The following is a 45,408-nucleotide window of genomic DNA, read 5'->3' as shown; positions in this document are numbered from 1 at the left end:
CGCGGGCGCCCCCCCGCGCGCGGCCGGCCCCGGGCGGCCCCGCCGCCCCCCCTCCCCGGGGGTGGCCGGCCTCCGTGCCGGGCGCCTGTGGTGCTCTGCGGGCCCGCTCCGGTGGGAGCGGGCCTCCACCGGCCCCGAGGCCGCGTCGTGTGCGGCTGAGTCCGCTGCCGTGCCCCCGAGTAGGACGGCAGCGATGACGGCAGGCGGTGCGGCCCCGCCGACAGCGGGGCGTGACCGTCTCCGGTCGGGGTCAGCTTTCGGCGAGGATGTGGGACAGCTCCCGGTCGAGGTCGAAGTGACGGTGTTCGGTGCCGGGCGGCACCGCGGCGTCCGTCCGCTTGAGGAACGACTCAAGCGCCCGGGCCGGGGCCTCCAGCAGGGCTTCTCCTTCCGGAGAGCTCAGCGCGATGCAGACCACCCCTTGCCCGTGACTGCGCGACGGCCACACCCGGACGTCGCCGGTACCGGTGGGTCGGTGCAGCCCCTCCGCGAGGAGATCTCGGGCGAACACCCACTCCACGGTCTCGTCGGCGCCCGTGTGGAACGTGGCGTGTACGGCGTAGGGGTCGGCGGTGTCGTAGCGCAGGCCCGCGGGGACGGGCAGTGAGGACTCGCTGGACACGATGAGGCGCAGGTGCAGCTCGCAGCTGACCGTGGTGTTCATAAGCGCCATGGCCTTTCGCTCAGTGTGCGCTCGGGGAATCGCACGTCGGCGAACGGACCATCCCACCCCCAAGACCGATGTAAACCCCTCTGTCCCGATTCGGGCGCGAGTCGTACCCCTTACGGCGCATTGCGGAATCCGCCCGGAGCGGGCGGGTCGGGCGGATTCCGAGGCGCTTCTTGGTTAGTTTCCTGGCATGACTGTGCGAAACGACAAGGCGGCCGGGAACACGAGAACGGGTGAAGCGGTCCGCCCGGATGACGCGGTCGTCGGCGGCGGCCGGGCGGTCGGCCCCCGCGGGTCGTGCCGGGTGCCGTGACGCTGCCGGTGCCGGGGTCGGGCCGGGTGGTGATCGTCCGGGGTGCGGTGATCCGGGCGGCCGGGTTCGGCCGGTCCTCCCCGGCGGCCGGACGGGAGCCGGGCGGGAGCCGGGCGGGGCGGGCCCGGGTCGCGGGCGGGGAGCGTGTTCGGACCACCCCCCGGGATGCGGTAATGTTTTCCCTGCACCCGGGCGATTAGCTCAGCGGGAGAGCACTTCGTTCACACCGAAGGGGTCACTGGTTCGATCCCAGTATCGCCCACCGGAATGCATGGTGATACGTGAGGCCCAGCCGATTATCGGCTGGGCCTCACGTGTATTTCCGGAATCCGCCCGAAGGCCGTCGGTAATCGCCTGAGGCGCAGTCACCTTCCGCGCGGAGCGCGAGTTCTGCGGGTGCGTCGGGGCGCCCGGAAGGGCGAGTTGTACGACGACCCCCGAATGGTGCTACAGTTCTTCTCGTTGCCCGGGCGATTAGCTCAGCGGGAGAGCACTTCGTTCACACCGAAGGGGTCACTGGTTCGATCCCAGTATCGCCCACCCGGACAGCACGCAGGCCCTGACCAGGAAACCGGTCAGGGCCTGCGGCGCGTTCCGGGCCCGGTCCGGACGATCCGCCCGGTCCGGACGATCCGCCCGGACCGCACGATCCGCCGGGCCGTCCGCTACGCGGCCGCCTCGCAGCCGTGCTCCGGCTCCAGTCGGCGCCCGCAGCCGCACCGGGCCGGCCGCAGCGGCCAGGACAGGTCCACCCGCTCCGTCACCCCCGAGCGGTCGAACCAGTTCTGCAGCCCGCGCGCCTGCGCCGCGTGCCAGACCGTCTGCCGCTGGTGCAGCTCGACCGCCGTCAGCCCGCCGAGCGCCGCCGGGTAGCGGGCGCCGATCCGGCGGGTCAGCGTCAGCGCGGCCGTCGCGTCCGCCGCCGCGTCGTGCGCCCCGGCCAGCTCCACGCCGTAGTGGGCGCACAGGTCCGTCAGCGTCCGGCGGCCCTTGCGGTAGCGGTCCACGTGCTTGTCCAGCACCCGCGGATCCAGCACCAGCAGCCCGGCCGCCGCCAGGCCGCCGGCCAGCGTCAGCCCGTGATGGCGGCGCAACTCCCGGTCCAGCAGCGTCAGATCGTACGGCGCGTTCATCACCACCACCGGGTGCCCGGCCCGGGCCACGGCTGCCAGCGCGCGGGTGACCTCCGCCACCACCGCGCGGGCCGGCCGGCCGTGCAGCCGGACGTGCTCGTCGGTGATGCCGTGCACCGCGCAGGCGCCGTCCGGGATCGGGACGCCCGGATCGGCGAGCCAGGTGGTGGTCCGCACCGGTGCGCCCGGGGCGGGTTGGACGACCAGGGCGGCCGAGACGATCCGATCGTGCTCCACGTCCACGCCGGTGGTCTCGGTGTCGAAGGAGGCGAGTGGGCCGGTGTACCAGTGCTGCTGCATGACTGCCCCTCAGGCAAGCGTTCCGCGCCCGGTTGATACCCGGTTCTGACGGGGCTTCAACCCGTTTGGCCCAGGCCCGACCGGGGATCCTGCCGATGACCGTCGCGTTCGAATCAATTGCCCCGTTCGAACCCGGACGGGCCCGGACCGGGGGAGGCCACGGGCCGATGGCACTGACACAGCCGCAGCCCGAGGGGGCGGCGGCCGTCCTGCGGGGGAACCTCGCGGTGACCGCCTGCATGGAGACGCTGCAGGTCGGCTACCTGCACGCGGTCGCCGCCGCGGCCGGCTGCTCGCTCTCCCAGCCGTTCCCGGACAACGGCATCGACTGGCAGGTCAACCACGGCTCGCGGACGCACCAGGTGGACGACGAGGTCACCATCAAGATCCAGCTCAAGGCCACCCAGCAGATCGCGCCCGATCCGGCCGGGCGGTTCTTCAGCTTCACCCTGGACAACGACCACCTGCGCAAGCTCGCCCGGTCCCGGGTCGCCGTGCCCCGGATCCTGGTCGTGATGCTGCTGCCCAGCCGGGTCGACCACTGGCTGCGGGCCCGCCCGGACGCCCTGGAACTGCGGCACTGCTGCTACTGGGTCAACCTGGCCGGCCACCCGGTCACCGGACAGCGGCGCACCAACGTCCGGGTGCCCACCGACAAGGTCTTCGACGACCGCGCGCTCTGCGACATCATGGCCCGGGTCGGCGCGGGCGGCAGCCCGTGACCGCCCGGCCCCGGCAGCGAGGAGCCGACCCCATGACACCGCCGCACGGACCGGGCGAGCCGGCCCGGGCACTGCCCGACCCCGCCACCGTCGACCCCGCGGTGCTGGCCACCCTGCTCGCCCGGCACGGCTGGGTCCGCCGCGGCGGACCGGCCGCCCGCTACGGCCGCTGGACCCCGCCCGACGACGAACCCGGCACCAGCCTCCTCGTCCCGGCCGGGGACGGCTTCGACGACGCCGTCGAACTCCTCGCCGACGCCGTCACCGCGCTCTCCCGCTCCCGCACCCCCTCCGCCCGCTCGATCCTGCTCGCCCTCGCCGTCCCCGGCGACGAACTGCGCTGGCGCCGCGAACCGCCCGGCCCCGCCGGGGCCACCCCCTGGGACGACGCCGAACGGCTCCGGCAGGCGGCGCGCGGGATGCTGGCCGCCGGGGCCAAGGCCGCCCGGACCAGGGCCGCCTACTTCGGCGCCCGGCTGGACGGCCCCGCCGGGGACTTCCTGGACCGCGTCCTGGTGGTCGAACAGGGCGCCGCCCTCACCGCCCACACCCCCGCCCCCGAGGGCCGGGCCGCCGTCACCACCCTGGTCCGCGCCCTGGAGGCACTGCGCGACGCGGTCGACTACCGCCGGGTCAGCGGCGGGCCCGAGGCCTTCGAGAACGCCGTCCAGGCCGGGGTCAGCCGGGAACTCGTCCAGTCCGTCGCGGAGCTCGTCCGCGACGCGACGGCGGCCCGGCTCACCGTCGCCTGGTCACCCGCCGCCGGGACACCGGGCGGCTTCGGGGACCGCCGGGTCGTCCTCGACTTCTCCCCCGGGGACCTGCCCGCCCTCACCGAGGCCGCCGACCTGCTGGAGCGGATCGAGCCGGCCGTCGCCGTCACCGTCGTCGGCGTGGTCACCCGGCTCAAGCGCGCCGACCCGGCCGGCCCGGGCGCGGTCCGGCTGCGCGTCCTCGCCGGTGCCCAGGTCCGCGAACTCAAGCTCCGGCTGCCCGACCCCGACTACCGGCTCGCCGCCGAGGCCCACCTCGACGGCCTCCCGGTCCGGGTCTCCGGTCGTCTGGAGCGCCACGGCGGCTTCCGCCGGCTGACCCGCCCGCACGGACTGGAACTGTGCGGCTGGGAGGACGAGGACCGCGAGCGGCTGCTGAAGGGCCTGGGCGAAGGCCCGGGGGCGAGGGGCGAGGGGGCGTAGCCGGGCAGGCGGCGGCGGGACGGAAGCGGGCGCAGGTGGACGGCGGGGGCGGCGCTCTCGGTACCATCGTCACGCGCAGCGCAGTGTTGCGTCCTCTGAAATCCAGCACGTCAGGAGAGACCGGTGACGGACGTCCGGGTAATCATCAGCCGCGAACCCGATCGGGAAGAGCGCGTGGTGACGACGGGCACCACGGCCGCCGAGCTCTTCGCCGACGACCGCTCGATCATCGCCGCCCGCGTCGCGGGCCAGCTCAAGGACCTCGCCTACGCCGTCCAGGACGGCGACGAGGTCGAGCCGGTCGCGATCGACAGCAAGGACGGCCTCGACATCCTGCGCCACTCCACCGCGCACGTCATGGCCCAGGCCGTGCAGCAGCTCTACCCCGAGGCCAAGCTCGGCATCGGCCCGCCGGTCAAGGACGGCTTCTACTACGACTTCGACGTCGAGAAGCCCTTCCACCCCGATGACCTCAAGGCCATCGAGAAGAAGATGCAGGAGATCATCAAGCGCGGGCAGAAGTTCTCCCGCCGCGTGGTCACCGACGAGTCCGCCCGCGAGGAGCTGGCCGCCGAGCCGTACAAGCTCGAACTGATCGGCCTCAAGGGCTCCGCCGCCACCGCCGGCGAGGGCGCCGACGTCGAGGTCGGCGCCGGCGAGCTCACCATCTACGACAACCTGGACGCCAAGAGCGGCGAGCAGTGCTGGGGCGACCTCTGCCGCGGCCCGCACCTGCCCAGCACCCGGCACATCCCGGCGTTCAAGCTGATGCGCAACGCGGCCGCCTACTGGCGCGGCAGCGAGAAGAACCCGATGCTCCAGCGCATCTACGGCACCGCCTGGCCGACCAAGGACGAGCTGAAGGCGCACCTCGACTTCCTGGTCGAGGCCGAGAAGCGCGACCACCGCAAGCTCGGCAACGAGCTCGACCTCTTCTCCATCCCCGAGGAGATCGGCTCCGGCCTCGCCGTCTTCCACCCCAAGGGCGGCATCATCCGCCGGGCGATGGAGGACTACTCGCGCAGGCGGCACGAGGAGGAGGGCTACGAGTTCGTCTACACCCCGCACGCCACCAAGGGGAAGCTCTTCGAGAAGAGCGGCCACCTCGACTGGTACGCGGACGGCATGTACCCGCCCATGCAGCTCGACGAGGGCGTGGACTACTACCTCAAGCCGATGAACTGCCCGATGCACAACCTGATCTTCGACGCGCGCGGCCGCTCGTACCGTGAACTGCCGCTGCGCCTCTTCGAGTTCGGGACGGTGTACCGGTACGAGAAGTCCGGCGTCGTGCACGGCCTGACCCGGGCCCGCGGCTTCACGCAGGACGACGCGCACATCTACTGCACCCGCGAGCAGATGGCGGAGGAGCTCGACTCCACGCTGACCTTCGTGCTCAACCTGCTCCGTGACTACGGTCTGACCGACTTCTACCTGGAGCTGTCGACCAAGGACCCGGTGAAGTACGTCGGCAGCGACGAGACCTGGGAGGAGGCCACCGCCGTCCTGGCGAGCGTGGCCGAGAAGCAGGGCCTGCCGCTGGTGCCGGACCCGGGCGGCGCGGCCTTCTACGGCCCGAAGATCTCGGTGCAGGCGAAGGACGCCATCGGCCGGACCTGGCAGATGTCGACCATCCAGCTCGACTTCAACCTGCCCGAGCGCTTCGACCTGGAGTACACCGCGGCGGACGGCTCGCGCCAGCGCCCGGTCATGATCCACCGTGCGCTGTTCGGCTCGATCGAGCGCTTCTTCGCGGTGCTGCTGGAGCACTACGCCGGCGCCATGCCGCCGTGGCTGGCCCCGGTCACCGTGACCGGCATCCCGATCACCGACGAGCACGTGCCGTACCTGCTGGAGGTCGCGGCCGAGCTGAAGAAGCACGGGATCCGGGTCGAGGTGGACACCTCGGACGACCGCATGCAGAAGAAGATCCGCAACGCGCAGAAGACCAAGGTCCCGTTCATGCTCATCGCGGGCAACGACGACGTCGAGGCGGGCGCGGTGTCCTTCCGCTACCGCAACGGCGAGCAGAAGAACGGCGTCCCGGTCGCGGAGGCCGTCGCCGAGATCGTGGACGCGGTGAAGAACCGGATCCAGGTGTGACCCGGTAGCACGACCGTCCCGCGCGGGGCAGGCTCTCGATGAGTCTGCCCCGCGCGGCTTTGCATCCACCGTCGGGCGAATATGCTGATCAGCATGACGACTGAGCCGGAACTGCAGCGGGGCGTCGGGGAGCCGGACGGTTTCCGCCGCCTGTGGACGCCCCATCGGATGGCGTACATCCAGGGTGAGAACAAGCCCACCGGCCCGGCTCCGGACGACGGTTGTCCGTTCTGCTCGATCCCGTCGCTGAGCGACGAGGACGGGCTGATCATCGCCCGGGGGAGCGCCGTGTTCGCGGTGCTGAACCTGTACCCGTACAACGGCGGACACCTGATGGTGGTCCCGTACCGGCACGTGGCCGACTACACCGACCTCGACGAGGCGGAGACGGCCGAGCTGGCGGACTTCACCAAGAAGGCGATGACCGCGCTGCGGGCGGCCTCCGGGGCGCACGGCTTCAACATCGGGATGAACCAGGGCGCGGCGGCCGGTGCCGGGATCGCGGCGCACCTGCACCAGCACGTGGTGCCGCGCTGGGGCGGGGACACCAACTTCATGCCGGTCGTCGGCCACACCAAGGTGCTGCCGCAGCTGCTGGCGGACACCCGGAAGATGCTGGCCGAGGTCTGGCCGCAGGGCTGACGGCTGATCCGGGGCGCACGCGGAAGGGGCCCGGCACCGATCTCGTCGGTGCCGGGCCCCTTCCGCGTGCGCGGCGGGCGGGTTCAGCCGGCGTTGAAGGAGTCGACGTCGTACGGCCGGGGGCTCTGCGCCTCGGACTTGATGACCGAGGTGCGGGTCTTGAAGAAGCGGTCGGCGTCGAGGTCGTGCTCCTGCAGGAACTCCAGGGTGGCGCTGTGGACCGCGTTGAGCACCGGGACGGAGGCGTTCATGGCGTTGTCCACCATGGAGCGGTTGTCCCAGGCACGGCCGGCCCAGATGTGCCGCAGGCCGAACGGCTCGGGCAGGCCGAGCCCGCCGCCGAGCCAGCCGAGCAGGCCGGGCATCCGGTAGAGGGGGGCGCGGACGGCCTGGCGGACGACCTCGTCGTTGTCGATCAGGGGGAGCTTGACGGTGCGCTCCTCCCAGAACTTCACCGTCTTGGAGACCGACTTCTCCTTGTCCTTCGGCTTGTCGAAGAACACGCCCTTGACCGGCCCGAGGGCGTAGCCGGACACCGTGATGTTGAGGACGTTGGCGAGCAGGGTCACCGTGACGGTGAAGGTGAGCACCAGCTTGCCGTCGTGGGTGATGAACTGGGTGGCGAGGTAGTGCCGGGGGCCGCCGGAGAAGGTCTGCTTGTCGGCGATGCTCTGCACGGCGAAGTCGCGCATCCGGTCGCCGTCCATGTCGGCGTTGCCGGGGCGGCTGATCTCGTCGGCGCCCTCGCCGATGTCGAAGACCACCCACTGCTTGATGGTGACGTTGGGCATGCCGCTGTTGGCGACGTGGCTGATGCCGAGGCCCTTGAGGTGGGCGGAGATCCGGCGGACCAGGTCCCAGGGGTGGAAGGCGCGGAAGTCGACGTGGCCCTCGGCGGGGTGGAGGGTGTCGGCGAGGCGCCACTCGCCCCAGCGGCGGCCGGCGCCGAGGATGCCCTTGGGGCCGGCGTAGTGGTGGACGTTGGTCTCCTGCTCGGCGTCCAGGCGGCCGAGCTTGTCGCGCAGGGCGACGGCCTTCTTGTCGAGGTCGTCGCGGGGGACGGCCTTGGCGACGGTGGCGGCGACGGCGGAGCCCTCGACCAGGGACTGCCAGCGGGCGCGCAGGTCCATGGTGGAGCGTTCGACGATCCGGCGGGCGAGGTACCAGCCGACGACCGGGGCGAGCATCGTGACGCGCAGGTAGACGCCGAGGAGGCCGGTGGCCGGCGGGCGCAGCACGAGGAGGACGGCGAGGGCGGCGGCCAGCGCGAGGGTGATCCCGCCGTAGACGCCGGCGTTCTTCGGGTTGTCCCGTTTCAGCCAGGCGCGCACCTGGAAGGCCGCGAGCCAGAGCAGGGTGCCGGGCAGGAAGAGCCCGCCGGTGACCAGGGTGACGGTGGTGAGTTGCCGGTCCCGGGTGTTGCGCAGTTCCTCGGCGGCCAGGCAGTGTTCGACGACCTTGCGGGTGTCGACGCCGAAGGCCGGGACGATCGGCTTGCGGTCGCCGCCGAGGGCGCGGGAGACCATCGCCTTGCTGAAGGCCTCACCGAGGTTGGGGCGGAAGAGGGCGAAGCGGCCCTTCTTCTCCTTGGCGTCGGTGACGGCCGAGACGAAGCCGCCGATCTCGCCGTCGCGGTACGCGGCCGAGGAGAGCGCCTGGGTGACGGCGGTCTGCGGGCCGGCGTCGGTCCGGGGTATCTGCGCACCCGGGGTCATGTCGAGTGTGGTCACGGTGGCGTCCCCTCCTCCCCTTGTCAGCGGCAGGTTACCGTGCCGCGGTACCCCCGCGCGGATGATCGTCTGAAGTGCCGTCACGATCCGGCCGCGCCGGGCCCGAGAGGCATGATGCCCAGGTTCGGGCGGCTCGATACCCGCCGGGGCGGGGCGCGATGGGGTGGAGGAGGATGGTGGTGGAAACGACGAAAGGGGAGCCGCTGTGAAGGATCCGGTGCTGGTCTTCGACGGGGACTGCGCGTTCTGTTCGTCCTGCGCCCGGTGGGCGGAGCGGTACCTGCGCCAGACGCTGGCCTCGGGGGGCTGGGAGGCGGTGGCCTTCCAGTTCGCGGACCTCGGGGCGTTGGACGGGCTCGCGGGCGGGCGGGGCGAGGTGTCGGCCGAGCGGGCCGAGCGCGAGGTGCTGTGGGTGACGCCGACCGGGCGGGTGTACGGGGGCGCACAGGCGGTTGCGCGGTTGCTGATGCGCTCCGGCGGGGCGTGGGCGTACCTGGGCGCGGTGTTGACGGCGGCGCCGGTGCGGCCGGTGGCGGGTCTGGTCTACCGCTGGGTGGCGCGCAACCGGCACCGGATGCCGGGGGGTACGGCGGCGTGCGCGCTGCCGAACCGCGGTGCCGCCCGGCCCTGAGTCCGGCCGCTGGGCCGCCCGGCCGGGCGCCGTTCAGCCGGTGTGGCGCCCGGCCAGGGCGGCGGGCATGGGTTCGTGGCGCAGGTAGGCGCGGGAGAACTCGGCGGTGCCGTGGGTGAGCGAGCGCAGGTCGATCGGGTAGCGGACGAGTTCGAGTTCGGGGACCTCGGCGCGCAGCAGGGTGAGGCCGGGGCCGGCGGTCTCGGTGCCGAGGACGCGGCCGCGGCGGGCCGAGAGGTCGCCGAGGACGGCGCCGAGGTAGTCGTCGGGCAGCAGGACGCTGACGGCGGCGACGGGTTCGAGCAGGCGGATGACGGCGTGCTCGGCGGCGTCGCGCAGGGCGAGGGCGGCGGCGTTCTGGAAGGACGCGTCGGAGGAGTCGACGGAGTGGGCCTTGCCGTCGGTGAGGGTGACCCGGACGTCGACGAGCGGGTAGCCGGTGGAGACCCCCTTGGCGAGCTGGGCGCGGACGCCCTTCTCGACGGAGGGGATGAAGTGCTTGGGGACGGCGCCGCCGACGACGTGTTCCTGGAACTCGAAGCCCGAGCCGGCCGGGAGGGGTTCGACTTCGAGGTCGCAGATGGCGTACTGGCCGTGGCCGCCGGACTGTTTGACGAGGCGTCCGTGGCCGGCGGCGGCGGTGCCGAAGGTCTCGCGCAGGGCGACCTTGGGCTCGACGGTGTCGACGTGGACGCCGTGGCGGGTGCGCAGACGGTCGAGGACGACCTCGGCGTGGGCCTCGCCGGTGCACCAGAGGACGAGCTGGTGGGTGTCGGGGTTCTGTTCGAGGCGTAGCGCCGGGTCCTCGGCGGTGAGGCGGGTGAGGCCCTGGGAGAGCTTGTCGTCGTCGGCCTTGCTGTGGGCTTCGACGGCGATCGGGAGCAGGGGTTCGGGGAGGGTCCAGCCGTCGAGTTCGACGGGGTGGCCGGGATCGTGGACGGTGTCGCCGGCGCGGGCGGTGGTGAGTTTGGCGGCGCAGACGAGGTCCCCGGCGACGGCGTGCGGGACGGGGCGCTGGAGCTTGCCGAACGGGCTGGTGAGGGCGGTGACGCGTTCGTCGCCGTTCTGCTCGGCGGTGTGGGCGGGGCCGACGAGGTGGATCTTGGTGTCGGGGCGCAGGGTGCCGGCGTACAGGCGCAGCAGGCTGATCCGGCCGACGTAGGCGTCGCCGGTGACGCGGACGACCTGGGCGGCGAGCGGGGCGTCGGGGTCGCAGTCGGGGCCGGGGCGGGTGCGTTCGGTGGGATCGGGGAAGGTGTGCGCGATGAGGTCGAGGAGTTCGGCGGCGCCGAGGCCGTTCTCGCTGGTGGGGACGGCGGGGTGGAGGGCGCAGTCGAGGACTTCGCGGCGCAGGCCGGCTTCGAGGGAGTCGGTGTCGAGGGTGTCGCCGGAGAGGTAGCGCTCCATGAGGGTGTCGTCCTGGCCGGAGATGGCCTCGACGAGGCTGTCGTGGGCGGGGCCGGTGTCGGGGAGCGGGGTGGCGTCGCCGTAGGTGTCGCCGGTGAGCAGGTCGACGCTGCCGTCGGGCCGGCCGTCGTGGAGGACCGGCAGGAAGAGCGGGCGGAGGGTGTCGGGGCCCAGCTCGAAGGCGTCGTGGCAGACGGTGAGGATGTCGTCGAAGCCGGTGTGGGCGACGTCGAGTTTGGCGACGGCGATGGCGCGCGGGATGCCTTCGGCGGCGCACTCGCGCCACAGCGTGCGGGTGGACGCGGTGATCGGGTCGGTGGCGGAGACGACGAAGACGGCGGCGTCGGCGGCGTGCAGGGCGGCGCGCAGGTCGGCGGTGAAGTCGGGGTGGCCGGGCGGGTCGAGCAGGTTGATCTTCACGCCCTTCCATTCGAGGGGCAGCAGCGAGAGCTGGACGGAGCGCTGCTGCTGGTGCTCGATGTCCTCGTGGTCGGAGACGGTGGTGCCGTCGGTGACGCGGCCGGCCCGGCCGGTGGCGCCGGCGGCGTGGGCGAGGGATTCGGCGAGCGTGGTCTTGCCCACACCGCTGGAGCCGATGAGGACGACGTTGCGCAGGTCCCGGGGGCCGGTGACGGCGGGTGCCTGGCCGGCTCGTGCCGTGCTGCGGTCGGGCATCGGGGTCTCCTCCCGTGGCGCCGAGGCTGTCCTTCGCAGTGTAGGGGCGGTCTGCGGGCGGCCGCCTGTGCGGCGGGTCCGGGCCGGGGGGCCCACCGGCCGGTCGGTGACCGTGCGTGTGCGGCTCGTGGCGTGGGTGCGGTCCGGCGGTGCGCGCGGTGGAGCGTGTCGTCGGCGTGGCTACGATGGGTGCGCCGGACGGGCTGATCCGTCCGGCCGTCTGCCGTGTGTGCTGCGCCAGGCGGGTACCTGGGAGATCGGAGCGGCTGGGAAGGCCATGCTCAACAAATACGCGCGTGCCTTCTTCACACGTGTTCTGACCCCGTTCGCCGCGTTCCTGATCCGCCTGGGCGTGAGTCCGGACGCCGTGACGCTGGTCGGTACGGCCGGTTCGGTGGCCGGTGCGCTGGTGTTCTTCCCGCGCGGGGAGTTCTTCTGGGGCACCATCACGATCACGCTCTTCATCTTCTCGGACCTGGTGGACGGGAACATGGCCCGTCAACTGGGCCGGACCAGCAAGTGGGGGGCGTTCCTGGACTCCACGCTGGACCGGGTCGCGGACGCGGCGATCTTCGGCGGCCTGGCGATGTGGTACGCGGGCAAGGGTGACGACAACCTGCTGTGCGCGGTGGCGATCTTCTGCCTGGCGAGCGGTCTGGTGGTGTCGTACACCAAGGCGCGGGCGGAGAGCCAGGGCCTGCCGTGTGACGTGTCGGGGCTGGTGGAGCGGGCCGAGCGGCTGGTGGCCAGCCTGGTGGCGGCCGGGGTCGCGGGCCTGCAGACGTTCGGTGTGCCGTACGTGGAGTGGCTGCTGCCGGTGGCGTTGTGGCTGGTGGCGGCGGGCAGTCTGGTGACGGTGTTCCAGCGGGTGCTGACCGTGCGCCGCGAGGCGTTCGAGGCCGACCGAGCGGCGGCCGGGAGCTGATGGGGGGCGTCCTGCGGTGACGGACCGAGTGGTGTACTGGGCGTACGCGCTCGGGTGGGGGCTGCTGAAGCACCTGCCGGAGCCGGTGGCGCGGGGGCTGTTCGACCGGCTGGCGGACTACGCGTGGCGCAGGCGCGGCAAGCGGGTGCTGCAGCTGGAGGCGAACCTGCGCCGGGTCCGTCCGGAGCTGGACGAGGCCGGGCTGCGGGCGCTGTCGCGGGCCGGGATGCGCTCGTACCTGCGGTACTGGATGGAGTCGTTCCGGCTGCCGGTGTGGAGCCGGGAGCGGGTGGCCCGGGACGTCCAGGTGGAGGGCTTCGAGCACCTGCGGGCGCAACTGGAGGCCGGTCGGGGCGCGGTGATAGCGCTGCCGCACATGGGCAACTGGGACCTGGCGGGCACCTGGGTGGCGCAGCAGGGGTACCCGTTCACCACGGTCGCGGAGCGGTTGAAGCCGGAGCGGCTGTTCGACCGGTTCGTGGCGTTCCGGGAGGGCCAGGGCATGGAGGTCCTGGCGCTGACCGGCGGTTCGGTGAACGTGATCGGGACGCTGGCGCGGCGGCTGCGCGAGGGCCGGCTGGTGTGTCTGGTGGGGGACCGGGACCTGTCGGAGGCGGGCATCGAGGTGTCCTTCTTCGGCGAGGCGACCCGGATGCCGGCCGGGCCGGCGGCGCTGTGCCAGCGGACCGGGGCGGCGCTGCTGCCGGTGACGCTCTGGTACGACGGCCCGGTGCTGCGGGCGCGGATCCACCCCGAGGTGACGGTGCCGGAGGAGGGGGACCGCAAGGAGCGGGCGCGGGCGATGACCCAGGCGATCGCGGCGGTCTGGGAGCGGGGCGTGCGCGAGCACCCGCAGGACTGGCACATGCTGCAGAAGTTCTGGCTGGCCGACCTGCCGTCCCGTGAGACGGTGGGGGGGCGCTCCGCGGTGCGCGCGGAGGCGGCGCCCGAGCCCGCGGCCGAGGCCTCCGGGTCCTGACCGCCGCCGTACGACCGTCTGACCGCCGACCCGTACGACTGTCCGAAGGAGCTTGAGGAACCCGTGAAGATCGGCATCGTCTGCCCGTACGACTGGGACGTCCCCGGCGGGGTGCAGTTCCACATCCGGGACCTGGCCGAGCACCTGATCGGCCTGGGGCACGAGGTGTCGGTGCTGGCGCCGGCCGAGGACGACGAGGCGCTGCCGCCGTACGTGGTCTCGGCCGGGCGGGCGGTGGCGGTGCCGTACAACGGCTCGGTGGCGCGGCTGAGCTTCGGCATCCTGTCGGCGGCGCGGGTGCGGCGGTGGCTGCACGACGGGCGCTTCGACATCCTGCACGTGCACGAGCCGGCCTCGCCCAGCCTGTCGATGCTGGCCGCCTGGTCGGCGACCGGGCCGATGGTGGGGACGTTCCACACCTCCAACCCGCGCTCGCGGGCGATGATCGCGGCCTCGCCGATCCTGCAGCCGGGCCTGGAGAAGATGCGGGCCCGGATCGCGGTGTCGGAGTACGCCCGGCGGACCCTGGTGGAGCACCTGGGCGGGGACGCGGTGGTGATCCCGAACGGCGTGGACGTGGGGTTCTTCGCGGACGCCGAGCCGGACGAGCGCTGGACCGGCGGGGCGGCGAAGGGGGAGCCGGGCACGATCGGCTTCATCGGCCGGATCAACGAGCCGCGCAAGGGCCTGCCGACGCTGCTGGCGGCGCTGCCGGGGATCCTGGCGGAGCGGCCGGGGGTGCGGCTGCTGGTGGCGGGCAAGGGCGACGAGGAGGAGGCCGTCGCGGGCCTGGCGCCGGAGGTGCGCCGGCAGGTGGAGTTCCTCGGCATGGTGAGCGACGAGGAGAAGGCCCGGCTGCTGCGCAGCGTGGACCTGTACGTGGCGCCGAACACCGGTGGCGAGAGCTTCGGGATCATCCTGGTCGAGGCGATGTCGGCGGGCGCCCCGGTGCTGGCGAGCGACCTGGACGCGTTCAAGCAGGTGCTGGACGGCGGGGACGCCGGCGAGCTGTTCCCGGTGGAGGACGCGGCCGCGCTGGCCCGGACGGCGCTGCGGCTGCTGGGCGATCCGGCGCGGCTGGACGAGCTGCGGAAGGCGGCCTCGCGGCACGTGCGGCGGTTCGACTGGTCGACGGTGGGCGCGGACATCCTCGCGGTGTACGAGACGGTGACGGCGGGGGCCGCGGCGGTGGTCGAGGAGGACGAGCGCAGCGGGCGGCGCGGCCGGTTCGGGCTGGCCAGGGACTGATCGGCCGGGGAATGATCCCGGGCCGCGGCGAAGCCGGTACGGCCCGGTGGCCGGTGGGTTAGGGTCGGGCGACCGCAACCGCTTGACCGCTTGGGGGAATTCCGATGCCGCAGATCTCCGTCGACTACTCGGCCGGCCTGGCCGGCGGCTTCGACCGCCGGGCGCTGGGCCTGGCGATCAACCGGGTCGCCGAGGAGACCCTGGACGCGAAGCCGGAGTCCTGCCGGACGGTGTTCCGGCAGAGCGAGGAGCTCGTGGTCGGTACCACCGGGGGCCCGACCGACGTCCAGGTGTACGTCGAGGTCCAGATGTTCCCGGGGCGGACGCCGGAGGCGAAGGCGGCGTTGATGGAGGGCGTCCTGGCGCTGCTGGCCGAGCACGTGCGGCCGGCGCCTGGGGCCCGGATGTTCACCGCCGTCAACGTGGCGGGCGTGGACCGGGAGGGCTACCGCAACGCGGTCGTGGTCGGCTGACGCCGGTCGGGCCGGTCGGTGACACCCGGTAACGTAGCGGCCCGTGACTACCTGGATCTGGGCCGGCGTGGCCGTGGTGCTTCTCGGCATGTACCTGAGTTGGACGGCCGGCCGCTTGGACCGGCTGCACGCCCGGATCGACGCCGCGCGGGCGGCGCTGGACGCGCAGCTGGTCCGCCGTGCCTCGGTGGCGATGGAGCTGGCGACGTCCTCGCTGCTGGATCCGGCGGCCTCGCTGCTGCTGCTGGACGCGGCGCACGCGGCCCGGCAGGCCGACGACGAGCAGCGCGAGGTGGCGGAGAGCCAGCTGAGCCTCGCGCTGCGGGCGGTGCTGGAGGAGCCGGCGCAGGTGGCGGCGCTGGTGGCCGAGCCGGGCGGCGAGGAGGCGGTCCGTGATCTGACGGCCGCGGTGCGCCGGGTGCCGATGGCCCGCCGGTTCCACAACGACGCGGTGCGGGCGGCACGGGCGGTGCGTGAGCACCGGCTGGTGCGGTACTTCCGGCTGGCGGGTAAGGCGCCGTTCCCGATGGCCTTCGAGATGGACGACGCTCCGCCGCCCGCTCTTACGCCGGAAGGGGCTCCTGCTTAGGGTGTCCAGGGATACGGCCCGTTTGTCGTGTCCCTTCGCCCGGGCTGGACTTGGTGGCGCATGGAGAGGCCACCCGTTCCGCCTACCATAGGGCGATAGCACTGGTTCATCTTCGAGTGAGGTCTCACGTGTCCACCACCCCCACCACCGCAGACCAGCCGCAGATCGGCACCGCCCGGGTCAAGCGCGGCATGGCCGAGCAGCTCAAGGGCGGTGTGATCATGGACGTGGTCAACGCCGAGCAGGCCAAGATCGCCGAGGACGCCGGCGCGGTGGCCGTCATGGCGCTGGAGCGGGTTCCGGCCGACATCCGCAAGGACGGCGGCGTGGCCCGCATGTCGGACCCGAACATGATCGAGGAGATCATCGCCGCGGTCTCCATCCCGGTGATGGCCAAGTCCCGCATCGGCCACTTCGTCGAGGCCCAGGTCCTGCAGTCGCTCGGTGTCGACTACATCGACGAGTCCGAGGTGCTGACCCCGGCCGACGAGGTCAACCACTCGGACAAGTTCGCCTTCACCACCCCCTTCGTCTGCGGCGCCACCAACCTGGGCGAGGCCCTGCGCCGCATCGCCGAGGGCGCGGCCATGATCCGCTCGAAGGGTGAGGCCGGCACCGGCAACGTCGTCGAGGCCGTCCGCCACCTGCGCCAGATCAAGAACGAGATCGGCCAGCTGCGCGCCCTGGACCACAACGAGCTGTACGCCGCCGCCAAGGAGCTGCGCGCCCCGTACGAGCTGGTCAAGGAGGTCGCCGAGCTCGGCAAGCTGCCGGTCGTGCTGTTCTCCGCCGGTGGCGTGGCCACCCCGGCCGACGCCGCGCTGATGCGCCAGCTGGGCGCCGAGGGCGTCTTCGTCGGCTCCGGCATCTTCAAGTCGGGCGACCCGGCCAAGCGCGCCGCGGCCATCGTGAAGGCCACCACCTTCTTCGACGACCCGAAGATCATCGCGGACGCCTCCCGCAACCTGGGCGAGGCCATGGTCGGCATCAACTGCGACACCCTGCCGGAGACCGAGCGCTACGCCAACCGCGGCTGGTAGTCGCTCCGCGGCTCCCGCGGGTTCCGAGGGTCCGGGCCCGCCGCAGCGCTCCGGCGCGGCGGCGGGCCGCGCCACGTATTTCCGTCGTAACGATCGATTGAGGTTGAAGACCGTGAGCACTCCAGTCATCGGCGTCCTCGCCCTGCAGGGCGACGTCCGCGAGCACCTGGTGGCGCTGGCCGAGGCCGACGCGCTCGCCCGTCCGGTGCGCCGCGCCGAGGAGCTGGCCGAGGTCGACGCGCTGGTGATCCCCGGTGGGGAGTCCACCACCATGTCCAAGCTGGCGCTGCTGTTCGGCGTGATGGACCCGGTGCGCGAGCGGGTGGCCGCCGGGATGCCGGTGTACGGCACCTGCGCGGGCATGATCATGCTGGCGGACAAGATCCTGGACGGCCGCGAAGACCAGGAGAGCGTCGGCGGGATCGACATGACGGTGCGCCGCAACGCCTTCGGCCGTCAGAACGAGTCCTTCGAGTCCGGGGTCGCCTTCAAGGGCCTGGACGACGCGCCGGTGCACGGCGTCTTCATCCGCGCCCCCTGGGTCGAGGCGGTCGGCGCGGGCGTCGAGGTGCTGGCCGAGCTGCCCGCCGCGGACGGCCCGGACAGCCGGATCGTGGCCGTGCGCCAGGGCAACCTGCTGGCCACCTCGTTCCACCCGGAGCTGACCGGCGACCACCGGGTGCACGCGTACTTCGTGGCGATGGTCGAGGAGCACCTCGCGGCCGTCCGGAGCTGACCGCGGACCGGGCGGGGTGCCGACCGCGGGTCGACCGCGCGCTGACCGTGTGCACCCCACCGGTGACGACACCGGTAAGATCTCATCTGTTCATTTCCCTTTGGCGACGTAAAGGAGCTGGCGATGTCCGGCCACTCTAAGTGGGCTACCACCAAGCACAAGAAGGCCGTGATCGACGCCAAGCGCGGCAAGCTCTTCGCCAAGATGATCAAGAACATCGAGGTGGCGGCGCGCACGGGCGGTCCCGACCCGCAGGGCAACCCGACCCTCTACGACGCCATCCAGAAGGCGAAGAAGAGCTCGGTCCCGATCGACAACATCAACCGCGCCGTCAAGCGCGGTGGCGGTCTGGAGGCCGGCGGCGCCGACTACCAGACCATCATGTACGAGGGCTACGGCCCGAACGGCGTCGCCGTCCTGATCGAGTGCCTCACCGACAACCGCAACCGCGCGGCCTCCGACGTCCGCGTCGCGATGACCCGCAACGGCGGCTCGATGGCCGACCCGGGCTCGGTGTCGTACCTCTTCACCCGCAAGGGTGTCGTCATCGTCCCCAAGGCCGACGGCGTGGACGAGGACAAGCTCTTCGAGGTCGTCCTGGACCAGGAGCCCGAGGAGATCAACGACCTCGGCGAGTCGTTCGAGATCGTCTCCGAGGCCTCCAAGATGGTCGCCGTGCGCACCGCGCTGGTGGACGCCGGCGTCGACTACGACTCGGCCGAGGCCAACTTCCTCCCGAGCATGCAGGTCGAGCTGGACGTCGACGGCGCCCGCAAGATCCTCAAGTTGATCGACGCCCTGGAGGACAGCGACGACGTGCAGAACGTCTTCGCCAACTTCGACATCTCCGACGAGGTCGGTGCGCAGCTCGACGCCGAGTGATCGTCGGCGGTGATCACGCGCGAGTGATCACCGCCCGGTGACCGTCGGTGGGTGATCGTTCCCACTGCCCGGCCCGGTGGTCCCAGGACCGCCGGGCCGGTGTCGTCGGTCGGGTTGTCGGACCCGGGCGGTAGCCTGCGGGGGTCCTTCGCCGCGAGTGGCGAGGCAGGGAGAGGCGGGGCGAGTGGTACGGGTACTGGGCGTCGACCCGGGGCTGACCAGGTGCGGGGTCGGCGTGGTCGAGGGAGCGCCGGGCCGGCCCCTGCGGATGGCCGGGGTCGGGGTGGTGCGCACGCCCGCCGACGCCGGGATCGGGCAGCGGCTGCTGCTGGTCGAGCAGGGCATCGAGGCCTGGCTGGACGAGCACCGGCCCGACCTGGTCGCCGTCGAGCGGGTCTTCGCCCAGCACAACGTGCGCACCGTGATGGGCACGGCCCAGGCCAGCGCCGTCGCGATGCTCTGCGCGACGCGCCGCGGCATCCCCGTCACCCTGCACACCCCCAGCGAGGTGAAGGCGGCCGTCACCGGCTCCGGCCGGGCCGACAAGGCCCAGGTCACGGCCATGGTGCAGCGCCTGCTGCGGCTGGACGCCCCGCCCAAGCCGGCGGACGCCGCCGACGCGCTCGCGCTCGCCATCTGCCACATCTGGCGCGGCGGGGCGTCCAGCCGCCTGGAGGCCGCCGTGCTGGCCGCCCGGGCCGCGCCCCGCTCCGCTCCGACGAGAGCCCGTTCCGTTCCCGTGAAAGGCACTGCTCCTGTGAAAGGCACCGGCCGGTGATCGCCTTCGTGCAAGGGCCCGTGGCGGCCATCTCCTCCGGGCTCGCGGTGGTCGAGGTCGGCGGGGTGGGCATGGCGGTGCAGTGCACCCCGAACACCCTGGCCGGTCTGCGGCTGGGCGAGCCGGCCCGGCTGGCGACCTCGCTGGTGGTCCGGGAGGACTCGCTGACGCTGTTCGGCTTCGCGGACGACGACGAGCGCGCCGTCTTCGAGATCCTGCAGGCCGCGCCGGGCGTCGGCCCCAAGCTCGCGCAGGCGATCCTCGGCGTGCACAGCCCCGACGCGCTGCGGGCCGCGATCGCCAGCGGCGACGAGAAGGCGCTGGTCGCGGTCCCGGGCATCGGCAAGGCGAAGGCGGCCAAGCTGCTGCTGGAGTACAAGGACAAGCTGGGCGCCCCGCACGGCGCGGTGCCCGCGCAGAAGCCGATCGCGGCCGGCCCGGCGCCGTGGAGCGAGCAGCTGCACTCCGCGCTGACCGGCCTCGGCTACGCCCCGCGCGAGGCGGACGAAGCGGTCGCGGCCGTCACCCCGGAGGCAGAGGCCCAGCGGACGCCGGACGTCGGCGCCCTGCTCCGGCTCGCGCTGCGCGGCCTCAACCGGGCCCGCTGAGACCACCTGACGATCTGTCCCCTTGTCGACTCCGGAGACCTTGGAGCACGCCACGATGTACGACTCGGAACCCGCCGACCGGCTGGTCACGGCCGCCGCCGACGGTGAGGACCAGGCGGTGGAGGCGGCGCTGCGCCCCAAGCTGCTGGACGAGTTCATCGGCCAGGAGCGGGTGCGCGAGCAGCTGTCCCTGGTGCTCCAGGCCGCCCGCAAGCGCGGTGCCGCGCCCGACCACGTGCTGCTGAGCGGGCCGCCCGGGCTGGGCAAGACCACCCTGTCCATGATCATCGCGGCCGAGCTGGGCGCCCCGATCCGGATCACCTCCGGCCCGGCCATCCAGCACGCGGGGGACCTCGCGGCGATCCTCTCCTCGCTCACCGAGGGGGAGGTGCTCTTCCTCGACGAGATCCACCGGATGTCCCGGCCCGCCGAGGAGATGCTCTACATGGCGATGGAGGACTTCCGGGTCGACGTGATCGTCGGCAAGGGCCCGGGCGCCACCGCCATCCCGCTGGAGCTGCCGCCCTTCACGCTCGTCGGCGCCACCACCCGGGCCGGCCTGCTGCCGCCCCCGCTGCGCGACCGCTTCGGCTTCACCGGCCACATGGAGTTCTACGCCCCGGCCGAGCTCCAGCGGGTGGTGCACCGCTCGGCCGCGCTGCTGGACGTGGAGATAGACCCGGCGGGCGCCGCCGAGATCGCCGGGCGTTCGCGCGGCACCCCGCGGATCGCCAACCGGCTGCTGCGCCGGGTCCGCGACTACGCGCAGGTCCGGCACGACGGGGTGGTCACCGCCGGGATCGCCGCCCAGGCGCTGGCCGTCTACGAGGTGGACGCCCGCGGTCTGGACCGGCTGGACCGCGCGGTGCTGGACGCGCTGCTGCGGCTGTTCGGCGGCGGCCCGGTCGGTTTGTCGACACTCGCGGTCGCCGTGGGGGAGGAGGCCGAGACGGTCGAGGAGGTCGCCGAGCCCTTCCTGGTCCGCGAGGGCCTGCTGGCCCGGACGCCGCGCGGGCGGATCGCCACCGCCGCGGCCTGGCAGCACCTCGGGCTCGCCCCGCCGGTCCAGACCATCCGGGGCGGCGCGCCGACCCGGCCGGAGCTCCTCCCGGCCGACGAAAGTTGACCGCCATCGGCTGAACGGGTGAGCCCGGGTGGTGCGTTCCCGCCCGGCGCGGCCGGTGCACCGCAAGGAGGAGCCGGGAACGGAGCCCGGGGAAACCGTGCAGGCGGAGGGTCGCCACTTTCGGCGGCAGGATGCGATGCTTGGCGTTGTCCGATCAGTTCGGGGTTGCATAGACTCCGCCGGACCGCCCCTCTCACCTGACGGGCCGACCCATACCACACAGGCCGCCGGCCCGGCGGCCCGTAAAGGACCCTGGCTGCAGTGAACCTCATCATCCTTCTCCTCCCGATCATCGCGATCGTGCTCATGTTCCGGTCGCAGAAGAAGCGCCAGCAGCAGCAGCAGAGCATGCAGACCTCGCTGGAGCCGGGGGCCGGAGTGCGCACCATCGGCGGTCTGTACGCCCAGGTGAAGGCGGTCAACGACGAGACCGTCGAGCTGGAGATCGCGCCCGGCGTGGTCACCCACTTCACCAAGAGCGCGATCGCGGCCGTCCTGGACCCCCAGGAGTACGACGCGATCATCAACGGCCGCCCCGCCGACGACGAGCTCCCCGAGCCGGAGGCCGAGGACGCCGACGCCGAGCCGGTCGAGGACAAGCCGCTGTCGCTCACCAAGGACGGCGCCGAGAAGGGTGACGTCGAGGGCGGGGCTCCCGCGAGCAAGTAGTACGGCCGGGCAACCCGCTCGGCCGCGCGGCACAGTGCCGCGAGCCCACAGGACCTCAGGGCCGCAGAACCTCCGCACCCCCGTTCAGCCACGAGCCGGACGGGGGTCCGGTCGGGGAGGTGGCATGGACAGGGAGAAACGAGCAAGGTGGCAGCACCCAAGTCGCGCCCGCGCGACGGCTACCCAGGGCGGGCACTGGCCCTCATCCTGGTCGTCACCGTCGGACTGGTCGCCCTCATGTTCGGGACGGGCAACACCAAGCCCCGGCTCGGGATCGACCTCGCCGGTGGCACCAGCATCACGTTGACCGCGAAGTCGACCGACCCCAAGGCGATCAACAAGTCCAACATGGACATCGCCACCGGGATCATCGAGCGCCGCGTCAACGGCATGGGTGTCTCCGAGGCGGAGGTCCAGACCCAGGGCGACAGCACGATCATCGTGAACATCCCCAAGGGCGGCGACCGGCAGAACTCGGCGGATCAGGTGGGTACCACCGCGAAGCTGTTCTTCCGTCCGGTCCTGGCCGTGGCCCCGAGCGGGATCACCGCCCCGGCGCCCACCGGCACCCCGTCCGCCGGTGCCACCGGCACCCCGGCCGCGACCCCTGCCGCCGGCGCCACCCCGTCGGCCGCCGCCACCGGCACGCCGTCCGCGAGCGCCACCAAGCAGGGCCGCACCGTCGGTGAGGCACTGGCCGCCGAGGGCACCACCACCCCGTCCGCCGCCGCCACCGGCGCGAGCGCGGCCCCGTCCGCCGCCGCCACCGGCAGCGCGGCCCCGGCCGCCACCGGCACCCCGAGCGCCCCGGCCACCCCGCCGAGCGCCGCCGACCTGAGCGCCGCGATGACCCAGGGCACCGTGCCGCCGGAGCTGTCCGCCGCGTTCGCCGCCCTCGACTGCTCCAAGCCCGAGGTCCGCGCCGCCCAGACCGGCGCCGAGGACAAGGCCGTCGTCGCCTGCTCCCAGAAGGCCGAGAACGGCTACTACGAGAAGCTGGCGCTCGGCCCCGCGGCCGTGAAGGGCTCGGACGTCTCCAAGGCCCAGGCCACCATCGACACCCAGACCGGTGCCGGCTGGCAGGTCCAGCTGCAGTTCAACGACAAGGGCAACACCGCCTTCGCCGACGTCACCGGCAAGCTGTCCGCCCAGGCCCCGCCGAACAACCAGTTCGCCATCGTGCTGGACAACCAGGTCGTCTCGCACCCGCAGGTCAACGGCCCGATCCAGGGTGGCAGCGCGGTCATCACCGGCCGCTTCACCCAGGCCGAGGCGCAGGACCTCTCCAACGTGCTGAGCTACGGCGCCCTGCCGCTGGAGTTCGTCAAGAGCGACATCACCACCGTCTCCCCGGCGCTCGGCAGCGACCAGCTCAAGGCCGGCCTCGTCGCCGGCGCGATCGGCATGCTGCTGGTCGTCGCCTACTCGCTGGTCTACTACCGCGGCCTCGGCCTGGTGTCGATCGCCGGTCTGATCGTCTCCGCGATCATGACCTACTCGATCATGAGCCTGCTCGGCGGCGGGATCGGCTTCGCGCTGAACCTGCCCGCGGTCTGCGGCGCGATCGTCGCGATCGGCATCACCGCCGACTCCTTCATCGTGTACTTCGAGCGCATCCGCGACGAGGTCCGCGAGGGCGCCCCGCTGCGCCCGGCGGTCCAGCGGGCCTGGCCGCGCGCCCGGCGCACCATCCTGGTCTCGGACTTCGTGTCCTTCCTCTGTGCCGCCGTGCTCTACCTGGTCTCGGTCGGCAAGGTCCAGGGCTTCGCGTTCACCCTGGGTCTGACCACCGCGCTCGACGTCGTGGTGATCTTCCTGTTCACCAAGCCGCTGATCACGCTGCTGGCCCGCCGCAAGTTCTTCCTGGACGGCCACCCGTGGTCCGGCCTGGACCCGAAGCGCCTGGGCGCCCGCCCGCCGCTGCGCAGCAGCCGTCGCCGCAGCTCCTCCTCCTCTGCCGCCGTGAAGGAGGCCTGACACCGTGTCACGCTTCTCCAACCTGGGCCACCGGCTCTACCAGGGCGAAATCAGCTTCGACTTCGTCGGGCGCCGCAAGCTCTGGTACTCCATCTCCGGCGTGATCGTGCTGGTCGCGGCGATCGGTCTGGCCATGGGCCTGCACCTGGGCATCGAGTTCAAGGGCGGCTCGGTCTACACCGTGACCAAGCCCGGCCTGACCGTCTCGCAGGCGCAGGAGAAGGCCGACCAGGTCGTCTCCTCGCACCCGCTGGTGCAGTCGACCGACAACGGCAAGATCCGCATCCAGGTCAGCACCGACGAGCCGAAGAGCTCCGACGAGGTGCGCTCGCAGCTCGCCGAGAAGGTCGGCGTCCCGCTGGACACCGTCGAGGCCCAGGTGATCGGCCCCAGCTGGGGCAAGCAGATCTCCAACAAGGCGCTCACCGGTCTGGTCATCTTCATGATCCTGGTGACGGCCTACCTCGCGATCGCCTTCGAGTGGCGGATGGCGGTGGCGGCCCTGGTCGCCCTCATCCACGACCTCCTGATCACCATCGGCGTGTACGCCCTGGTGGGCTTCGAGGTCACCCCCGGTACGGTGATCGGCTTCCTGACGATCCTCGGGTACTCGCTCTACGACACGGTCGTCGTCTTCGACACCGTGAAGGAGAACACCAAGGGGCTCGCCAAGCAGAACAAGCTCACCTACAGCGAGGCGGCCAACGCCGGCCTCAACCAGACCCTGGTGCGCTCGCTCAACACCACCGTGGTGGCGCTGCTGCCGGTCGCCGCGCTGCTGTTCATCGGGGGCGGCCTGCTCGGCGCCGGCACGCTGAACGACATCTCGCTCGCGCTGTTCATCGGCCTCGCGGCCGGTGCCTACTCCTCGATCTGCGTCGCCACCCCGCTGCTGGCGCAGCTCAAGGAGGAGCAGCCCGAGATGAAGGCGCTGCGCAAGCGCGTCCTGCAGCACCGGGCCGCGGCCGCCAAGGCCGAGGACGAGGGGCCCGCGGACGAGACCGCCGACGAGGGCCAGCCCGCGGGTATGGTCGGTCAGCGTGGCCGTGCGGCCGGCTCCCGGGCCAAGGGCCGTCCGTCCACCAAGCGCTGAACCGAACCACGACCCCGAGGACACCACCGTGACCACCGCCGACACCGTCCCTCCCGGCCCGCCGCCGGGCGGGAGGAGTTCCCTGGCCGAGCTGCTGAACAGCCGGATCCGGGACGTCCCGGACTACCCGAAGCCGGGTGTGCTGTTCAAGGACATCGCGCCGCTGCTCGCCGATGCCGAGGCCTTCGGCGCCCTCACCCGGGCGCTGGCCGACCGGGCGAAGGAGCTCGGGGCGACCAAGGTGGTCGGCCTGGAGGCGCGCGGTTTCGTGCTGGCGGCCCCGGCGGCCTTCGCGGCCGGGCTCGGCTTCGTGCCGATCCGCAAGCAGGGCAAGCTGCCCGGCGAGGTGTTCCAGCGCTCGTACGAGCTGGAGTACGGCTCGGCGACGCTGGAGGTGCAGTGCGACGCCTTCGCGCCCGGTGAGCGGGTGCTGGTGGTGGACGACGTGCTGGCCACCGGCGGGACCATCGGTGCCTCGCTCGACCTCGTGAAGGAGGCCGGCGCCGAGCTGGCGGGCGTCGTGGTGCTGATGGAGCTGGGCTTCCTGGACGGCCGCGCGCGGCTGGCCGGGCACCTGGCCGGCGCTCCGCTGGAGACGCTGGTCACGGTCTGAGGGACGTGCACGAAGGGCGGCGGCCGGAGCGATCCGACCGCCGCCCTTCCGTTTCCTGGCCCGGCCGGATGAACACCGGGGCGCCCGGCTCGGTACCATGAAGATTCATCCCCTCCCGGTTGTGTCCGTCCGTTCGGACCGCGGCAGGGGTCGGCCCGGTGCCCCGAGGAGTTGTCCTTGCCCGACGAGGTTGTGCCCACGGCCGCAGCGGCCGCTCCCGAAGACCGTCCCACGCCCTCGGGGGCCACCCCGGCACGCCCGGCGCCGACCTCCCCGCGTTCGCCCGCCCCGTCCGGCCGCGGCTCCACCGGCGGCATGCGCGCCCGCCTGGCCCGCCTCGGCGGTCAGCGCTCCAGCGTGCTCAACCCCGTGCTGGAGCCGCTGTTCCGCTCGATCCGGGCGAACGACCCCAAGGCCGACCCGGCACTGCTGCGCGACATCGAGAAGGCGTACGCGGTCGCCGAGAAGTGGCACCGCGGGCAGAAGCGCAAGAGCGGCGACCCGTACATCACCCACCCGCTGGCCGTCGCGACGATCCTGGCCGAGCTCGGGATGGACGCGCCGACCCTGATGGCCGGGCTGCTGCACGACACCGTCGAGGACACCGACTACGGCCTGGAGACCCTGCGCAAGGACTTCGGCGACTCGGTGGCCCTGCTGGTGGACGGCGTCACCAAGCTGGACCGGGTCAAGTTCGGCGAGGCCGCGCAGGCCGAGACCGTCCGCAAGATGGTCGTCGCGATGGCCAAGGACCCGCGCGTCCTGGTGATCAAGCTGGCCGACCGCCTGCACAACATGCGCACGATGCGCTACCTCAAGCGGGAGAAGCAGGAGAAGAAGGCCCGCGAGACGCTGGAGATCTACGCCCCGCTGGCGCACCGGCTGGGCATGAACACCATCAAGTGGGAGCTGGAGGACCTCGCCTTCGCGATCCTCTACCCCAAGATGTACGACGAGATCGTCCGCCTGGTCGCCGAGCGCGCCCCCAAGCGGGACGAGTACCTGGCGACCGTCATCGACCAGGTGCAGGCGGACCTGCGCGGCGCCCGGATCACCGCCTCCGTCACCGGCCGGCCGAAGCACTACTACTCGGTCTACCAGAAGATGATCGTCCGGGGCCGGGACTTCGCCGAGATCTACGACCTGGTGGGCATAAGGGTCCTGGTCGACACCGTCCGCGACTGCTACGCGGCGCTGGGCACCATCCACGCGCGGTGGAACCCGGTGCCGGGGCGGTTCAAGGACTACATCGCGATGCCCAAGTTCAACATGTACCAGTCGCTGCACACGACGGTGATCGGCCCCGGCGGCAAGCCCGTCGAACTCCAGATCCGCACCTTCGACATGCACCGGCGGGCCGAGTACGGCATCGCCGCGCACTGGAAGTACAAGCAGCGCGCGGTGGCCGGGGCCTCCAAGGTCCGCACCGACACCCCGACCCAGGTCCGCAAGGACGACAAGGCCGGCGCCGTCAACGAGATGGCCTGGCTGCGGCAGCTGCTGGACTGGCAGAAGGAGACCGCCGACCCGGGCGAGTTCCTGGAGTCGCTCCGCTTCGACCTGGCCAGCAACGAGGTCTTCGTCTTCACTCCCAAGGGCGACGTGATAGCCCTGCCGGCCGGCGCGACCCCGGTCGACTTCGCCTTCGCGGTGCACACCGAGGTCGGCTACCGGACGATAGGCGCCCGGGTGAACGGGCGGCTGGTGCCGCTGGAGTCGACCCTGGAGAACGGTGACACCGTCGAGGTGTTCACCTCCAAGGCGGAGAACGCCGGCCCGTCCCGGGACTGGCTGGGCTTCGTCAAGTCGCCGCGTGCCCGCAACAAGATCCGTGCCTGGTTCTCCAAGGAGCGCCGCGAGGAGGCGATCGAGCACGGCAAGGAGGCGATCGTCCGGGCGATGCGCAAGCAGGGCCTGCCGATCCAGCGGATCCTGACCGGCGACTCGCTGGTCACCCTGGCCCACGAGATGCGCTACCCCGACATCTCCTCGCTCTACGCCGCGATCGGCGAGGGCCACATCGCCGCGCAGAACATCGTCCAGAAGCTGGTCCAGGCGCTCGGCGGCGAGGAGGGCGCGACCGAGGACCTGGCGGAGACCGCCACCCCGACGCACGACAACCGCCGGGCGGTGCGCCGCCGGGCCAAGGGCGACCCTGGCGTGATCGTCAAGGGCGTCGAGGACGTCTGGGTCAAGCTCTCCCGCTGCTGCACCCCGGTGCCGGGCGACCCGATCGTCGGCTTCGTGACCCGCGGCAACGGCGTGTCGGTGCACCGCGCCGACTGCGTCAACGTGGAGTCGCTGAGCCAGCAGCCGGAGCGCATGATCGACGTCGAGTGGGCGGCCACCCAGTCGTCGGTCTTCCTGGTGGCCATCCAGGTCGAGGCGCTGGACCGCTCCCGCCTGCTCTCGGACGTCACCCGGGTGCTCTCCGACCAGCACGTCAACATCCTGTCGGCGGCGGTGCAGACCTCCCGCGACCGGGTGGCGATGAGCCGCTTCACCTTCGAGATGGGCGACCCGAAGCACCTGGGCCACGTGCTCAAGGCGGTGCGCGGCGTCGAGGGCGTGTACGACGTCTACCGCGTCACCTCCGCCCGGAAGTGACGGCGGAGGCATGACGAAGGCCCCCGGGGAGTTCCCCGGGGGCCTTCGTCGTCCGTGCCCGGCCGTTCGGGCCGGGCCGGTTCAGACGGGGATCAGCCGCTGAACTCCTCCTGGCTCTTGTGCGCCTGCTCCAGCAGGGTCCGCACGCCGGCCAGCTCGGACTCCAGCTTGGCGGCCTTGGAGGCGTTGCCGGCCGCGCGGGCCTTGTCCAGGTCCGTCTGGATCTTGTCGGCCTTGGCCTGGAAGAGGCCGACCATGCCGGCCGCGCGGGCCTTGGCCTCCGGGTTGGAGCGCTTCCACTCGCTGTCCTCGGCCTCGCGGATGGCCCGCTCGACCGCGTTGAGCCGGCCGTCCAGCTTCGGACGGACCTCGCGCGGCACGTGCCCGATCGCCTCCCAGCGCTCGTTGATCTCGCGCAGCGCGGCCTTGGCGGCCTTCAGGTCGGTGATCGGCAGGATCGCCTCGGCCTCGGCGGCCAGCGCCTCCTTGAGCTTCTGGTTCTCCACCTGCTCGGCGTCCCGCTCGCTGAACACCGCGGAGCGGGCCTGGAAGAAGACGTCCTGCGCGCCGCGGAACCGGGCCCACAGCTCGTCCTCGATGTCGCGCTGGGCGCGGCCGGCGGCCTTCCAGCGCGCCATCAGGTCGCGGTAGGCGGCCGCGGTGCTGCCCCAGTCCGTGGACGAGGACAGCGCCTCGGCCTCGGCGACCAGGGCCTCCTTGGTCTGCCGGGCGCTCTCGCGCTCGGCGTCCAGGGTGGCGAAGTGCGCCTTGCGGTGCTTGGAGAAGACCGAGCGGGCGTGCGAGAAGCGGTGCCACAGCTCGTCGTCGCTCTTGCGGTCCAGGCGGGGCAGGCCCTTCCAGGTGTCCACCAGGGCGCGCAGCCGGTCCCCGGCCTCCCGCCACTGGGTGGACTCGGCGAGCTGCTCGGCCTCGGCGACCAGGGCCTCCTTGGCCGCGCGGGCCTCGTCCTGGGCCTTGGCGCGGGCGGCCTTGCGCTCCTCGCGCCGGCTCTCGATCTCGCCGGCGAGCGTGTCCAGCCGCTTGGCCAGGGCCTCCAGGTCACCCACCGCGTGCCCCTCGACCACCTGCGCGCGCAGGTGCTCCAGCGCGGTCTGGGCGTCCTTGGCGGCCAGGTCGGTGGTGCGCACCCGCTTCTCCAGCAGGCCGATCTCCACCTCGATGCCCTGGTACTTGCGCTCGAAGTAGGCGAGGGCCTCCTCGGGCGAGCCGGCCTGCCAGGAACCCACGACGCGTTCGCCGTCGGCCGTCCTGACGTAGACCGTGCCCTGCTCGTCCACACGGCCCCACGGGTCGCTGCTCATAGCGCGTCCTCCACATGACGTCGCGCCCGCGCCGGGGCGGCGCGCGACCGTCGTCCACAGTTGATGTGCGGCGGACCGATGAGTCCGCCGTCCCCGTCCGCCGTGCTTTGCTGCCGAGGGTGGCGGCTAGGCGGGTCCGGGCACCCTATACAACGCCAACATAGGCGACCAGGCCCGGTGCTGTCCGCATCCGGGCCGGGCGATTTCGGGCCGGGGCCGGGCGGCGGCGGTGCGGACACCGCTCGCCGGCGGCCCCGGGACTGGTCAACCCTTCGACACCGTAAGGGAGTTGAACGTCACGTCGGCCATCGGGTGGCCGTCCGTGGAGCCTTCCAGGGTGCCGGCGGCGGCGATCTTCTGCACCACGTCCAGGCCGCCGGTGATCTTCCCGAAGGGGGTGTACTTCGGCGGCAGCTGGGTGTCCTTGTAGACCAGGAAGAACTGGCTGCCGTTGGTGCCCGGGCCGGAGTTGGCCATCGCCACGGTGCCCGCCGGGTAGGTCGCGCCGGTCAGGTTCTCGTCCGCGAACTTGTAGCCGGGGCCGCCCGCACCGCCCGGGACGGTCGCGCTGGCGGTCGGGTCGCCGCACTGCAGCACGAAGATGCCGTCGGTGGTGAGGCGGTGGCACTTGGTGTGGTCGAAGTACTTCTCACCGGCCAGGTAGGCGAAGGAGTTCACCGTGTGCGGGGCCTTGGCCGCGTCCAGCGCGATCGTCACCTTGCCGCAGTTGGTGTCCAGCGCCATGGTGTACGAGCCGCCCGGGTCGACCGTCATGGCCGGCTCGGCCTGCCACTGCTTGCCGTTGGGGGCGCCCGGCGCGGGGGTCGTGCAGCCCTCGACCGGCTTGCGGGTCGGGGCGGTCGGCTCCGCGGTGCGGGTCGGCGCGGCCTGCGCGCCGCTCGTGGAGCCCTTGTCCTTGTCGTCCGAGCCGAACGCGCCGGTGGCGAAGAGCGTCCCGCCCCCGGCCAGGACCACGACGGCCAGCGACGCGCCCAGGATCGTGTTGCGGCGCTTGCGCGCGGCCGCGATCTCGACCCGGCGCTCCATCTGGCGCTCGTACTTCTCGCGGGCGAGCTGCCGCCGCCGCTGTTCGCTGCTGACCACCGGCCGTGTCTCCTACGGATGTGCGGGAAAAGTGGATGGATTCCGGAGCGGATCATCGCATCCCTCGGCGGCCAAGTGTAGGGACCGGGCCCGTAAGGACGTGGTGAACCTGTCAGACGGACGTGTCCCGCCACCCCTATCTGGTTCGCAACCGGAGCCGTACCGCCGGTAGGCTGCCCGTACACCACTTGACTTCCATCCTCGTCGCCACCGACCGCATCACGAAGGACGCGCGTGTTCATCGCCGGATTCCCCGCAGGAGCCTGGGGCACCAACTGCTACCTGGTCGCTCCGGCGGCGGGCGAGGAGTGCGTCATCGTCGATCCCGGCCACCAGGCGGCCCGCGGCGTCGAGGACATGGTCCGCGAGCACCGGCTCAAGCCCGTCGCCGTGCTGCTCACGCACGGCCACATCGACCACGTGGCCTCGGTGGTCCCGGTCTGCGGCGCCCGCGGCGTCCCGGCCTGGATCCACCCCGAGGACCGGTACATGATGTCCGACCCGGAGAAGGCGCTCGGCCGCTCCCTGGGCACCCAGCTGATGGGCGAACTCACCGTCGGCGAGCCCGACGACGTGCGCGAACTCACCGACGGCAGCGTGCTGGAACTGGCCGGCCTGCGGCTCACCGTGGACCACGCCCCGGGCCATACCGGGGGGTCGGTGACCTTCCGGACGCCCGGTGCCGAGGACCTCCCCCCGGTGCTGTTCTCGGGCGACCTGCTGTTCGCCGGCTCCATCGGGCGCACCGACCTCCCGGGCGGGGACAGCGAGGCGATCATGGCGTCGCTGGCCCGGGTGTGCCTGCCCCTCGACGATTCCACCGTGGTCCTCTCCGGCCACGGCGGTCAGACCACCATCGGCCGCGAGCGCGCCACCAACCCCTACCTCCGACAGGCAGCGGGGGCGGTCGGCGCCCCGGCTTTCCCGCGACGAGGAATGTGACGGAAGAGAAGTTGAGCACCTTCACCGCCCCCAAGGGCACCTACGACCTGCTGCCCCCCAGCTCCGCGACCTTCCTGGCGATCCGCGAGCGCATCGCCGCGCCCGCCCGCCGGGCCGGTTACGGCTACGTCGAGACCCCGGTCTTCGAGGACGTGAAGCTGTTCTCCCGCGGTGTCGGCGAGTCCACCGACATCGTCACCAAGGAGATGTACACCCTCACCACCAAGGGCGGCGACGAGCTCGCGCTGCGCCCGGAGGGCACCGCCTCGGTGCTGCGCGCCGCGCTCCAGGCCAACCTGCACAAGCAGGGCAACTTGCCGGTCAAGCTCTGGTACTCCGGCTCCTACTACCGCTACGAGCGCGCCCAGAAGGGCCGCTACCGCCAGTTCTCCCAGGTCGGCGCCGAGGCGATCGGGGCCGAGGACCCGGCGCTGGACGCCGAGCTGATCATCCTGGCCGACGACGCCTTCCGCTCGCTGGGCCTGCGCGACTACTCGCTGCTGCTCAACAGCCTCGGCGACAAGCAGTGCCGCCCGGTCTACCGCGCCGCGCTGATCGAGTTCCTGGGCGGCCTGGACCTCGACGAGGACACCCGCCGCCGGGCCGGGATCAACCCGCTGCGCGTCCTGGACGACAAGCGCGAGTCGGTGCAGGAGCAGCTGGTCGGCGCTCCGATGCTGCGCGACTTCCTCTGCGAGGACTGCAAGGCGTACGACGAGAAGGTCCGCGAGCTGCTCACCGCGGCCGGCGTGGCCTTCGTGGACGACCCGAAGCTGGTCCGCGGCCTGGACTACTACACCCGCACCACCTTCGAGTTCGTGCACAACGGCCTCGGCGCGCAGTCCGCGATCGGCGGCGGCGGCCGCTACGACGGGCTCTCCGAGATGATCGGCGGCCCGGCGCTGCCGTCCGTCGGCTGGGCCCTCGGCGTGGACCGCAGCTTCCTCGCGCTGGAGGCCGAGGGCGTCACCCTCGACCTGCCGGCCGCCACCGCCGTGTACGCGGTCGCGCTCGGCGAGGAGGCCAAGAACGTCCTGTTCGCCAAGGTGGTCGAGCTGCGCCGGGCCGGCGTGGCCACCGACCTCGCCTTCGGCGTCAAGAGCATCAAGAACGCCATGAAGTCCGCCGACCGGTCCGGCGCCCGCTTCGCCCTGATCGCCGGGGACCGGGACCTCGCCGAGGGCGTCGTCCAGCTCAAGGACCTGAGCACCGGCGAGCAGACTCCCGTCGCCCTCGACGCACTCGTCACCACCCTGAAGGAGAAGCAGCTGTGATCCGCACGCACGACGCGGGCACGCTCCGCCCGGAGCACGCAGGCACCACCGTCACCCTGGCCGGCTGGGTCGCCCGCCGCCGCGACCACGGCGGCGTGGCCTTCATCGACCTGCGCGACGCCTCCGGCACCGTGCAGATCGTGGTCCGCGACCTGGACTCGGTGCACGGCCTGCGCGCCGAGTACTGCGTCAAGGTCGTCGGCGACGTCCGCGTCCGCCCCGAGGGCAACGAGAACCCCGACATCCCGACCGGCGCCGTCGAGGTCGTCGTCAGCGACATCGAGGTCCTCTCCGAGGCCGCCCCGCTGCCCTTCCCGGTCGCCGAGTACGAGCCGGGCACGGTCAACGAGGAGGTCCGGCTGCGCTACCGCTACCTGGACCTGCGCCGGGAGGGCCCCGCCAAGGGCCTGCGGCTGCGCTCCAAGGTCAACAACATCATCCGCCGGGTGATGGAGGAGAACGACTACCTCGACATCGAGACGCCGTACCTCACCCGCTCCACCCCCGAGGGCGCCCGCGACTTCCTCGTCCCGGTCCGCCTGCAGCCCGGCCACTGGTACGCGCTGCCGCAGTCGCCCCAGCTGTTCAAGCAGCTGCTGATGGTGGCCGGCATGGAGCGCTACTACCAGATCGCCCGCTGCTTCCGCGACGAGGACTTCCGCGCCGACCGGCAGCCGGAGTTCACCCAGCTGGACATCGAGGCCTCCTTCGTCGACCAGGAGGACGTCCTGGCCCTCGGCGAGAAGATCATCGGCGCCGTCTGGCGCGAGGTGCACGGCTACGAGATCCCGAACCCGCTGCCGCGGATGACCTACGCGGACGCCATGAGCCGCTACGGTTCGGACAAGCCGGACGTCCGCTTCGGCCAGGAACTCACCGACCTCACCGAGTACTTCAAGGGCACCGAGTTCCGGGTCTTCCAGGCCCCGTACGTCGGCGCCGTGGTCATGCCCGGCGGTGCCTCGCAGCCGCGCAAGCAGCTGGACGCCTGGCAGGACTGGGCCAAGGCGCGCGGCGCCAAGGGCCTGGCCTACGTGCTCATCGACGCCGAGACCGGCGAGCTGCGCGGCCCGGTCGCCAAGAACCTCTCCGCGGAGCACCTGGCCGGCCTGGCCGCCGCCGCGGGCGCCAAGAACGGCGACGCGGTCTTCTTCGCGGCCGGCAAGGAGCGCCCCTCGCAGGAGCTGCTCGGCGCCGCGCGGCTGGAGATCGGCCGCCGCTGCGAGCTGATCGACCAGTCGAAGTGGGCCTTCCTCTGGGTCGTCGACTTCCCGATGTTCGAGCCGATCGAGGACGACAAGGGCGCCTTCCAGGGCTGGCACGCGGTGCACCACCCGTTCACCGCCCCGACCCGCGAGTCGCTGGACACCTTCGACACCGACCCGGGCTCGGCGCTGTCCAACGCCTACGACCTGGTCCTCAACGGCTCGGAGCTGGGCGGCGGTTCGATCCGTATCCACCAGCGCGACGTGCAGAAGCGGGCGTTCGACGCGATCGGCCTCTCCGAGGAGGAGGCGGCCTCGCAGTTCGGCTTCCTGCTGGACGCGTTCAACTACGGCCCGCCGCCGCACGGCGGGGTCGCCTTCGGTCTGGACCGGATCGTCACCCTGCTCGGCGGGTACGACACCATCCGCGACGTCATCGCCTTCCCGAAGACGTCCACCGGTGGTGACCCGCTGACCGGTGCTCCGACCCCGATCACCCCGGCGCAGCGCCGCGAGGCCGGCGTGGACGCCCAGCCCAAGGTCCGCGAGGACGCCAAGGCCGAGGCTCAGCCCAAGTCCTGACGACGCGTCATCCGCTAACCTGCAACGGCCCCGGACGGTCCAACCACCGCCCGGGGCCGGTCCACAACGGTGTGTGACACAGGGAGGGTTGACTCAATGCAGGTCACAACGAGAATCGAATGTCCGCAGGACGCCCCGGCGACCAGACGCGTCCACATGGCCGCGTTCCCCGGCCCGGACGAGGCGGACCTGGTGGACGCGCTGCGCCGCGATCCCGCCTGGCTGCCCGGGTTGTCCGTGGTCGCGGTCGACGCGACCGGGCTGGTGATCGGCCACGCGCTGCTGACCCGGCTCCGGGTCGGGGACGGCGACGCGGTGGCGCTCGCGCCGGTCGCGGTGGCGCCCGAGTGGCAGCGCAGGGGCGTCGGCGAGCTCGTCGTCCGGGCCGCGCTGTCGGCGGCCGAGGACGCGGGGGAGAAGCTCGTGGTCGTCCTCGGCGATCCGGAGTACTACGCGCGGTTCGGCTTCGGGCCGGCCGGGCGGCACGAGGTGGTCGGCCCCTTCGAGGTGCCGGAGGCCTACTTCCAGGCGCTGCCGCTGGCGGCGTACGACGGCGGGCCGCGCGGGCTCTGCCGCTACCCCGAGCCCTTCGTGGCGGTCTAGACCGTCGGTCCGCGTCCGTTCCGTGTCGGTTCCGGTTCCGTTTCGTCTCCTGCTGTCCCTTTCCGTTCCCTCCCGCTCCGTTCCGGTCTGCGAATTCGCCGTGCTGCGCCTACGGTGAGTGTGCATCAGCGCCGGTCGGACGGAGGATCAGAGGGTGGCCGAGGAGCAGCGGACCGCGAAGCCGGAACAACTGGCGAAGAGGCCGTACGAGCGGGAGCTGCTGCGGTTGCAGCAGGAGCTGGTGAAGCTCCAGGAGTGGGTGCGGGTCGAGGGCGCCCGACTGGTGGTGGTCTTCGAGGGGCGTGACGCCGCGGGCAAGGGCGGGGCGATCAAGCGGGTGACGGAGTACCTGCACCCGCGCATCGCCCGGGTCGCGGCGTTGCCCTCGCCGACCGAGCGGCAGAAGACCCAGTGGTACTTCCAGCGGTACGTCGAACACCTGCCGGCGGCCGGGGAGATCGTGCTGTTCGACCGAAGCTGGTACAACCGCGCCGGGGTGGAGCGGGTGATGGGCTTCTGCACCGACGAGGAGTACTGGCAGTTCCTGCACCAGTGCCCGACCTTCGAGCGGATGCTGATCGAGGCGGGCATCCTGCTGCGCAAGTACTGGTTCTCGGTGAGCGACACCGAGCAGGAGCGGCGCTTCCGGGCCCGGCTGGGGGACCCGATGAAGCGCTGGAAGCTCTCCCCGATGGACGTCGAGTCGATCACCCGCTGGGAGGAGTACTCGCGGGCCAAGGACGAGATGTTCATCCACACCGACATCCCGGACTCGCCCTGGCACGTGGTGGAGAGCGACGACAAGCGCCGGGCCCGGATCAACATGATCGCCCACCTGCTCTCCACCGTGCCGTACCACGAGATCAAGGCGCCGCAGATCGAGCTGCCGCCCCGCCCGGCCTCGCGCGGCTACCGGCGGCCCCCGCGCGACCTGCAGAAGTACGTTCCGGACCACGCGGCCGGGCTCGACTAGCGCGTCGGCCGGACCCCGTCGGTCGGGGGCCGGGGCCGCGGGCCGGGCTCGGTGTCCGAGCCCTCGCATAGGCTTCCGGTGTGGACGAACCGGACCTCTTCACCGCCGCCGCCGAGGAACGCCAGGCCAAGGAGCCCGGGCGGGCGCCCCTGGCCGTACGGATGCGACCGCGCACCCTGGACGAGGTGGCCGGGCAGCGGCAGCTGCTGAAGCCCGGCTCGCCGCTGCGGCGGCTGGTCGGCGGCTCGCGCGGGCCGGCGGCCACCAGCTCGGTGATCCTCTGGGGGCCGCCCGGCACCGGGAAGACCACCCTGGCGCACGTGATCAGCCAGGCCGTCGAGGGGCGCTTCGTCGAGCTGTCCGCGATCACCGCCGGGGTCAAGGAGGTCCGGGCGGTGATCGACGGCGCCCGGCGGGCGGTCGGGATGTCCGGCCGGGAGACGGTGCTCTTCCTGGACGAGATCCACCGCTTCTCCAAGGCCCAGCAGGACTCGCTGCTGCCGGCCGTGGAGAACCGCTGGGTCACCCTGATCGCGGCGACCACCGAGAACCCGTACTTCTCGGTGATCTCCCCGCTGCTGTCCCGCTCGCTGCTGCTCACCCTGGAGTCGCTGACCGACGAGGACGTCCGTGCGCTGCTGCGCCGCGCGGTGGCCGACGAGCGCGGCCTGGAGGGCGCGCTGGAGCTGACCGGGGAGGCCGAGGACCACCTGGTGCGGCTGGCCGGCGGCGACGCCCGGCGGGCGCTCACCACGCTGGAGGCGGCGGCCGGGGCGGCGCTGGAGAAGGGCGAGCCGAGCATCACGCTGGCCACCACGGAGACGGCGGTCAACCAGGCGGCGGTGCGCTACGACAAGGACGGCGACCAGCACTACGACGTGGCGAGCGCGCTGATCAAGTCGATCCGGGGCAGCGACGTGGACGCGACCCTGCACTACCTGGCCCGGATGATCGAGGCCGGCGAGGACCCGCGGTTCATCGCCCGCCGGCTGATGATCTCGGCCAGCGAGGACGTCGGCCTGGCGGACCCGACGGCGCTGCAGACGGCGGTGGCGGCCGCCCAGGCGGTGGCGCTGATCGGCTTCCCGGAGGCGCGGATCATCCTCTCCCAGGCGGCGATCGCGCTGGCCCTGGCCCCGAAGTCGAACGCGGCCTACCTGGCGATCGACGCGGCGCTGGCGGACGTCCGGCAGGGCCTGGCGGGCGCGGTGCCGGCACACCTGCGGGACGCGCACTACGGCGGCGCGGGCAAGCTCGGCCACGGCAAGGGCTACCAGTACCCGCACGACCTGCCGGAGGGCATCGCCACCCAGCAGTACGCGCCGGACGCGGTGCACGGCAGGGAGTACTACCGGCCGACCCGGCGCGGCGGTGAGGCCCGGTACGCGGACGTCGTGGACTGGACCCGGGGGCGGCTGCGCGGGGAGCGGCGGAGCGAGCAGCAGCCGGAGCGGGAGCCCGAGCGGCAGCCCGGGCAAAAGGGCGAGTGATCGGCGGGTATACTCGGTCGGAGTGCCATGTCCCGGGACGGCGGCGGGGGAGACCCCACCGACCGGCCGCACCAGCGGGGCATCGGCGGTAGGCCCCTTCCGAGGGGCCCGCACCAGGAGCGTCGCGCACCGTTTCGGTGTCGCGGGTGGCCCGGATTCCGGTCCGTCCGTGTGACAAGCACTCTCGTGCCCGGCTCCGGAGAGCGGCTGATCCCATCGCGCAGGCGGCGGGGTTTTCTCCGGGTCGCGACGTGCGACCTCCGTCAACACCTGGTGGAAGCCGTATTCGTAAGCAAGGAAGGTTTGGTTCATGGCGAACCAGAAGCGTCCCAAGGTCAAGATCGCGCGTGCGCTCGGCGTGCCGCTGACCCCGAAGTCCGTCAAGTACTTCGAGGCCCGCCCGTACCCGCCCGGCCAGCACGGCCGTGGCCGCAAGCAGAACTCGGACTACAAGGTCCGTCTGCTCGAGAAGCAGCGTCTGCGCGCCCAGTACGACCTGAGCGAGAAGCAGATGGCGCGCGCGTTCGACCGCGCGAAGAAGGCCGAGGGCAAGACCGGTGAGGCGCTCGTCGCCGAGCTGGAGACCCGTCTGGACTCCCTGGTCCTGCGTTCGGGCATCGCCCGCACCATCTACCAGGCCCGCCAGATGGTCGTCCACGGCCACATCGAGGTCAACGGTGGCAAGGTCAACAAGCCGTCGTACCAGATGAAGCCGGGCTTCGTGGTGACCGTCCGCGAGCGCAGCAAGGAGAAGGTCCCCTTCCAGGTCGCCCGTGAGGGTGGCTACGCGGGTGAGGGCCAGACCCCGAAGTACCTCGAGGTCAACCTGAAGGCCCTGGCCTTCCGCCTGGACCGTGCGCCGCAGCGCAAGGAGGTCCCGGTGATCTGTGACGAGCAGCTCGTCGTCGAGTACTACTCGCGCTGACCCGCGAGTGGTTCCGCTCTTCGCGTGACCACCAGCGAGCCCCCGTCGCCTTCCGAGGCGGCGGGGGCTCGCCCCTTCTCCGGGTGCGCTCCCGGCGCTCCCGGCGTTTCGGGTGCGCGGACGCCCGCGCGGCGCTCAGACGACCTCGCCGGTCATCGCGGCGGCCAGCCGCAGGTGCGGGCGGGCCTCCTCGGCCCGGCCCTGGCGCTCCAGGGTGCGGCCGAGCATCGTCCGGGCGTAGTCCTCGGCCGGGTCCGCCGCCAGGATCCGGTGCAACTCCGCCTCGGCGCGGCCGAGTTGGGCGGAGTGGTAGTAGCTGCGGGCGAGCAGCAGGCGGACCGAGAGGTTGGCCGGCTCCTCGGCCAGCACGCCTTCGAGCATGCGGGCGGCATCGGTGTACGCCTTGGACTCGAAGTGGAACTTCGCCATGCGGTACTCGTCGGCGGCGTTGTGGACGGCCATGGTGCTCCTTCCGGATGGATCCTTGCCTCCTCAAGCAATGGGCAAGGATCCACTATTCCGGCGCGGACCTCAGCTCTTCGGGACCGGCGAGAGGGCCGGCGCGGGCGGCACCGAACAGGGCCCCGCGCCCGGCTCCGGACCGTCCGCCGAGCCCCCGCCGCCTAGCGCCCGGGAGACGGCCTCGTCCAGGTCCAGCCGGCTGCCGGCCTCATAGCTCTCCCGGTACTCCTGCACGGCCAGCCCGGCCCGGGCCCGCTCGGCGCACTCCTGGTGGGTGCCGAAGAAGTTCCGCGAGCCGAGGAACGGGGTGCCGACCGTGCGCCAGATCCGGTGCGCGGCGCCCTGCAGCACCCGGGCCTCGCGCAGGTCGCCCGGCTCGCCCGGGCCGGTCGGCTCGGTCTCCAGCAGCGCCAGCAGGTCGATCCCCAGCACGATGCCGAGCAGGTCGTGGAACAGGTGGTTCAGCCGGACGCACTCCCGGGCCAGCGCGCGGGCCGGCTGGACGGCGCCGTCCAGCCAGTGCGAGTACGCCGTCGCGTACAGCACGTACGCGTACGCCCACTGCTCGCCGTGCTCCTCGCACAGCTCGCGGGCCTGGCCGAACCAGAGCTCGCCGCTGTCCGGGTCGCCCTGGAAGAGGTGGGCCAGGCCCAGCTCCAGCATGGCCATCACCACGTTGCTGTTGAGCTCGCCGATGGTCCGGTAGTGCCAGAGCGCCTCCTCGAACAGCTCGGCGGCGCGGTCCGGGTCGTCGCCGATCAGCGCGGCGCAGCCCTGGCGGTGGACGGCGTAGGCGAGGGCCCGGTCGTCGCCGGTGTCCAGGGCCTGGCGACGGCACTCCTCCAGGACCGGCCGGGCGGCTTCCAGGTCCCCCTGCAGGGTGGCCGTGTAGCCGGTCACCCAGAGCGCCTTGGCGCGGGCCTCGGTCGGTGCGCGGTCGAGGGCGAGCGCGCGGTCCAGCCAGTGCCGGCCCTCGCCGAGGTGGCCGCAGCCGACCCAGTAGAACCAGAGCGTGCCGGCCAGCAGCAGGGCGAGCTGCTCCTCGCCGGGCTCGGCGAGGCAGAACTCCAGCGCCGCACGGAGGTTGGGGTGGGCCAGCTCGGTGCGCTCGGCGGTCTCCGCCTGCCGGGGGCCGAACCACTCGACCTCGCCCCAGGTGGCGACGCCCAGGTACCAGTCCCGGTGGCGGCGCAGCAGCCGCGGCTCCTCGCCGGTGGCGCGCAGCCAGTGGCCGCCGTACTCGCGCAGGGTGTCCAGCAGGCGGAAGCGGACGCCGAAGGCGCTGTCCTCGCGGAGCACCACGGACTTGGCGACCAGCTCGTCGACCAGGTCCAGCACGTCCTCGGGCTCGATGCCCTCGCCGGCGCAGACGTACTCGGCGGCCTCCAGGTCGAAACCGCCGGCGAAGACCGACAGGCGGGCCCAGAGCAAACGTTCCTGCACCGAGCAGAGCTCATGGCTCCAGCCGATCGTCGTCCGCAGCGTCCGGTGCCGGGGCAGGGCCGTCCGGGAGCCGCCGGTGAGCAGCCGGAAGCGGTCGTCCAGGCGGGCGGTGATCTGCTCCACCGACAGCGCCCGCAGCCGCCCGGCCGCCAGCTCCAGGGCCAGCGGGATGCCGTCCAACCGGCGGCAGAGCAGGCCGACCGCCTCCGCGTTGGCCTCGGTCACCTCGAAGGACGGCAGCACCGCGCGGGCCCGGTCGGCGAACAGCCGCACCGCGTCCGGCAGCGCGCCGGGCGCCGGGGGGCCGACCGGCGGCGGACCCGTGGGCAGCGGGCCGACCGGCAGCGGCGCGAGGGTCAGCAGGTGCTCGCCGGAGGCCCGCAGCGCGGTGCGGCTGGTGGCCAGTAGCCGCAGGCCCGGCAGCGCCCGCAGCAGCGCGTCGGCCAGCTCGGCGCAGGCCTCCACCAGGTGCTCGCAGCCGTCCAGCACCAGCAGCAGGCGCCGGCCGGCCAGTCGCTCGGTCAGCACGTCCAGCGGCGGACGGGCGGTGCCGTCGGTCAGCCGCAGGGCCTCCAGGAGGGCGTGGCCGAGCAGCAGCGGGTCCTGCACCGGGGCCACCTCCACCAGCCAGGCGCCGTCCGGGAAGACGCCGCCCGCGCGGGCCGCCGCGCGCAGCGCCAGCCGGCTCTTGCCCACCCCGCCCGGGCCGGTCACCGTCACCAGCCGGGCGGCGGTCAGCAGGTCCGCCAGTTCGGCCAGCTCCCGCCGTCGCCCGACGAAGCCGGTCACCTCGGCCGGGAGCCGGCCGTGCTCCGGCTCGCGCGGCCCCGCCGCGGGCTCCCCGGGCTGTGCTCTCCAGTCGCCGGCCAAGCGCTGCTCCCCGTCTCCCAGGCCGGACCGTCGCGGTCCGGGCGTGCTCGGGCCGTCCGCGCGACGGCCCGCCCGGCAGAACGAGGTGACCAGCGGGTAGGTTACGCGCGCGGATCGCACACCCGGTCGGATCGCCGGAGCGACAACCCGGTCCGGAAAGCGGGTGTGGGCGCGATAGGGTTCCGTCTGGAGAACAGCAAGGCGAGGGAGCGCGCAAAGGTGTCCGTGGGAGAGCTGGCCGGATTGCTCGTCGCCGTCTTCTGGGCGGTCCTGGTCACCCTGCTCGCCGTCGTGCTGGTCCGCCTCTCGCGGGTGCTGAAGGAGGCCACCGTCCTGGTCTCCGCGGTCACCGAGCAGGCCGTGCCCCTGCTGACCGACGCGGGCGCCGCGGTGCGCAGCGCCAACGAGCAGCTGGAGCGGGTGGACGAGATCACCGCCAACGTGCAGGACGCCGCCGCCAACGCCAACGCGCTCTCCTCCACCGTGGCCGCCACCCTGGGCGGACCGCTGGTGAAGGTCGCGGCCTTCAGCTACGGCGTCCGCAAGGCCGTCGCCAAGCAGCAGGGCACCCTGCCCTCCGTGCCGCTGCAGACCGGCGAGCGCGAGGAACTGGCCCGGCTGGTCCGGGCCGAGGTGCGCGCCGCGACCGCCCCCCGGGGCGGTCTGCTCTCCAGGGTCCGGCGAGCGGTGAGGGGCTGACGGCATGGTGCGACGCATCTTCTGGATGGCGGTCGGCGCCGGCGCCACCGTCTGGGCCATGAACAAGGCCAACGAGGCCGTGCACCGGCTCACCCCGGACAGCCTCTCCGGCACCGCCGCGCGCGGCGCGCTGCACCTGGGGGACCTGGCCAAGCAGTTCGCGCAGGACGTGCGGGCCGGCATGGCCGAGCGCGAGGAGCAGCTGAAGGACGACCTCGGTCTGCGCGGCACCGCCGTCGTCGAACCCCGGCGCGAGCGGCGAGTGCTGCGGGGCGAGCCGCAGTACCGAGCTATCTCGGCGGCGCCCGGCAGCCCGGCCGCCGCCCTGCCCCCCGCCCGCAGTGCCCGCACCACCCCCCGGACCACTGAAGAAACGCCCCGCCGCGCCCTGCCGCCGCGGGGCGGCACCCCGAACCGGAAGGACCACTAATGGAGTCGGCTGAGATCCGCCGCCGCTGGCTGCGCTTCTTCGAGGAGCGCGGCCACACCGTCGTTCCGTCGGCGTCCCTGGTCGCCGACGACCCCACCCTGCTGCTCGTCAACGCCGGCATGGTGCCGTTCAAGCCCTACTTCCTGGGCGAGGTCAAGCCGCAGTTCTCGCGCGCCACCAGCGTCCAGAAGTGCGTGCGCACCCTGGACATCGAGGAGGTCGGGAAGACCACCCGGCACGGCTCCTTCTTCCAGATGTGCGGCAACTTCTCCTTCGGCGACTACTTCAAGGAAGGAGCCATCAAGTTCGCGTGGGAGCTGCTCACCACGCCCGTCGCGGACGGTGGCTACGGCCTGGAGGAGGAGAAGCTCTGGATCACCGTCTACCAGGACGACGACGAGGCCGAGCAGATCTGGCGTGAGGTCATCGGCGTCCCGTCCGAGCGGATCCAGCGCCTCGGCATGAAGGACAACTTCTGGTCGATGGGCGTCCCCGGCCCGTGCGGCCCGTGCTCGGAGATCAACTACGACCGCGGCCCCGCCTACGGCGAGGAGGGCGGCCCGGCCGTCAACGGCGAGCGCTACCTGGAGATCTGGAACCTGGTCTTCATGCAGTACGAGCGCGGCCACGGCGACGGCAAGGACGGCTTCGAGATCCTCGGCGACCTGCCGAGCAAGAACATCGACACCGGCCTCGGCCTGGAGCGCCTCGCCGCGATCCTGCAGGGCGTCGACAACCTCTTCGAGATCGACACCAGCCGGATGATCCTCGACCGCGCCGCCGAGCTCACCGGCCACACCTACGGTGCCGACCACAAGTCGGACGTCTCGCTGCGCGTGGTCACCGACCACATCCGCACCGCGCTGATGCTGGTCGGCGACGGCGTCACCCCCGGCAACGAGGGCCGCGGCTACGTGCTGCGGCGCATCCTGCGCCGTGCCATCCGCAACATGCGCCTGCTGGGCGCCACCGAGCCGGTGGCCAAGGAGCTCATCGACGTCGCGATCAAGGCGATGGCGCCGCAGTACCCCGAGCTGGAGGCCGACCGCAAGCGCGTCGAGACGGTCGTCGTCGGCGAGGAGGCGGCCTTCCTGCAGACGCTGAAGGCGGGCACCAACCTGCTGGACGCCGCGGTCACCGACACCAAGCAGTCCGGTGGCGTGGTGCTCTCCGGCGAGCAGGCGTTCAAGCTGCACGACACCTACGGCTTCCCGATCGACCTCACCCTGGAGATGGCCGAGGAGCAGGGCCTCCAGGTCGACGAGGCCGGCTTCCGCCGCCTGATGCAGGAGCAGCGGGACCGCGCCAAGGCGGACGCCAAGGCGAAGAAGATGGGCCACGCCGACGTCGCCGCGTACCGCGAGGTCGCCGACAAGTCCGGCGCGAGCGTCTTCACCGGCTACACCCTCACCGAGGGCGAGGCCACCGTGGTCGGCCTGCTGGTGGACGGCGTCCCCGCGCCGGCCGCCTCCGAGGGCGACGAGATCGAGCTGATCCTCGACCGCACGCCGTTCTACGCCGAGGGCGGCGGCCAGCTCGCCGACCACGGCCGGATCCGGCTGGAGTCCGGCGCGGTGGTGGAGATCCGCGACGTGCAGCAGCCCGTCCCGGGCGTCGTCGTGCACTCGGGCGGCGTGCTGTTCGGCGAGGTCGTGCTGGGCGCCTCGGCGTACGCCACGATCGACATCGAGCGCCGCCGCTCGATCGCCCGCGCCCACTCGGCGACCCACCTGACCCATCAGGCGCTGCGCGACGCGCTCGGCCCGACGGCCGCCCAGGCCGGCTCCGAGAACGCCCCCGGCCGCTTCCGCTTCGACTTCGGCTCGCCCGCCGCCGTCCCGGGCAGCGTGCTGGTCGACGTCGAGCAGAAGATCAACGACGTGCTGGGCCGCGAGCTCGACGTCACCGCCGAGGTCATGACGATGGACCAGGCCCGCAAGGCCGGCGCCATCGCGATGTTCGGCGAGAAGTACGGCGACGAGGTCCGGGTCGTCTCCATCGGCGACTTCTCCAAGGAGCTGTGCGGTGGCACGCACGTCGGCAACACCGCCCAGCTGGGCCTGGTGAAGCTGCTCGGCGAGTCCTCGATCGGCTCCGGCGTGCGCCGCGTGGAGGCGCTGGTCGGCGTCGACGCGTACAAGTTCCTGGCCCGTGAGCACACCGTGGTCGCCCAGCTCACCGAGCTGGTCAAGGGCCGCCCGGAGGAGCTGCCGGAGAAGATCTCGGGCATGCTCGCCAAGCTCAAGGACGCCGAGAAGGAGATCGAGCGCTTCCGCGCCGAGAAGGTGCTGGCCGCCGCGGCGGGCCTGGCCGACTCGGCCGAGGACGTGCACGGCATCGCCGTGGTCGCCGCGCAGGTCGCCGACGGCGTGGGCGCGGACGAGCTGCGCAAGCTGGTCCTGGACGTGCGCGGCCGCCTCGGCTCGCGCCCGGCCGTGGTGGCCGCCTTCACCGTGGCGGGCGGCCGCCCGCTGACCGTGATCGCCACCAACGAGGACGCCCGCGGCCGCGGCATCAAGGCCGGCGAGCTGGTCCGGACCGCCGCCAAGACCCTCGGCGGCGGCGGTGGCGGCAAGGACGACGTCGCCCAGGGCGGCGGCTCCAACCCGGCCGCGGTCGACGAGGCCATCGCCGCGGTGCGCGGTCTGGTCGCGGAGCGCGCCAGCTGATGGAGCAGGAGGAGAGGCCCTTCCGGCGCGGGCGGCGGATCGCCGTCGACGTCGGTGACGCCCGGATCGGGGTCGCGTCCTGCGACCCCGACGGGGTGCTCGCCACGCCCGTGGAGACCGTCCCGGCCGGGGTGAAGTCGCAGGCCAGGATCGCCGCCATCGTCGAGGAGTACGACGCGATGGAGGTGATCGTCGGGCTGCCGCGCTCGCTGAGCGGCAAGGAGGGCCCGGCGGCGGAGAAGGTCCGCGGGTACGCGGCGCGGCTGGCCAACCGGCTCTACCCGGTGCCGGTGCGGCTGGTGGACGAGAGGATGTCGACCGTCACGGCGACCCACGGGCTGCGCGCCTCGGGGGTCAAGGCGAAGAAGGGCCGCTCGGTGGTCGACCAGGCCGCCGCGGTGGTGATCCTGCAGACCGCTCTTGAGTCCGAACGAGTGAGCGGACGCCCGCCCGGTGAGAGCGTCGAGGCGGTCGGCTGAGGAGCCTGATCTAACGTCCCGATTGAGGGGTGCGGGCGGGCGGGGGCGCCCGGACCCCACCTGTTTTGTTT

The 45,408-nt window shown here is 72.5% G+C and carries 40 protein-coding genes and 2 tRNA genes; 34 read left to right on the top strand and 8 right to left on the bottom strand.

Annotated elements, in window-relative coordinates; translation table 11 throughout:
- Positions 1 to 250: 250 nt before the first annotated feature.
- Positions 251 to 664, bottom strand: a complete 414-nt coding sequence (locus tag AB0Q99_RS32045; protein ID WP_030056266.1) for an SsgA family sporulation/cell division regulator — start codon at positions 662 to 664, stop codon at positions 251 to 253.
- Positions 665 to 1,173: 509 nt separating this feature from the next.
- Here AB0Q99_RS32045 and AB0Q99_RS32040 point away from each other — a divergent pair.
- A tRNA-Val gene (locus AB0Q99_RS32040) sits at positions 1,174 to 1,245 on the top strand.
- A gap of 206 nt (positions 1,246 to 1,451) precedes the next feature.
- A tRNA-Val gene (locus AB0Q99_RS32035) sits at positions 1,452 to 1,523 on the top strand.
- 125 nt (positions 1,524 to 1,648) lie between these two features.
- Here AB0Q99_RS32035 and AB0Q99_RS32030 read toward each other — a convergent pair.
- On the bottom strand, positions 1,649 to 2,416 hold the full coding sequence (locus AB0Q99_RS32030) for an exonuclease domain-containing protein (RefSeq protein ID WP_363577373.1): 768 nt from the start codon (positions 2,414 to 2,416) through the stop codon (positions 1,649 to 1,651).
- 167 nt (positions 2,417 to 2,583) lie between these two features.
- Here AB0Q99_RS32030 and AB0Q99_RS32025 point away from each other — a divergent pair, with 167 nt between their 5' ends.
- The 4 genes from AB0Q99_RS32025 (at position 2,584) to AB0Q99_RS32010 (ending at position 7,079) form a co-directional block, all read left to right on the top strand.
- The gene (locus AB0Q99_RS32025; protein WP_363577371.1) at positions 2,584 to 3,138 is read left to right on the top strand and encodes a DUF4365 domain-containing protein; all 555 of its coding nucleotides are present in this window, start codon (positions 2,584 to 2,586) and stop codon (positions 3,136 to 3,138) included.
- A gap of 32 nt (positions 3,139 to 3,170) precedes the next feature.
- A complete protein-coding gene (locus AB0Q99_RS32020) occupies positions 3,171 to 4,334 on the top strand; it encodes a hypothetical protein (RefSeq protein WP_363577369.1) in 1,164 nt (387 codons plus the stop codon).
- 123 nt (positions 4,335 to 4,457) lie between these two features.
- Positions 4,458 to 6,437 carry a threonine--tRNA ligase gene (gene thrS, locus AB0Q99_RS32015; protein WP_363577368.1) on the top strand — a complete coding sequence of 660 codons (1,980 nt, stop codon included), beginning with the start codon at positions 4,458 to 4,460 and terminating at the stop codon, positions 6,435 to 6,437.
- Positions 6,438 to 6,518: 81 nt separating this feature from the next.
- Complete coding sequence (locus AB0Q99_RS32010) at positions 6,519 to 7,079, top strand: HIT domain-containing protein (RefSeq protein ID WP_363577366.1); 561 nt, start codon at positions 6,519 to 6,521, stop codon at positions 7,077 to 7,079.
- Positions 7,080 to 7,162: 83 nt separating this feature from the next.
- Here the strand turns inward: AB0Q99_RS32010 and AB0Q99_RS32005 are convergent, their stop codons facing one another.
- On the bottom strand, positions 7,163 to 8,809 hold the full coding sequence (locus AB0Q99_RS32005; protein ID WP_363577364.1) for a hypothetical protein: 1,647 nt from the start codon (positions 8,807 to 8,809) through the stop codon (positions 7,163 to 7,165).
- 205 nt (positions 8,810 to 9,014) lie between these two features.
- On the opposite strand from AB0Q99_RS32005, the gene AB0Q99_RS32000 reads away from it, so the two are divergent.
- Positions 9,015 to 9,440, top strand: a complete 426-nt coding sequence (locus AB0Q99_RS32000; RefSeq protein WP_363577362.1) for a DUF393 domain-containing protein — start codon at positions 9,015 to 9,017, stop codon at positions 9,438 to 9,440.
- Between the two features lie 33 nt (positions 9,441 to 9,473).
- Here AB0Q99_RS32000 and AB0Q99_RS31995 read toward each other — a convergent pair whose 3' ends face one another.
- Positions 9,474 to 11,522, bottom strand: a complete 2,049-nt coding sequence (locus AB0Q99_RS31995) for an elongation factor G-like protein EF-G2 (RefSeq protein WP_363577360.1) — start codon at positions 11,520 to 11,522, stop codon at positions 9,474 to 9,476.
- A 277-nt stretch (positions 11,523 to 11,799) separates the two neighbouring features.
- Here AB0Q99_RS31995 and pgsA point away from each other — a divergent pair, with 277 nt between their 5' ends.
- From pgsA to AB0Q99_RS31915, 16 genes are all read left to right on the top strand, one after another.
- The gene (gene pgsA / locus AB0Q99_RS31990; protein WP_363577359.1) at positions 11,800 to 12,447 is read left to right on the top strand and encodes a phosphatidylinositol phosphate synthase; all 648 of its coding nucleotides are present in this window, start codon (positions 11,800 to 11,802) and stop codon (positions 12,445 to 12,447) included.
- Positions 12,448 to 12,463: 16 nt separating this feature from the next.
- On the top strand, positions 12,464 to 13,426 hold the full coding sequence (locus AB0Q99_RS31985) for a phosphatidylinositol mannoside acyltransferase (RefSeq protein WP_363577358.1): 963 nt from the start codon (positions 12,464 to 12,466) through the stop codon (positions 13,424 to 13,426).
- Between the two features lie 63 nt (positions 13,427 to 13,489).
- On the top strand, positions 13,490 to 14,674 hold the full coding sequence (locus AB0Q99_RS31980; RefSeq protein WP_363577356.1) for a glycosyltransferase family 4 protein: 1,185 nt from the start codon (positions 13,490 to 13,492) through the stop codon (positions 14,672 to 14,674).
- A gap of 104 nt (positions 14,675 to 14,778) precedes the next feature.
- Entirely contained in the window at positions 14,779 to 15,147 is a 369-nt protein-coding gene (locus AB0Q99_RS31975) for an isomerase (RefSeq protein WP_363577354.1), read from the top strand.
- Positions 15,148 to 15,235: 88 nt separating this feature from the next.
- A complete protein-coding gene (locus tag AB0Q99_RS31970; protein ID WP_363577377.1) occupies positions 15,236 to 15,736 on the top strand; it encodes a hypothetical protein in 501 nt (166 codons plus the stop codon).
- Between the two features lie 128 nt (positions 15,737 to 15,864).
- Entirely contained in the window at positions 15,865 to 16,776 is a 912-nt protein-coding gene (gene pdxS / locus AB0Q99_RS31965) for a pyridoxal 5'-phosphate synthase lyase subunit PdxS (RefSeq protein WP_350509813.1), read from the top strand.
- A gap of 112 nt (positions 16,777 to 16,888) precedes the next feature.
- On the top strand, positions 16,889 to 17,512 hold the full coding sequence (gene pdxT, locus AB0Q99_RS31960; RefSeq protein WP_363577352.1) for a pyridoxal 5'-phosphate synthase glutaminase subunit PdxT: 624 nt from the start codon (positions 16,889 to 16,891) through the stop codon (positions 17,510 to 17,512).
- Between the two features lie 123 nt (positions 17,513 to 17,635).
- Entirely contained in the window at positions 17,636 to 18,394 is a 759-nt protein-coding gene (locus AB0Q99_RS31955; RefSeq protein ID WP_045700558.1) for a YebC/PmpR family DNA-binding transcriptional regulator, read from the top strand.
- Positions 18,395 to 18,578: 184 nt separating this feature from the next.
- Positions 18,579 to 19,172, top strand: a complete 594-nt coding sequence (gene ruvC / locus AB0Q99_RS31950) for a crossover junction endodeoxyribonuclease RuvC (protein WP_363577350.1) — start codon at positions 18,579 to 18,581, stop codon at positions 19,170 to 19,172.
- A complete protein-coding gene (ruvA, locus tag AB0Q99_RS31945) occupies positions 19,169 to 19,780 on the top strand; it encodes a Holliday junction branch migration protein RuvA (protein WP_363577348.1) in 612 nt (203 codons plus the stop codon). Before ruvC ends, ruvA begins: the two co-directional genes overlap by 4 nt.
- 55 nt (positions 19,781 to 19,835) lie before the next feature.
- Positions 19,836 to 20,906 carry a Holliday junction branch migration DNA helicase RuvB gene (gene ruvB, locus AB0Q99_RS31940; RefSeq protein ID WP_363577375.1) on the top strand — a complete coding sequence of 357 codons (1,071 nt, stop codon included), beginning with the start codon at positions 19,836 to 19,838 and terminating at the stop codon, positions 20,904 to 20,906.
- A 261-nt stretch (positions 20,907 to 21,167) separates the two neighbouring features.
- Complete coding sequence (gene yajC, locus AB0Q99_RS31935; RefSeq protein WP_363577346.1) at positions 21,168 to 21,575, top strand: preprotein translocase subunit YajC; 408 nt, start codon at positions 21,168 to 21,170, stop codon at positions 21,573 to 21,575.
- 147 nt (positions 21,576 to 21,722) lie between these two features.
- Positions 21,723 to 23,552, top strand: a complete 1,830-nt coding sequence (secD, locus tag AB0Q99_RS31930; protein ID WP_363577345.1) for a protein translocase subunit SecD — start codon at positions 21,723 to 21,725, stop codon at positions 23,550 to 23,552.
- A 4-nt stretch (positions 23,553 to 23,556) separates the two neighbouring features.
- Positions 23,557 to 24,645, top strand: coding sequence for a protein translocase subunit SecF (secF, locus tag AB0Q99_RS31925; protein WP_363577343.1), 1,089 nt, complete (start codon positions 23,557 to 23,559; stop codon positions 24,643 to 24,645).
- 28 nt (positions 24,646 to 24,673) lie between these two features.
- A complete protein-coding gene (locus AB0Q99_RS31920) occupies positions 24,674 to 25,258 on the top strand; it encodes an adenine phosphoribosyltransferase (RefSeq protein WP_363577341.1) in 585 nt (194 codons plus the stop codon).
- 192 nt (positions 25,259 to 25,450) lie between these two features.
- A complete protein-coding gene (locus tag AB0Q99_RS31915; protein ID WP_363577374.1) occupies positions 25,451 to 27,865 on the top strand; it encodes a bifunctional (p)ppGpp synthetase/guanosine-3',5'-bis(diphosphate) 3'-pyrophosphohydrolase in 2,415 nt (804 codons plus the stop codon).
- Between the two features lie 92 nt (positions 27,866 to 27,957).
- On the opposite strand, the gene AB0Q99_RS31910 is transcribed toward AB0Q99_RS31915, so the two are convergent.
- Positions 27,958 to 29,187 (bottom strand): DUF349 domain-containing protein, encoded by a 1,230-nt coding sequence (locus tag AB0Q99_RS31910; RefSeq protein ID WP_363577339.1) that lies wholly within the window; start codon positions 29,185 to 29,187, stop codon positions 27,958 to 27,960.
- A 264-nt stretch (positions 29,188 to 29,451) separates the two neighbouring features.
- The gene (locus AB0Q99_RS31905; protein WP_363577337.1) at positions 29,452 to 30,291 is read right to left on the bottom strand and encodes a peptidylprolyl isomerase; all 840 of its coding nucleotides are present in this window, start codon (positions 30,289 to 30,291) and stop codon (positions 29,452 to 29,454) included.
- Positions 30,292 to 30,525: 234 nt separating this feature from the next.
- Here AB0Q99_RS31905 and AB0Q99_RS31900 point away from each other — a divergent pair, with 234 nt between their 5' ends.
- From AB0Q99_RS31900 to rpsD, 7 genes are all read left to right on the top strand, one after another.
- Positions 30,526 to 31,233, top strand: coding sequence for an MBL fold metallo-hydrolase (locus AB0Q99_RS31900; RefSeq protein ID WP_363577335.1), 708 nt, complete (start codon positions 30,526 to 30,528; stop codon positions 31,231 to 31,233).
- An 11-nt stretch (positions 31,234 to 31,244) separates the two neighbouring features.
- On the top strand, positions 31,245 to 32,507 hold the full coding sequence (gene hisS, locus AB0Q99_RS31895; RefSeq protein WP_363577333.1) for a histidine--tRNA ligase: 1,263 nt from the start codon (positions 31,245 to 31,247) through the stop codon (positions 32,505 to 32,507).
- The gene (aspS, locus tag AB0Q99_RS31890) at positions 32,504 to 34,294 is read left to right on the top strand and encodes an aspartate--tRNA ligase (protein ID WP_363577331.1); all 1,791 of its coding nucleotides are present in this window, start codon (positions 32,504 to 32,506) and stop codon (positions 34,292 to 34,294) included. Before hisS ends, aspS begins: the two co-directional genes overlap by 4 nt.
- 156 nt (positions 34,295 to 34,450) lie before the next feature.
- Entirely contained in the window at positions 34,451 to 34,897 is a 447-nt protein-coding gene (locus AB0Q99_RS31885) for an N-acetyltransferase (RefSeq protein WP_363577329.1), read from the top strand.
- Between the two features lie 154 nt (positions 34,898 to 35,051).
- A complete protein-coding gene (ppk2, locus tag AB0Q99_RS31880) occupies positions 35,052 to 35,870 on the top strand; it encodes a polyphosphate kinase 2 (RefSeq protein ID WP_363577327.1) in 819 nt (272 codons plus the stop codon).
- Positions 35,871 to 35,950: 80 nt separating this feature from the next.
- Positions 35,951 to 37,360, top strand: a complete 1,410-nt coding sequence (locus AB0Q99_RS31875) for a replication-associated recombination protein A (RefSeq protein ID WP_363577325.1) — start codon at positions 35,951 to 35,953, stop codon at positions 37,358 to 37,360.
- 310 nt (positions 37,361 to 37,670) lie between these two features.
- On the top strand, positions 37,671 to 38,285 hold the full coding sequence (gene rpsD, locus AB0Q99_RS31870; protein WP_063346792.1) for a 30S ribosomal protein S4: 615 nt from the start codon (positions 37,671 to 37,673) through the stop codon (positions 38,283 to 38,285).
- A 135-nt stretch (positions 38,286 to 38,420) separates the two neighbouring features.
- On the opposite strand, the gene AB0Q99_RS31865 is transcribed toward rpsD, so the two are convergent.
- Together AB0Q99_RS31865 and AB0Q99_RS31860 are read right to left on the bottom strand one after the other, a co-directional pair.
- Positions 38,421 to 38,747, bottom strand: coding sequence for a tetratricopeptide repeat protein (locus tag AB0Q99_RS31865; RefSeq protein ID WP_363577323.1), 327 nt, complete (start codon positions 38,745 to 38,747; stop codon positions 38,421 to 38,423).
- 69 nt (positions 38,748 to 38,816) lie between these two features.
- On the bottom strand, positions 38,817 to 41,060 hold the full coding sequence (locus tag AB0Q99_RS31860) for an AAA family ATPase (protein ID WP_363577321.1): 2,244 nt from the start codon (positions 41,058 to 41,060) through the stop codon (positions 38,817 to 38,819).
- Positions 41,061 to 41,279: 219 nt separating this feature from the next.
- Here AB0Q99_RS31860 and AB0Q99_RS31855 point away from each other — a divergent pair, with 219 nt between their 5' ends.
- The 4 genes from AB0Q99_RS31855 to ruvX are packed head-to-tail and all read left to right on the top strand — an operon-like array spanning position 41,280 to position 45,337.
- A complete protein-coding gene (locus AB0Q99_RS31855) occupies positions 41,280 to 41,759 on the top strand; it encodes a DUF948 domain-containing protein (RefSeq protein ID WP_363577319.1) in 480 nt (159 codons plus the stop codon).
- A 4-nt stretch (positions 41,760 to 41,763) separates the two neighbouring features.
- A complete protein-coding gene (locus AB0Q99_RS31850) occupies positions 41,764 to 42,189 on the top strand; it encodes a DUF6167 family protein (RefSeq protein ID WP_363577317.1) in 426 nt (141 codons plus the stop codon).
- On the top strand, positions 42,189 to 44,858 hold the full coding sequence (gene alaS, locus AB0Q99_RS31845) for an alanine--tRNA ligase (protein WP_363577316.1): 2,670 nt from the start codon (positions 42,189 to 42,191) through the stop codon (positions 44,856 to 44,858). Before AB0Q99_RS31850 ends, alaS begins: the two co-directional genes overlap by 1 nt.
- A complete protein-coding gene (ruvX, locus tag AB0Q99_RS31840) occupies positions 44,858 to 45,337 on the top strand; it encodes a Holliday junction resolvase RuvX (protein ID WP_360266355.1) in 480 nt (159 codons plus the stop codon). The genes alaS and ruvX overlap by 1 nt, the downstream gene beginning before the upstream one ends.
- Positions 45,338 to 45,408: the final 71 nt, after the last annotated feature.

The sequence above is a fragment of the Kitasatospora sp. NPDC086791 genome (genome assembly GCF_040685975.1).
Lineage (GTDB): Bacteria > Actinomycetota > Actinomycetes > Streptomycetales > Streptomycetaceae > Kitasatospora.
Note: the sequence above shows the minus strand (reverse complement) of the source record. Positions and strands in the feature narration are given on the sequence as shown.

Excerpts from the sequence above, each read along its gene's own strand:
- AB0Q99_RS32045 (WP_030056266.1), bottom strand. The coding sequence starts at position 664 with ATGAACACCACGGTCAGCTGCGAGCTGCACCTGCGCCTCATCGTGTCC.
- AB0Q99_RS32030 (WP_363577373.1), bottom strand. The coding sequence starts at position 2,416 with ATGCAGCAGCACTGGTACACCGGCCCACTCGCCTCCTTCGACACCGAG.
- AB0Q99_RS32025 (WP_363577371.1), top strand. The coding sequence starts at position 2,584 with ATGGCACTGACACAGCCGCAGCCCGAGGGGGCGGCGGCCGTCCTGCGG.
- AB0Q99_RS32020 (WP_363577369.1), top strand. The coding sequence starts at position 3,171 with ATGACACCGCCGCACGGACCGGGCGAGCCGGCCCGGGCACTGCCCGAC.
- AB0Q99_RS32010 (WP_363577366.1), top strand. The coding sequence starts at position 6,519 with ATGCTGATCAGCATGACGACTGAGCCGGAACTGCAGCGGGGCGTCGGG.
- AB0Q99_RS31995 (WP_363577360.1), bottom strand. The coding sequence starts at position 11,522 with ATGCCCGACCGCAGCACGGCACGAGCCGGCCAGGCACCCGCCGTCACC.
- pgsA (WP_363577359.1), top strand. The coding sequence starts at position 11,800 with ATGCTCAACAAATACGCGCGTGCCTTCTTCACACGTGTTCTGACCCCG.
- AB0Q99_RS31975 (WP_363577354.1), top strand. The coding sequence starts at position 14,779 with ATGCCGCAGATCTCCGTCGACTACTCGGCCGGCCTGGCCGGCGGCTTC.
- AB0Q99_RS31970 (WP_363577377.1), top strand. The coding sequence starts at position 15,236 with ATGTACCTGAGTTGGACGGCCGGCCGCTTGGACCGGCTGCACGCCCGG.
- AB0Q99_RS31955 (WP_045700558.1), top strand. The coding sequence starts at position 17,636 with ATGTCCGGCCACTCTAAGTGGGCTACCACCAAGCACAAGAAGGCCGTG.
- ruvB (WP_363577375.1), top strand. The coding sequence starts at position 19,836 with ATGTACGACTCGGAACCCGCCGACCGGCTGGTCACGGCCGCCGCCGAC.
- AB0Q99_RS31910 (WP_363577339.1), bottom strand. The coding sequence starts at position 29,187 with ATGAGCAGCGACCCGTGGGGCCGTGTGGACGAGCAGGGCACGGTCTAC.
- AB0Q99_RS31885 (WP_363577329.1), top strand. The coding sequence starts at position 34,451 with ATGGCCGCGTTCCCCGGCCCGGACGAGGCGGACCTGGTGGACGCGCTG.
- rpsD (WP_063346792.1), top strand. The coding sequence starts at position 37,671 with ATGGCGAACCAGAAGCGTCCCAAGGTCAAGATCGCGCGTGCGCTCGGC.
- AB0Q99_RS31865 (WP_363577323.1), bottom strand. The coding sequence starts at position 38,747 with ATGGCCGTCCACAACGCCGCCGACGAGTACCGCATGGCGAAGTTCCAC.
- AB0Q99_RS31850 (WP_363577317.1), top strand. The coding sequence starts at position 41,764 with ATGGTGCGACGCATCTTCTGGATGGCGGTCGGCGCCGGCGCCACCGTC.
- alaS (WP_363577316.1), top strand. The coding sequence starts at position 42,189 with ATGGAGTCGGCTGAGATCCGCCGCCGCTGGCTGCGCTTCTTCGAGGAG.
- ruvX (WP_360266355.1), top strand. The coding sequence starts at position 44,858 with ATGGAGCAGGAGGAGAGGCCCTTCCGGCGCGGGCGGCGGATCGCCGTC.